This is a genomic window from Streptomyces sp. NPDC031426 (assembly GCF_055581585.1).
The window spans coordinates 335,149-389,775 of sequence record NZ_JBVIJE010000008.1; the positions used below are offsets into that span (position 1 = coordinate 335,149).

50 protein-coding genes and 7 pseudogenes (1 of these 57 only partly in view) are annotated in these 54,627 nt (G+C 71.6%); 30 read left to right on the top strand and 27 right to left on the bottom strand.

The genetic code is table 11. The annotated features are described in order from the left end of the window. Positions 1-52: 52 nt before the first annotated feature. The 3 genes and pseudogenes from ACZ5NH_RS19380 to ACZ5NH_RS19390 all read left to right on the top strand — a co-directional run bounded on the left by ACZ5NH_RS19380 (position 53) and on the right by ACZ5NH_RS19390 (position 1,805). Positions 53-769, top strand: coding sequence for a helix-turn-helix transcriptional regulator (locus ACZ5NH_RS19380; protein WP_468776769.1), 717 nt, complete (start codon positions 53-55; stop codon positions 767-769). A 31-nt stretch (positions 770-800) separates the two neighbouring features. Further along, positions 801-1,301 (top strand): DUF3291 domain-containing protein, encoded by a 501-nt coding sequence (locus ACZ5NH_RS19385; protein ID WP_468776772.1) that lies wholly within the window; start codon positions 801-803, stop codon positions 1,299-1,301. A gap of 43 nt (positions 1,302-1,344) precedes the next feature. Beyond that, positions 1,345-1,805: pseudogene (locus tag ACZ5NH_RS19390) on the top strand (MepB family protein). 155 nt (positions 1,806-1,960) lie between these two features. On the opposite strand, the pseudogene ACZ5NH_RS19395 reads toward ACZ5NH_RS19390, so the two are convergent. Beyond that, a pseudogene (locus ACZ5NH_RS19395) lies at positions 1,961-2,179 on the bottom strand (hypothetical protein); the annotation flags it as partial. 9 nt (positions 2,180-2,188) lie between these two features. On the opposite strand from ACZ5NH_RS19395, the gene ACZ5NH_RS19400 reads away from it, so the two are divergent. Beyond that, positions 2,189-2,947 carry a YqjF family protein gene (locus ACZ5NH_RS19400; RefSeq protein ID WP_388628714.1) on the top strand — a complete coding sequence of 253 codons (759 nt, stop codon included), beginning with the start codon at positions 2,189-2,191 and terminating at the stop codon, positions 2,945-2,947. A 149-nt stretch (positions 2,948-3,096) separates the two neighbouring features. On the opposite strand, the gene ACZ5NH_RS19405 is transcribed toward ACZ5NH_RS19400, so the two are convergent. Beyond that, positions 3,097-3,393 (bottom strand): hypothetical protein, encoded by a 297-nt coding sequence (locus ACZ5NH_RS19405; protein WP_468776775.1) that lies wholly within the window; start codon positions 3,391-3,393, stop codon positions 3,097-3,099. On the opposite strand from ACZ5NH_RS19405, the pseudogene ACZ5NH_RS19410 reads away from it, so the two are divergent. Both ACZ5NH_RS19410 and ACZ5NH_RS19415 read left to right on the top strand, forming a co-directional pair. After that, positions 3,361-3,537: pseudogene (locus ACZ5NH_RS19410) on the top strand (hemerythrin domain-containing protein); the annotation flags it as partial. The gene ACZ5NH_RS19405 and the pseudogene ACZ5NH_RS19410 overlap by 33 nt on opposite strands. A gap of 283 nt (positions 3,538-3,820) precedes the next feature. After that, on the top strand, positions 3,821-5,554 hold the full coding sequence (locus ACZ5NH_RS19415) for a PP2C family protein-serine/threonine phosphatase (RefSeq protein ID WP_468776777.1): 1,734 nt from the start codon (positions 3,821-3,823) through the stop codon (positions 5,552-5,554). A 64-nt stretch (positions 5,555-5,618) separates the two neighbouring features. Here the strand turns inward: ACZ5NH_RS19415 and ACZ5NH_RS19420 are convergent, their stop codons facing one another. Next, positions 5,619-6,860 (bottom strand): SpoIIE family protein phosphatase, encoded by a 1,242-nt coding sequence (locus ACZ5NH_RS19420; protein WP_468776780.1) that lies wholly within the window; start codon positions 6,858-6,860, stop codon positions 5,619-5,621. A gap of 307 nt (positions 6,861-7,167) precedes the next feature. Further along, complete coding sequence (locus ACZ5NH_RS19425; RefSeq protein ID WP_468776782.1) at positions 7,168-8,904, bottom strand: sensor histidine kinase; 1,737 nt, start codon at positions 8,902-8,904, stop codon at positions 7,168-7,170. A gap of 191 nt (positions 8,905-9,095) precedes the next feature. On the opposite strand from ACZ5NH_RS19425, the gene ACZ5NH_RS19430 reads away from it, so the two are divergent. After that, positions 9,096-10,103 carry an NADP-dependent oxidoreductase gene (locus tag ACZ5NH_RS19430; RefSeq protein ID WP_468776785.1) on the top strand — a complete coding sequence of 336 codons (1,008 nt, stop codon included), beginning with the start codon at positions 9,096-9,098 and terminating at the stop codon, positions 10,101-10,103. After that, a complete protein-coding gene (locus tag ACZ5NH_RS19435) occupies positions 10,100-10,903 on the top strand; it encodes an SDR family NAD(P)-dependent oxidoreductase (RefSeq protein ID WP_468776787.1) in 804 nt (267 codons plus the stop codon). The genes ACZ5NH_RS19430 and ACZ5NH_RS19435 overlap by 4 nt, the downstream gene beginning before the upstream one ends. Positions 10,904-10,930: 27 nt before the next feature. On the opposite strand, the gene ACZ5NH_RS19440 is transcribed toward ACZ5NH_RS19435, so the two are convergent. The 5 genes from ACZ5NH_RS19440 to ACZ5NH_RS19460 are packed head-to-tail and all read right to left on the bottom strand — an operon-like array spanning position 10,931 to position 16,353. Next, a complete protein-coding gene (locus ACZ5NH_RS19440) occupies positions 10,931-11,944 on the bottom strand; it encodes a histidinol-phosphate transaminase (RefSeq protein WP_468776790.1) in 1,014 nt (337 codons plus the stop codon). A gap of 3 nt (positions 11,945-11,947) precedes the next feature. Further along, positions 11,948-12,967 carry a ketoacyl-ACP synthase III family protein gene (locus tag ACZ5NH_RS19445; protein WP_388628695.1) on the bottom strand — a complete coding sequence of 340 codons (1,020 nt, stop codon included), beginning with the start codon at positions 12,965-12,967 and terminating at the stop codon, positions 11,948-11,950. Then, on the bottom strand, positions 12,964-13,617 hold the full coding sequence (locus tag ACZ5NH_RS19450; RefSeq protein WP_468776793.1) for an SRPBCC family protein: 654 nt from the start codon (positions 13,615-13,617) through the stop codon (positions 12,964-12,966). Before ACZ5NH_RS19450 ends, ACZ5NH_RS19445 begins: the two co-directional genes overlap by 4 nt. Further along, complete coding sequence (locus ACZ5NH_RS19455) at positions 13,589-15,340, bottom strand: thiamine pyrophosphate-binding protein (protein ID WP_468776795.1); 1,752 nt, start codon at positions 15,338-15,340, stop codon at positions 13,589-13,591. Before ACZ5NH_RS19455 ends, ACZ5NH_RS19450 begins: the two co-directional genes overlap by 29 nt. Continuing rightward, complete coding sequence (locus tag ACZ5NH_RS19460; RefSeq protein WP_468776798.1) at positions 15,337-16,353, bottom strand: GlxA family transcriptional regulator; 1,017 nt, start codon at positions 16,351-16,353, stop codon at positions 15,337-15,339. The genes ACZ5NH_RS19455 and ACZ5NH_RS19460 overlap by 4 nt, the downstream gene beginning before the upstream one ends. A gap of 288 nt (positions 16,354-16,641) precedes the next feature. On the opposite strand from ACZ5NH_RS19460, the pseudogene ACZ5NH_RS19465 reads away from it, so the two are divergent. The 3 genes and pseudogenes from ACZ5NH_RS19465 to ACZ5NH_RS19475 all read left to right on the top strand — a co-directional run. Next, a pseudogene (locus ACZ5NH_RS19465) lies at positions 16,642-16,959 on the top strand (AfsR/SARP family transcriptional regulator); the annotation flags it as partial. A gap of 140 nt (positions 16,960-17,099) precedes the next feature. Continuing rightward, entirely contained in the window at positions 17,100-17,531 is a 432-nt protein-coding gene (locus ACZ5NH_RS19470; protein ID WP_468776800.1) for a hypothetical protein, read from the top strand. Positions 17,532-17,534: 3 nt separating this feature from the next. After that, a pseudogene (locus ACZ5NH_RS19475) lies at positions 17,535-18,248 on the top strand (NmrA family NAD(P)-binding protein); the annotation flags it as partial. Positions 18,249-18,351: 103 nt separating this feature from the next. Here ACZ5NH_RS19475 and ACZ5NH_RS19480 read toward each other — a convergent pair. From ACZ5NH_RS19480 to ACZ5NH_RS19495, 4 genes are all read right to left on the bottom strand, one after another. After that, entirely contained in the window at positions 18,352-19,533 is a 1,182-nt protein-coding gene (locus ACZ5NH_RS19480) for a cytochrome P450 (RefSeq protein ID WP_468776803.1), read from the bottom strand. Positions 19,534-19,575: 42 nt separating this feature from the next. Beyond that, entirely contained in the window at positions 19,576-20,931 is a 1,356-nt protein-coding gene (locus ACZ5NH_RS19485; RefSeq protein WP_468776805.1) for an NAD(P)/FAD-dependent oxidoreductase, read from the bottom strand. Beyond that, positions 20,921-21,130 (bottom strand): ferredoxin, encoded by a 210-nt coding sequence (locus ACZ5NH_RS19490; protein ID WP_388628671.1) that lies wholly within the window; start codon positions 21,128-21,130, stop codon positions 20,921-20,923. Before ACZ5NH_RS19490 ends, ACZ5NH_RS19485 begins: the two co-directional genes overlap by 11 nt. A gap of 701 nt (positions 21,131-21,831) precedes the next feature. Beyond that, the gene (locus tag ACZ5NH_RS19495; RefSeq protein ID WP_468776808.1) at positions 21,832-23,046 is read right to left on the bottom strand and encodes a PucR family transcriptional regulator; all 1,215 of its coding nucleotides are present in this window, start codon (positions 23,044-23,046) and stop codon (positions 21,832-21,834) included. Between the two features lie 173 nt (positions 23,047-23,219). Here ACZ5NH_RS19495 and ACZ5NH_RS19500 point away from each other — a divergent pair, with 173 nt between their 5' ends. Continuing rightward, positions 23,220-25,538 (top strand): molybdopterin cofactor-binding domain-containing protein, encoded by a 2,319-nt coding sequence (locus ACZ5NH_RS19500; protein ID WP_468776811.1) that lies wholly within the window; start codon positions 23,220-23,222, stop codon positions 25,536-25,538. 9 nt (positions 25,539-25,547) lie between these two features. After that, a complete protein-coding gene (locus ACZ5NH_RS19505; RefSeq protein ID WP_388628662.1) occupies positions 25,548-26,024 on the top strand; it encodes a (2Fe-2S)-binding protein in 477 nt (158 codons plus the stop codon). Between the two features lie 49 nt (positions 26,025-26,073). Here ACZ5NH_RS19505 and ACZ5NH_RS19510 read toward each other — a convergent pair whose 3' ends face one another. Both ACZ5NH_RS19510 and ACZ5NH_RS19515 read right to left on the bottom strand, forming a co-directional pair. Continuing rightward, a complete protein-coding gene (locus ACZ5NH_RS19510; protein WP_450984589.1) occupies positions 26,074-26,724 on the bottom strand; it encodes a TetR/AcrR family transcriptional regulator in 651 nt (216 codons plus the stop codon). Between the two features lie 84 nt (positions 26,725-26,808). Further along, positions 26,809-27,759, bottom strand: coding sequence for an alpha/beta fold hydrolase (locus ACZ5NH_RS19515; protein ID WP_468776814.1), 951 nt, complete (start codon positions 27,757-27,759; stop codon positions 26,809-26,811). Between the two features lie 143 nt (positions 27,760-27,902). Here ACZ5NH_RS19515 and ACZ5NH_RS19520 point away from each other — a divergent pair, with 143 nt between their 5' ends. After that, the gene (locus ACZ5NH_RS19520; protein ID WP_468776817.1) at positions 27,903-28,559 is read left to right on the top strand and encodes an HAD family hydrolase; all 657 of its coding nucleotides are present in this window, start codon (positions 27,903-27,905) and stop codon (positions 28,557-28,559) included. A 42-nt stretch (positions 28,560-28,601) separates the two neighbouring features. After that, the gene (locus ACZ5NH_RS19525) at positions 28,602-29,822 is read left to right on the top strand and encodes an acyl-CoA dehydrogenase family protein (RefSeq protein ID WP_468776819.1); all 1,221 of its coding nucleotides are present in this window, start codon (positions 28,602-28,604) and stop codon (positions 29,820-29,822) included. 127 nt (positions 29,823-29,949) lie between these two features. Here the strand turns inward: ACZ5NH_RS19525 and ACZ5NH_RS19530 are convergent, their stop codons facing one another. Then, on the bottom strand, positions 29,950-30,435 hold the full coding sequence (locus ACZ5NH_RS19530; protein WP_451552932.1) for a hypothetical protein: 486 nt from the start codon (positions 30,433-30,435) through the stop codon (positions 29,950-29,952). A 284-nt stretch (positions 30,436-30,719) separates the two neighbouring features. Between ACZ5NH_RS19530 and ACZ5NH_RS19535 the strand changes: the two genes are divergently transcribed. Both ACZ5NH_RS19535 and ACZ5NH_RS19540 read left to right on the top strand, forming a co-directional pair. Next, complete coding sequence (locus tag ACZ5NH_RS19535; RefSeq protein WP_388628645.1) at positions 30,720-31,361, top strand: phosphoribosyltransferase; 642 nt, start codon at positions 30,720-30,722, stop codon at positions 31,359-31,361. A 33-nt stretch (positions 31,362-31,394) separates the two neighbouring features. Next, entirely contained in the window at positions 31,395-32,807 is a 1,413-nt protein-coding gene (locus tag ACZ5NH_RS19540) for an RtcB family protein (protein ID WP_468776823.1), read from the top strand. Between the two features lie 46 nt (positions 32,808-32,853). Here ACZ5NH_RS19540 and ACZ5NH_RS19545 read toward each other — a convergent pair whose 3' ends face one another. Continuing rightward, positions 32,854-33,321, bottom strand: coding sequence for an archease (locus tag ACZ5NH_RS19545; RefSeq protein WP_468776826.1), 468 nt, complete (start codon positions 33,319-33,321; stop codon positions 32,854-32,856). A 164-nt stretch (positions 33,322-33,485) separates the two neighbouring features. On the opposite strand from ACZ5NH_RS19545, the gene ACZ5NH_RS19550 reads away from it, so the two are divergent. Next, positions 33,486-33,911: a CBS domain-containing protein gene (locus tag ACZ5NH_RS19550; RefSeq protein ID WP_450984599.1), complete on the top strand. Its 426-nt coding sequence runs from the start codon at positions 33,486-33,488 to the stop codon at positions 33,909-33,911. Between the two features lie 78 nt (positions 33,912-33,989). Here ACZ5NH_RS19550 and ACZ5NH_RS19555 read toward each other — a convergent pair whose 3' ends face one another. Together ACZ5NH_RS19555 and ACZ5NH_RS19560 are read right to left on the bottom strand one after the other, a co-directional pair. Continuing rightward, positions 33,990-34,979: an acyl-CoA dehydrogenase family protein gene (locus ACZ5NH_RS19555; protein ID WP_468776829.1), complete on the bottom strand. Its 990-nt coding sequence runs from the start codon at positions 34,977-34,979 to the stop codon at positions 33,990-33,992. Continuing rightward, positions 34,979-36,148 carry an acyl-CoA dehydrogenase family protein gene (locus ACZ5NH_RS19560; protein ID WP_468776831.1) on the bottom strand — a complete coding sequence of 390 codons (1,170 nt, stop codon included), beginning with the start codon at positions 36,146-36,148 and terminating at the stop codon, positions 34,979-34,981. Before ACZ5NH_RS19560 ends, ACZ5NH_RS19555 begins: the two co-directional genes overlap by 1 nt. Positions 36,149-36,369: 221 nt before the next feature. Here ACZ5NH_RS19560 and ACZ5NH_RS19565 point away from each other — a divergent pair, with 221 nt between their 5' ends. Both ACZ5NH_RS19565 and ACZ5NH_RS19570 read left to right on the top strand, forming a co-directional pair. Then, entirely contained in the window at positions 36,370-37,158 is a 789-nt protein-coding gene (locus tag ACZ5NH_RS19565) for an SDR family oxidoreductase (protein ID WP_468776833.1), read from the top strand. A gap of 99 nt (positions 37,159-37,257) precedes the next feature. Continuing rightward, positions 37,258-38,415, top strand: a complete 1,158-nt coding sequence (locus ACZ5NH_RS19570; protein WP_468776835.1) for an acetyl-CoA C-acetyltransferase — start codon at positions 37,258-37,260, stop codon at positions 38,413-38,415. Positions 38,416-38,429: 14 nt separating this feature from the next. Here ACZ5NH_RS19570 and ACZ5NH_RS19575 read toward each other — a convergent pair whose 3' ends face one another. The 4 genes from ACZ5NH_RS19575 to ACZ5NH_RS19590 are packed head-to-tail and all read right to left on the bottom strand — an operon-like array spanning position 38,430 to position 41,926. Beyond that, a complete protein-coding gene (locus ACZ5NH_RS19575; RefSeq protein ID WP_468776947.1) occupies positions 38,430-39,479 on the bottom strand; it encodes an NAD(P)H-dependent flavin oxidoreductase in 1,050 nt (349 codons plus the stop codon). Between the two features lie 11 nt (positions 39,480-39,490). After that, the gene (locus ACZ5NH_RS19580) at positions 39,491-40,264 is read right to left on the bottom strand and encodes a CoA-transferase subunit beta (protein WP_468776837.1); all 774 of its coding nucleotides are present in this window, start codon (positions 40,262-40,264) and stop codon (positions 39,491-39,493) included. After that, positions 40,257-41,114 (bottom strand): CoA transferase subunit A, encoded by an 858-nt coding sequence (locus tag ACZ5NH_RS19585; RefSeq protein WP_468776949.1) that lies wholly within the window; start codon positions 41,112-41,114, stop codon positions 40,257-40,259. Before ACZ5NH_RS19585 ends, ACZ5NH_RS19580 begins: the two co-directional genes overlap by 8 nt. A 14-nt stretch (positions 41,115-41,128) precedes the next feature. Next, on the bottom strand, positions 41,129-41,926 hold the full coding sequence (locus ACZ5NH_RS19590; protein WP_388628619.1) for an enoyl-CoA hydratase family protein: 798 nt from the start codon (positions 41,924-41,926) through the stop codon (positions 41,129-41,131). Positions 41,927-42,005: 79 nt separating this feature from the next. Between ACZ5NH_RS19590 and ACZ5NH_RS19595 the strand changes: the two genes are divergently transcribed. Both ACZ5NH_RS19595 and ACZ5NH_RS19600 read left to right on the top strand, forming a co-directional pair. Beyond that, entirely contained in the window at positions 42,006-42,782 is a 777-nt protein-coding gene (locus tag ACZ5NH_RS19595; RefSeq protein ID WP_468776840.1) for an SDR family oxidoreductase, read from the top strand. A gap of 37 nt (positions 42,783-42,819) precedes the next feature. Continuing rightward, complete coding sequence (locus ACZ5NH_RS19600) at positions 42,820-43,731, top strand: SDR family oxidoreductase (protein WP_468776842.1); 912 nt, start codon at positions 42,820-42,822, stop codon at positions 43,729-43,731. 222 nt (positions 43,732-43,953) lie between these two features. On the opposite strand, the gene ACZ5NH_RS19605 is transcribed toward ACZ5NH_RS19600, so the two are convergent. Beyond that, entirely contained in the window at positions 43,954-45,666 is a 1,713-nt protein-coding gene (locus ACZ5NH_RS19605; RefSeq protein ID WP_468776846.1) for a carbohydrate binding domain-containing protein, read from the bottom strand. 256 nt (positions 45,667-45,922) lie between these two features. Between ACZ5NH_RS19605 and msrA the strand changes: the two genes are divergently transcribed. Continuing rightward, positions 45,923-46,444 carry a peptide-methionine (S)-S-oxide reductase MsrA gene (msrA, locus tag ACZ5NH_RS19610; RefSeq protein WP_388628607.1) on the top strand — a complete coding sequence of 174 codons (522 nt, stop codon included), beginning with the start codon at positions 45,923-45,925 and terminating at the stop codon, positions 46,442-46,444. Positions 46,445-46,479: 35 nt separating this feature from the next. On the opposite strand, the gene ACZ5NH_RS19615 is transcribed toward msrA, so the two are convergent. Both ACZ5NH_RS19615 and ACZ5NH_RS19620 read right to left on the bottom strand, forming a co-directional pair. Then, positions 46,480-47,553 (bottom strand): NAD(+)/NADH kinase, encoded by a 1,074-nt coding sequence (locus ACZ5NH_RS19615; protein WP_468776848.1) that lies wholly within the window; start codon positions 47,551-47,553, stop codon positions 46,480-46,482. 365 nt (positions 47,554-47,918) lie between these two features. After that, positions 47,919-48,140, bottom strand: a pseudogene (locus ACZ5NH_RS19620) (helix-turn-helix transcriptional regulator); the annotation flags it as partial. A 164-nt stretch (positions 48,141-48,304) separates the two neighbouring features. On the opposite strand from ACZ5NH_RS19620, the gene ACZ5NH_RS19625 reads away from it, so the two are divergent. From ACZ5NH_RS19625 to ACZ5NH_RS19645, 5 genes are all read left to right on the top strand, one after another. Beyond that, positions 48,305-48,445, top strand: coding sequence for a hypothetical protein (locus ACZ5NH_RS19625; RefSeq protein ID WP_451008538.1), 141 nt, complete (start codon positions 48,305-48,307; stop codon positions 48,443-48,445). Positions 48,446-48,455: 10 nt separating this feature from the next. Then, positions 48,456-48,779, top strand: a complete 324-nt coding sequence (locus ACZ5NH_RS19630; protein ID WP_388628596.1) for a DUF2795 domain-containing protein — start codon at positions 48,456-48,458, stop codon at positions 48,777-48,779. A gap of 106 nt (positions 48,780-48,885) precedes the next feature. Then, a complete protein-coding gene (locus tag ACZ5NH_RS19635; RefSeq protein WP_468776850.1) occupies positions 48,886-50,400 on the top strand; it encodes a purine-cytosine permease family protein in 1,515 nt (504 codons plus the stop codon). Next, positions 50,397-50,948 carry a cysteine hydrolase family protein gene (locus ACZ5NH_RS19640; protein WP_450984615.1) on the top strand — a complete coding sequence of 184 codons (552 nt, stop codon included), beginning with the start codon at positions 50,397-50,399 and terminating at the stop codon, positions 50,946-50,948. The genes ACZ5NH_RS19635 and ACZ5NH_RS19640 overlap by 4 nt, the downstream gene beginning before the upstream one ends. Positions 50,949-50,953: 5 nt before the next feature. Beyond that, positions 50,954-51,652, top strand: a complete 699-nt coding sequence (locus tag ACZ5NH_RS19645; RefSeq protein WP_468776852.1) for a GntR family transcriptional regulator — start codon at positions 50,954-50,956, stop codon at positions 51,650-51,652. A gap of 10 nt (positions 51,653-51,662) precedes the next feature. Here the strand turns inward: ACZ5NH_RS19645 and ACZ5NH_RS19650 are convergent. Next, positions 51,663-52,929, bottom strand: a pseudogene (locus ACZ5NH_RS19650) (alpha-L-fucosidase). A gap of 214 nt (positions 52,930-53,143) precedes the next feature. On the opposite strand from ACZ5NH_RS19650, the gene ACZ5NH_RS19655 reads away from it, so the two are divergent. Together ACZ5NH_RS19655 and ACZ5NH_RS19660 are read left to right on the top strand one after the other, a co-directional pair. Next, the gene (locus ACZ5NH_RS19655) at positions 53,144-53,542 is read left to right on the top strand and encodes an SseB family protein (protein ID WP_388628585.1); all 399 of its coding nucleotides are present in this window, start codon (positions 53,144-53,146) and stop codon (positions 53,540-53,542) included. A 106-nt stretch (positions 53,543-53,648) separates the two neighbouring features. Then, positions 53,649-54,627: the 5' portion of a hypothetical protein gene (locus tag ACZ5NH_RS19660; protein WP_468776855.1), read on the top strand. 134 nt of this gene lie beyond the right edge of the window; only the first 979 of its 1,113 coding nucleotides appear in the window; it begins with the start codon at positions 53,649-53,651; its stop codon lies beyond the right edge, outside the window.

The following is a 54,627-nucleotide window of genomic DNA, read 5'->3' on the forward strand; positions in this document are numbered from 1 at the left end:
GGCCGCGTCCCGCCCTTCTATCTCGTACCTGCGTTGTTCCTAGAATGGCGGGGTGGAGGACATCGACGCGATCGCGGCGCTGCAGGATCCGGTCCGGCGCCGACTGTACGAGTACGTGGTGGCACAGGGCCGTGAGGTCGGCCGCAACGAGGCCGCCGAGGCGGTCGGGGTGGCGCGCACGCTCGCCGCGCACCACCTGGACAGGCTGACCGAGGCCGGCCTGCTGGAGAGCGGCAGCCGACGGCTGACGGGGCGGTCGGGGCCGGGAGCGGGCCGTCCTGCCAAGGTGTACACGCGGGCGCGGGTCGAACGGGCGGTGTCATTGCCCGCCCGCGACTACCGCACCGCCGCCGAACTGCTCGCCGAGGCCGCCGAGCAGGCCGGGCTCGACGCCGGGCTCTACGCGGCGGCGCGCCGCCGGGGCGAGGCCCTGCGCGGCTCGGCGGCGCCCTGCGGTGGCCTCGAAGAGGCCATGGCGATGCTGGCGGCTCGCGGCTACGAACCGTACGAACCGCAGCTGAAAGGCACCGCGGGCGTCCAGGACACCGAATGCGCGGAGGAGGTGCCCGGAGAAGCCGCGCCGGTCGTGCGCATGCGCAACTGTCCCTTCCATGCCGTTGCCGAACGCTTCCCGCCGCTCGTATGCGGCATGAATCTCGCGCTGTTGGAGGGGTTGCTCGGCACGGACGGTCCCGTCCGCGCCCGCATGGACGCCCGGCCGGGGGAGTGCTGTGTGGTGGTCGAAGCTTCTAAAAACAATGTGGATTGACTTAGAAGGGTGCCCGTGCTGGGATGTGGCCATGACTGCATCCGAGCATGCCGCCCACCTCGCCCAGCTCAACGTCGCCACGCTCCTCCACCCCCTCGACGACCCGCGCATGGCGCCGTTCGTCGAGATGCTCGACCCGGTGAACACCGCCGCCGACGACGCGCAGGGCTTCGTGTGGCGGCTCAAGGAGGAAGGCGCGGCCGATGCCACCGCCCTGCGCCCGGCGGGTGAGGACGTCATCGTCAACCTGACGGTGTGGGAGACCCAGGAGGCGCTGTGGGACTTCACCTACCGCAGCGGGCACCTGGAGGTGATGCGGCGGCGCCGCGAATGGTTCGAACGGCATGTCGAGGCACACCTGGTGCTCTGGTGGCTCCCGGCCGGTCATCTCCCGACCGTCGACGAGGCCTTGGAACGGCTGGCGGACCTACGGGCCAACGGGCCGTCCCCCCGCGCGTTCACCTTCGCCTCCTCCTACAACTCCGCCGAGGCCGCCCAGTACTTTCAGACCGCGCCGCAGGGACAGCCCTAGGCTCTGCCCGGGGACGGACCTCGGATTCGAGGGCTGCGGTTGCGTGCCGGTGCCGGAACCGGAGAGTGGCGAGTACACGGCTTGCGCGTCCACGCTCGATGGCGGCTCGGTTCGGTTCCGCGTGGCCAAGACCACCCCGACGAAGACGGGCCGGTTCGGCCCGTGTGGCAGCGGTCCGAGGAAGCGCCGATCCAGCCCTTCGACGCCTGCGACGGGGTGGACCTCTTCGTCATCAGCAGCCGCGACGACGACCGCTTCGGACAGTTCGTGTTCCGGCGCGAGGTGTTGCGCGACCGCGACATCGTCTCCCGCAGCGGCTCCGGCGGAGAGCGCGGATTCCGCGTCTGTCCGCCGTGGGGGGCCACGACCGCACGACGCTCAGTCCCGCCGAATCACAGAACGACACCTGCTCACGGACGCGGGCGTCGAGGGAGAACGATGGAGCGGCCGGACCGCGGGCGGGGGCCCGCCTGTCGCAACGGCGCTGTTGCCCCCAGTCGCTGATCCGGTTCGGCTACGGACCGGACGGCGGCCGTACACCGCGCGCCTTCGCGCAGCCGGTCCGGCATCGCGCGGACTGAGGGGGCCAGACAGGGCCTGGCGACCACGCTGCTGCGATCAGTCTGCGCCCGCCGCGCCGGTGATCTCCCGCCCGGTGACGACCACGCCGACGTGCGCACCAGCAGAGAGGAGTCCGTGTCCAGGCTGAAGTTGACCGGGAGGACGGCGGGCAGTGGCTGCCGGGTGTACACGATGCGACCGACCGGCACCTTGGCCGGCTGGCGCAGGTGTGCGGGCTTCTCGGCATCGTCACCCGCCTCAGCGGCAGGGGCGCTCCGTTGGGATCGGCCTACTCGTCGGGGCCGGTCGCCTGTCATCCTCGAGTCATGCAGAAGCCGGTCACCGACGCTCCCCGTTCCCCGGACGCTCCTGTCGACATACGCTTTCCGCTGCTCACCCAGCAGTGGCTGGACTTGACGTTCATCCACTGGGCCGTCGAACCGGCCTTAGTGGAAAAGCTGATGCCACCCGGGACCGTCCCCGACATCCACGGTGGGGTCACCTACATCGGGCTCGTCGCTTTCCGCATGCACAAGGTCGGCTGGTTCCGGCTGCCCGGGCTGCCCTACCTGGGCTCGTTCCCGGAGACCAACGTCCGCCTGTACTCGGTGGACGCGCACGGCCGCCGCGGTGTTGTCTTCCGCTCGATGGACGCCTCGCGTCTGATCCCCGTGGTGATGGGACGCATCGGCTTCCGCCTTCCCTACCTGTGGTCCCGTATGTCCTTGCGCACCACCGGTGACACCGTCACCTACACCAGCTCGCGACGCTGGCCGGGTGTGCGCGGCGCGTACAGCCGCGTCACCGTCCGCCCAGGCGAACGCATAGAGGAACCCACCGAGTTGGAGCTCTTCCTCACTGCCCGTTGGGGCATGCACAACCCCTTCGCCGGTGGTGCGGCGTACCTGCCCAACCACCACCCGCGCTGGCCCCTGCACCGCGCCGAGCTGATCACCTGCGAGGAGAACCTGCTCACCGCGGCCGGCCTGCCCGCGCCGAGCACCGCCCCGGTCAGTGTCCTGTACTCACCGGGTGTCCCGGTCCGCCTCGGCCGCCCCGTCCGCCAGCCGAACTCCTCCAAGTAGCCGGGCGGGGACCATCGGCCCTGACAGCTTGCCTCTTCGGGCGGCCCATACGGTCCCCGCGCGAGGCCCGGTCGGGCCGGTAGGAGGCACCGTTGGCCCCGTGCGTGACAGCTCCGGATCGCGAAATCTGGACACGGGCCGCCGAGCCGTCAGGGCGCGGACGGCCGGATCACTGTGATCAGGAGGTTCACGATGGTGGTCCAACGGTCTGGGAGAAGCGACGCAATGCCGTCGGCGCACGAGCCGGTGCCGGGCCGGGCCTGGCTGATGCTGGCGCTGGCCGCGATCGGGCGTCCGCGCTGTACGCGGCCGCGTTCGGCGGCTACGTCGCCTTCTCCATCAGCCACCTCCGGCCGGCCCATCAGGAGGGCGGGGCTGCCCGGATGGCACAGGTCGCCCGGGAGATCGCAAGGATGCTCGAACCGGACACCCAGGTCGAGGAGCATGGCCTGTTTCCCGCCCTGGCCGCCGACTTCCCCGACCAGATCGCCGCTCTGGAGGCCGAGCACTGGCGCGTCGAAGCGGTGCTGGCCGAGGCCGCCGACGGCGTGACACCCGCGGACCCGACCTGGCCGGACCGGCTGACCGAGGCGACGGCCATGCTGCGCGACCACATCCTCAAGGAACAGGACGGCGTCTTCCCGGCCGCACTGGCCAACCTCAGCACCGAGGACTGGGAAGCGGTCGAGGCCACGCGCGCCAAGGCGGGCAGCACCCTCTCCCGGCCGGCCGCCCGCGTGAAGAAACCCTGCGGGCCGATACAGCTAGCTCTGCAGTGGAGTGGGGCATATGGGTATAGGAGGCGGTGCGGGTGCCCCGCCCGTACACCGGAGCGACCGAGGGTGAAAGCCCGATACCCAGGGAGGCGAGGACGTGGCGGGACCGGAGAGTCCGCGGTTTGCCGCGGTGCCTTCTCCTTGGCTCACCGCGGCGCTGGAGGCCATCGGCGCCGCGGCCTATGTCGTGGAGGAGCAGGGCTGCATCATCGCCGTCAACAGCCGGGCCGAACACCTGCTGGGCCGCCCGGCCAGCGAACTCCTCGGGCAGGACGCCCACGATCTGCTGCATCGCGGGCCGCAGGGGCAGCATCTGTCGACGTCGCAGTGCGGCATGCGGCAGGCGTTCCACGCCGGGAGCCCGGCCCAGGGTAGGGACGAGTACTTCGAGCGCGCCGACGGCTACCTGCTCCCGATCTCCTGGACGATCATGCCGTACGACATCGGCGAGGGACGCGCCGGCACCCTCGTCGTCTTCTACAGCCACGGGCAGGCGCCGGTCAGCGCACCAGGTCCGGAGCAGGCCGCCGGGACGCTGACCGACTTCGAGCGACTCGCCCTGCTCGCCGAGACCACCACCCAGCTGACCTCCACCCTCGACGTCGACGAGGCGCTGCGCCGACTGGTGGGCCTGGTCCTGCCGCGCCTGGCGGACTGGGCCGTCATCGACCTGATCACCGAGCACGAGGAGGTATGGCGCACCGCCGTCGTCCAGGCCGACGGCGACACCCTGGTCCACCACGAGGATCTCGAAGGGCCCATGCCGCCGGTCCCGGAAGAATCCGTGACGCCCTTGTCGAAAGCCTTGCGAGGTGTCGCCTCCACCCTGGCCGGCCCCGACACCTACCGACAGGCACCGGACTCCGGCATCACCGCCGAGCAGCGCCGCCTGTTCGACGTCACCGGCATTCGCTCCGCGGCCGTGGCGCCCCTGCGCAGCACCCGGGACGTGCTGGGCGCCCTCACCCTGGGCCGTGCCAAGAAGCCGGGGAACTTCACCGTCGCCGACCTGCCTCTGCTGGAGGACATCGCGCGCCGCGCCGGCCTCGCGCTGGACAACGCCCGCCTCTACCAGCGCCAGCGCGCCGTGGCCGAGACCATGCAGAACCACCTCCTGCCCCAGATGCCGCTCGTACCCGGACTGCAGATGGCCGTCCGCTACCTGCCCGCCCCCGACGCCTCCCAGGTCGGCGGCGACTGGTACGACGCCTTCACCCTCTCCGACGGCGCCACCGCGCTCGCCATCGGCGACGTCGTCGGCCACGATCTGGAGGCTGCCGCAGGCATGGCCCAGCTACGCAACATGCTTCGCGCCTACGCCTGGTCCCAGCAAGAACCCCCCAGCCGGATCGTGGACCGTCTCGACGCGGCGATCGAGCCGATCACGGACGTCACCATGGCCACCCTCATCCTCGCCCGGGTCATCCGGACCGGCGACGACCACTGGCGGCTGACCTGGACGAACGCCGGCCACCCACCGCCCCTCCTCGTCACCCGGGACGGCCTCGCCGACTACCTCACCGAGGGTCACGGCATCCTGCTCGGCACCGGCCTCCACACACCCCGCCCCGACGCCACCGTCCCCCTGCCACCCGGCTGCACCCTCGTGCTCTACACCGACGGTCTCGTCGAAGTACCCGGTCGCCCGCTCGACGACGGCCTGAACCGACTGCGCCAGCACGCCGCCGCCCTCGCCCACCGTCCCCTGCCGTCCTTCGCCGACCAGCTCCTGCGCCGCATCCAGCCGCCAGGCCACGACGACGTCGCCCTCCTCGCCCTTCGCACACCCACACGAGAACCCACCGGCCCAGCCCCGATGAAGGGTGAATAGGACCTCCCATTCTTGTCGGGGGTTGTCGACGCTGCCGCGAGGTGCTCCGGCTTTGCGGGAAGCGCTACAGGCGGGCGACGATCAAGGCGATGTCGTCGTGTCCGCCGCCGCTGACGCCGAGGCGGGACAGGAGGACGTCGGCCAGGTGTTCCGGGCTGAGCCGGGGGTTGTCGGTGAGGGTGTCGGTGAGGTGGTTCAGGCCGGTGTCGATGTCCTCGTCACGGCGTTCGATGAGCCCGTCGGTGTAGAGGACGAGGGTGTCGCCGGGCGTGTACGGCAGGGCTGCCTGGGGGCGCGGGACGTGATGCGGGCGGACTCCCAGGGGTGGGTCGGTGGCCTGGTCGAGCAGTACGAAGGTGCCGTCCGGATGAAGCAGGACGGGTGGCGGGTGGCCGGCACTGCTATAGGTGACGTGTCGGCGGTGGGTGTCGATGACGGCTTTGACCGCGGTGGTGGCCAGGGCTCCTTCGACCGAGCGGGCGTACAGGCCCAAGACCTCCATCGCCTTTGCCGGCTCGTGCAGAGCGCGCACGGCGGCGGACAGGGCGCTGCGCAGCATGCCCATGGCGGCGGCCGCTTCCAGACCGTGGCCGACCACGTCGCCCACCGCGACGGAGAAGGCGTCGTCGGGCAGGTCCACCACGTCGTACCAGTCGCCGCACACATTGAGCCCTTTGGCGGCGGGCAGGTAGCGCACCGCTATGTTCGGATGCCCGGCCAGGTCCGGCGACTGCATCATCGCCTCCTGGAGGGTGACGGCGACCTTCCGTTCCCGGGCGTGGGCCTGCCGCAGCTGCTCGTTCACCATCTGGAGTTCCCGCGCCCGCGCGTAGAGTTCGGCCTCCACGGCTTCGCGCTCGTTGAGCGCCTGGCCCGCGCGTGTACGGGCGGAATGGGAGAGCACGAACTCGGTGACGTCCTTCACCCGGTGGATGATCCATGCCACCTGGCCGTCGGGCCCGAGCACGGGGGTGTTGGTCGGGGACCACCACCGTTCCTCGAATTCTCCCGGGCGGGCGGGTGCGGGGATGTCGTACTTCTGCACGGCCATCGTGTCCGGCTGCTGCGTGCGCAGGACCCGGTGCAGGGAGGCGCTGAGGTTCTGTACCCCGTCAGCGTTGGGGTCTGCCGGGTTGTCGGGGAAGGCGTCGAAGAGATACTGCCCGATGAGGCCTTCCGGCGTGCGGCCGGTCGCCCGGCAGTAGGCCGTGTTGACGTCGAGGATCACGAGGTCGGGCCCCAGCACCAGGCAGGGGCTGGGAAAGGCGGCGAACAGCGCGTGGTAGTCGATCGGCGGCGTGGTCACAGGCCCTCTCCCCTTCCCGTCCGGTGGCTTTCGCCCGTCCCACCCCGGGTGGCGTGATCACCACGCCCCGGCTTGTATGGCTTCGGAGCGTCGGAGAAACACCGTTCGATCTGCATGAGCCCGTCAGCGGAGGAGGCGCTGACCTCGTCTGATCGCCTCGGCCATCATGCGACCAGCTCTCGCAGGAGCGAAGGCTGTGCCGTGAGCACGACTTCCCTCCTTCCGGCCGCCCCGTACGGACCCACCACTTCACCCATACGGTGGCAGCTGTGGGCGTCTCCCGCATCCGGAGACTGCCGCTTGGCCGTCACTTCCTGGAAAGCGGGACGATCCACTCGACGACGGTGCCGCTTGGTTGGTTCGTGGAGAGGCTGAAGCTGCCGCTCAACTCATTTGCGCGTTTGTGCAGGTTGGCCAAGCCGCTGCGGCGGGTGATCGTCGGGTCGATGCCGCGGCCGTTGTCCGCGACCCGGAGCTTCAGCTCGGTGTCGGTGACCTCGACGGTGACGTCGACGGTGCCGGCGTGGGCGTGTCGGGCGGCGTTGGACAGGGTCTCGCCGAGCACGGCCAGCAGTTGCTCGGCCTGGTCGGCGGACACGGCCGTGTCCAGCAGCCCCGTCATGCGCAGCGCGGGGGTGAAGCCGAGCGATTCGGTGGCGCGTTCGGTGGCCGCCACCAGCTGGGCGCGCAGTCCGCTGCCGCGGCGGGACTGGTCGTGCTCGCGCAGGGCGTAGATGGTGGAGCGGATGATCTTGATGGTGTCGTCGAGGTCGTCCACGACCCGTTGGATCCGTTCGCTGACCTGCGGCCGGTCGGAGACCCGGCCGAGCGTGGACTGGAGTGACAGGGCGCCGGCGAACAGCCGCTGGATGACCAGGTCGTGCAGGTCCCGGGCGATGCGGTCACGGTCGTTGAGGACGACCATGCGTTCGGTGTCGCGCCGGTGCTCGGCGACGTCGAGGGCCAGGGCGGCCTGGTTGCCGAAGCCGGTGACCATGTCGATGACGGCGTCGGTGAAGGGGGTGCCGCCGGGCAGGTTCGCGACCTGGAGGACGCCGCGGACGTGCTCGCGGGTGCCGAGGGGGACGAAGAAGGCCGGGCCGAGTTCCACCACCGAGGCGCTGCCGCCCTTGGCGCGCGGGTCGGCGCTGACGGCCTCGCTGGTGATCGTCTCGCCGGAGGAGTAGACCTTGGCGGCCAGTGCCGTGGCGGGCAGCAGCAGCCCGCGGACCTCTTGGGCCGGCGCGCCCGAGGCGGCCTCGATGACGAGTTCGCCCTTGTCGCCGACGGGCACGGCCAGGGTGACCAGGTCCGCGTCGGCGATCTCGCGCAGGGTGGTGGTGAAGGAGTCCAGTACGGTGGCGGGCTCCGCGCCGGACAGGAGGCTGCGGGTCAGTTCGTTGCTGGCGGCCAGCCATCGCTGCCGGCGGTGGGCGTCTTCGTACAGCCGGGCGTTGTCGATCGCCACGCCGGCCGCAGCGGCCAGGGTGCGCAGCACCGCCTCGTCGTCGCTGTCGAACTCCGCGCCGCTCTTCTTGTTGGTCAGGTAGAGGTTGCCGAAGACCTGGTCGCGGATCCGGACGGGGGCGCCGAGGAAGCTGGTCATCGGTGGGTGCCCGTCCGGGAAGCCGGTGGATGCCGGGTGCTGCGCCAGGTCGGGCAGGCGCAGTGGTTCCGGGTGCCGGATGAGCAGGCCGAGGATGCCTTCGCCGCGTGGGTAGTGCCCGATGCGGGCGATGGCCTCCTCGTCGATGCCGACGGTGACGAACTGCTTGATCGTGCCTTCCTCGCCCAGCACGCCGAGCGCGCCGTACTGGGCGTCGACCAGGGTGACCGCCGACTCCACGATGCGGTGCAGCACCACCTCCAGGTCCAGGTCGGAGCCGACGGCCAGCACCGCGTCGAGGAGCGTGTGGACCCGGTCCCGGGCCGCCCGCACCTGCGCGACCTGCTGCTGCAGGTCGTCCAGCAGTACGTCCAGCCGCAGCTGCGGAGACGTCCCGGACGTCTCCACCTCACGCGAACCCCGCGCGCGTTCGTCCACCACAGCTCCCCTCACCGTCTCCCGGCATCCCCCCCAAGGATGCCCGACGAACCGAATCCGTTGGACAGCACCCGGCGGGTAGCGCGGGCACGGCTCACGACGTATTCACGCGCTGTGTGGCGAACGACACATGTCTCGGCATACCTACTGGTCGGTACGCTGCCGCGAAGCCATGAGCGACAGGAGGCGCGATGTCTGCGACCAACCGCCGGATCCGTCTGGCAGCCCGACCCGTGGGCGAGGTCAAACCCGAGGACTGGCAGCACTGTTCAGAGCCCGTCGACGAGCCGGGCCCGGGCCGGTTCGCGGGCCGGACGCGCGTCATCTCCCTGGACCCGGCGATGCGGGGCTGGCTGGACGACCGTCCCTCCTACCTGCCACCGGTGGGCATCGGGGAGGTGATGCGCGCCGGCTCGGTCATCGAGGTCACCGCGTCGGACCACCCCGACTTCCAGCCGGGCGATCATGTGGTCGGCATGTTCGGCGTCCAGGAGTACGTGGTCTCGGACGGCAGGGGCGCCATGAAGATCGACACCTCCCTCGCCCCGCCCTCCACGTATCTCGGCGCGCTGGGCATGCCCGGCATGACCGCCTACTTCGGCCTGCTGGACGTCGGGTCACTGAAGGACGGCGAGACCGTCGTGGTGTCGGGAGCGGCCGGGGCGGTCGGCAGCATCGCCGGCCAGATCGCGAAGGCCAAGGGCTGCAGGGTGGTCGGCATTGCCGGCGGGCCGGAGAAGTGCGCCATGCTCATCGGCGAACTGGGATTCGACGCGGCGATCGACTACCGCGCCGAAGACGTCAGGAAGGCGCTGCGCCGGGAGGCCCCCGACGGCATCGACGTCTACTTCGACAATGTCGGAGGGGACATCCTCGACGCGGCCCTGACGCGACTGGCGATGCACGCACGAGTCGTGGTCTGCGGTGCGATCAGCCAGTACAACAACGCCACGCCGGTCAAGGGCCCGTCCAACTACCTCTCGCTGCTGGTGCGCCGCGCCCGCATGGAGGGCTTCGTCGTCTTCGACTACGCCCAGCGCTACGCGCAGGCCGCGCAGGACATCTCCACCTGGATCGCAGCCGGCCGCATCAAGGTGAAGGAACACGTGGTGCGGGGGAGCGTGGACGACTTCCCCGAGACACTGCAGATGCTCTTCCGCGGGGACAACGTCGGCAAGCTCGTCCTGGAGCTGTCATGACCACCGTCGAGAGGGACACCGCAGTCCGGCCGGGGCAGACGGACGGCGCGGTGCTCCGGGGCAAGGTCGCCATCGTCACCGGCGGTGCCAGTGGACTGGGCCGGGCCACGGCACTGACGCTGGCGAAGGCGGGGGCGCGCGTGGTGGTCGCGGACCTCGACGCGCGGGGCGGCCAGGAGGTGGCCGAGATGGTGGACGGTCATTTCCGCGCCTGTGACGTCTCCGACCCGGACGCCAACCGTGCGCTGGTGGACTACACCCGGGAGACCTGCGGTGGCGTCGACATCGCGTTGCTCAACGCCGGGGTGACGACCGGATGCGGCCTCGGTGACGACTTCGACCTGGCACGCTACCGTCGCGCGATGGGAGCCAACCTCGACGGCGTGGTCTTCGGCACCCATGCGCTGCTGCCGGCACTGCGGGCCCGCGGTGGCGGGGCGATCGTGGCGACCTCGTCGCTGGCGGGCCTGGCGGCCGTACCGCTCGACCCCCTGTACGCGGCCAACAAGCATGCGGTCGTGGGACTTGCTCGCTCCCTGGGGCCGGCTCTTGCCCCGGAGAACGTGCGCTTCAACGCCGTCTGCCCCGGGTTCGCCGAGTCGCGGATCATCGACCCGCTGCGCGACATGCTCTCCGAGCAGTCACTGCCGATCATCCCGGCCCAGGTCGTGGCGGACACGGTGCTGCGGATCGTCACCGGCGACGGCACCGGGGAGTGCTGGTTCATCCAGCCCGGCCGCGACCCGGAGCCGTTCCGTTTCCGTACTGTCCCCGGTCCGGGGAAGCTCGTCGGCACATGAGAACGGAAAGGCCCCAGGCCTCAGGCGTCACTGGCGGGGGTGGTGCGCGCGCAGTCCCGCCAGTGCGGTCAGCACGGTGTCGTTGGCCCTCCGGTTGCCGACGGTGAGCCGCAGTCCCTCGCCGGGGTAGTGACGTGCCTGGACACCGGCGTCGGCGAGTGCCGCCGCGCCCTCGTCGATCGGACCGGGCGCGGCGAGCCAGACGGAATTGGCGTGGCCGGGGGGTACGCACCAGCCGAGGGAGACGAGTTCACCCCGGAGCCGTTCGCGTTCGGCGACGACGGTGTCCACGCGTTGGCGCAGCTGGCTCTCGGCCCGCAGAGAGGCCTTCACCGCCGCTGTCGCGACCCCGTTGATCCCGAAGGGCAACTGCTGCCGGCGGATCCGCTCCACCAGGCCGGAGGCGCCGAGTGCGTAGCCGACCCGCAGGGCGGCGAGGCCGTAGGCCTTGGAGAAGGTGCGCAGCACCAGCAGGTTGGGGTGTGCGTCCAGGAGCGCGAGGGTATCCGGCAGGTCGGTGTCGCGGGCGAACTCGATGTACGCCTCGTCGAGGAGCACGGTGACATGTCGGGGTACCTGAGGCAGGAACGCCGCCAGTGCGTCGGCGGTGACGAGACTTCCGGTGGGGTTGTGCGGATTGCACAGCACCACGACGCGGGTGCGGTGGTCGAGCGCCGCGAGCAGGGCGCCCAGGTCCTGGTGTCCGTCCGGCGACAGGGGCACGGGGACCGGTTGGGCGCCGACCATGGCGGCCAGGAGCGGGTAGGCGTCGAACGTGCGCCAGGCGTAGGCCACGGTGTCGCCGGGCCGGACCACTGCCCGGAGCAACTGCAGGGCCACGCCGACCGATCCGCTGCCGACCGCGACGCGGTCGGAGGGCACCCGGCACCACGCGGCGATCCGCTCGGTGAGGTCGTCGGGGTGGAACTGCGGGTAGCGGTGGGCCTGTGCGACGGCCCGTCGCATGGCCTCGCGTACCGAGGGCAGTGGGGGATAGGGGCTCTCGTTCAGGGCGAGCCGGTGCAGCACGGGCAGGTCCATGGCTCAGTCCCGCCCGCCGTGCCAGCGAACGGCGACGGCACCGGCGAAGTCGCCGGCGTGGGCGAATCCCCCGAGCACGATCAGATCGCCGTCCGCCACCTGACGGGAGCTGATCGCGCGGTCCAATGTGACCGGGATCGCCGCTCCGAACAGATTCCCGCACTCGTCGAAGGTGTCCAGGTGCCGTTCGTCCGGCAGTTGCAGCGCCTCTCGCCAGTTCCGCAGGAAGGTGCGGTTGGGCTGGTTGGTGATGAGGGCGTCGATGTCGGTGCTCGCCACGCCGAGCCGCCGGCACAGCTCCGTGACCACCTCGGGGACGAGGCGGTTCCCGCGGGCCAGGACCTTGGCGACGCTTGCGTCGGTGAACCCGATCCGCAGCTGGGACTGTCCCGGTTCCCAGTACTTGCGACCGTCGTCGACCGCCACGGTCATGTCGCCGGCGTACGCGCCGATGTGCCGGGTCTCCACGTCGAGGACCGGCGACCGTGCCGACGTGGTCACGTACCCCACACCGCACCCGTCGCCCGGGATCGCCGCCTGGGCGAGTTTGCGCACCTCGGACTGGGTGAACCACTGCCCGGCCGCGCTCTGCGCGTTGCATATCAGCGCGGTCCTCGCGTCGGTGGTGGTGAGGATCTGCCGGGCCAGCTTCACCATGTACACGAAGGACGCGCAGCCCGCGTTGGCCACGTCGACCAGCCACTCCGGGTTCAGGCCCAGCCGACGCGCCACCTCGGTCCCCGCTCCGACGAACGGCAGGTCCGGCAACTGGCTGTGCACCAACAGCACGTCGACGCCCCGGATCTCCGCCGCGCCGTGCCGTTCGATCAGGGGCTGTACGGCGCGCTCGACCATGTCCGCGTTGGTCTCGTCCCTGGCCACGTGGTGCCGTAACGGCGGGACCTTGAACATGGGGTGGTTGCGGAGCTTGTCCTCGGCTCCGGGGAACTCCGTGTAGAACGCCGCGGGGACCGGCTCGCCGGGCAGATAGCTCGCGACGTCGGTGAGACTGACCGTGGTCACCGCGTCACCGCCCTCGCCGGAGCGGAGCTGACCGGCAGGCCGCTCCGGTGGCGGTGTTCCAGGATGGCCTTGAGGTTGTGCATCTCCACGGTGTGCCCCGCGTAGAAGAGGTCCCAGTAGTCGCCCACCCAGGGCCGGTCCGGGCGCGGAGCCAGGTCGGGTTGCGGATTGTCGTCGTAGTAGGGGTGCCGGCAGTTGGTCCAGGTGATCACCGAACCGGGCTTGTCGAGGACCAGCGAGGCCGGGACGACACGCATCAGGTAGATCATCCACAGCTTCTCGCCCTGGTCCCAGGAGCAGTGGTAGTCGACGGTCATGGCCTCGGGGTTCGCGACCACCTTGCAGTAGATCCTGGTGTCGTCCTCCAGCCGGTCGTGACCGACCCACAGCCCCGGTGTGCCGGTGGGCGCGAAGCCCCGCAGACTGCAGGTCCACTCCTCCAGGTGGTGCCCCTGGCGCAGGTAGTCGTAGGCCTGCTCCGGGGGGCAGTCGACGTACTCGTGGATGGTGCAGTACTGCCCGTAGACCTGATGGTGGGGGTAGACCGCGTGGGTCAACTCCATGCAGTGGGCGGTCAGTTCCTCCTTGTCGGCGTTCTCGATCCGGACCAGGCCGGGGATGTCAGCCAACATGGACGACTCCTCGCTCATCTGAACCCTCCTTGCTGTCGGTGGCTTCGGTGAAGGACTGGAAGGGAAGGAACGGCGGGATCTCCCGTGGGTCGCAGGCCACCGCGACGAACGCCGGGCCGCCGCTCGCGTTGCCGCGCAGCAGTGCCGTCCGCAGGTGCGCCGCGTCGGCGGCTCCCGTGGCCTGAAGGGACGGGAAGGCGGCGGCCACTCCGGCGGCGAGATCGCTCCGGGCGAACAGGTCGTCGCTGCGGACGCCGCCCTGGAGGAACTCCTCCCGCAGCGCGCACATGGCGTGGGCGTTGTTGTTGAAGATCACGAACGTCACGGGTGCGCCGTACTCCACGGCGGTGTGCACTTCCATCCCGTGCATGAAGAAGGCCCCGTCGCCGGCGAGGACGTAGGTGCGCCGGCCGGTGGCGAGCGCGGCGCCGATGCCGGCGCCGAAGGTGTAGCCCATGCCGCCCATGCCGACCGCCACCACGAACCGGCCGTGGCGCGGTGCCGGGAGGAGATGGATCGCGCTGGCACCCGCGTTGCCGGCGTCCACGAAGACGTGTGCGTCCTGAGGGAGTGCCGCCTCCACCGCGGCGACCGCCTGGGCGTGGGGCACGGTTTGCTCCCGGGCCGGGAAGAGCCTTCCCGGCATGGGCGTGGGAAGGGGGCCGGCGTGCGGCGGGCAGGGGCGTGGGCGGGACGGCAGTCGGCGGGTCACCGCGCGCAGCGCGTCCCGCAGGTTCCCACCCAGGGCGGTGCCTGCCACGAACGGTGGTTCGGGGCCTAGGGACACGACTTCGGTGGTGGCGAGGGCCCGGTCGAGGCCGCCACGTGCCAGGAGCGGCAGCCGGGTACCGACCAGCAGGCACAGGTCGGCCCGGCGCAGACAGTCCTCGACGTTGGCGTGGCCCATCACCCCGGCCACGCCCGCGAACCGTGGATCACGGTTGTCGAAGACGTCCTTGGCGTCCGGGGTGACCGCCACCCATGCCCCGACGCATCGGGCGAGTTCGGCCAGATCCCCACGCGCGTCGGCGGCGGCCACATCCTCACCGGCGATGACGAGGACGCGACCGGCCCCGCGAAGGGCATCCGAAACGGCCCTGACGGCAGTGGTGTCGAGCCGCGCCACGGATGCCGTCGCCGAACCGCCCGGTGTCGGGGCCGGCGCGCGGACGGGCACCTGGATCCGCGCCTGCTGCACGTCCTTGGGCAGCAACAGCACGGCCGGCCCGCGAGGATCTGCCTGCGCCGCCGCCACTGCCCGGGGCAGCAACTCCGTGAGCGAGTCCGGGTCATCGACCCGGGCGCAGAACCGGGAGACGGACGCGAAGACCTCGGTTGCGTCGAAGGAGCCCGCCTTGCCGCTGGAGTCCTGGAACGCTCCTTGCCCTTCCTGGCCGGTCGGGGGCTGGCCCACCAAAGCCAGCACGGGCACCCGGGAGGCGTACGCCTCGGCCAGACCCGGTACGAGATTCATCGCCCCACCACCCGAGGTGGCGGCAACGACGCCGAGGCGCCTGGTGGTACGTGCGTATCCATCGGCCATGGTGACGGCGGAGAACTCGTGTTTCGCGACGACACCGCGGATGGCGCCGCCGCGGTGCACCGCGTCAAACAGGTCCTCGATGTTCGCACCGCCGACACCGAACATGTGGGTGACGCCGGCCGCGGCGAGTTCCCCGGCCAGGTGGTCGACCAGGCGTACCGTTTCCGCCTCGCGTAATGCCGAGGTCGTGGGGGTCATGCGGGGCTCCCCTCTCGCTCGTGGTGCCGGTCGATGAGGCCGGCCGGCGAGACGACCTGAAAGCGGTGCCGGTACTCCTTGGGGGTTAGCCCCAGGGTTCGTCCGAAGGAACGGAAGAACGTCTCCGTGGTGGCGAATCCGCAGCGGCCGGCAATCTGGCTGATCGTCAGGTCTGTGGTCTCCAGCAGTTCGCGCGCGCGGGCGATGCGCGTCCGCTCGACGTACTGGCCGGGTGTCGTGCCCACCTCGCGCCGGAAGACCCGGGCGAAGTTGCGCTGACTCATGTTGGCCTGCCGCGCGATGTCGGCCACGGGCAGCGGACTGTCCAGGTTCTCCAGGATCCACTCCTGTGCCGTCCGGATCGGCGGATGGTCGGCCAACTGGGCGTCGAGGACGGCGCTGTACTGGGACTGTCCTCCGTGTCGCTTGAGGAACAGCACCAGAAACCGTGCCGTCTCCAGAGCGAGCGCCGATCCGTGATCGGCTTCCACGAGAGCCAGCGCCATGTCGATGCCTGTCGACACGCCCGCGGAGGTCACGAAGGGGCCGTCCCAGATGAAGATCGGCTCGGCGTCCACCGTCACATCCGGATAGCGGCACGCCATCGCCTCGCTGTACGCCCAGTGCGTGGTGGCGCGCCTGCCGTCGAGAAGGCCTGCCTCGGCCAGCAGAAAGGAACCGCCGCATACGGAGGCGACCCTGCGCGAGCGGGCCGCTGCCTGGCCGATCCAGGACACGAGCGACTGGTCCCGCAGCGCCTCGTTGAGACTCCATCCGCCCGGCACGAGGAGCGTGTCGATCGGGCCCTGTCCCGCCTCCAGCGGCGAGGCCTCCACCACCACCCCCGAACTCATGCGTACCAGTGGTGCGTCGGTGGAGATGAACTCGGTCCGGTAGGGGGTGCCCGAGGCGCCCAGCAGCCGGTTCGCCGTATCGAACACTTCAATCGGTCCGGTGATGTCCAGGGCCATCGCGCCCGCGTACACCACGACTACAACTCGTCGCTCCAACACGGTCACAGCCTGTATCGGATGTCGCACTGGCTGCAATGACAGATTAGTGACGCATCCGGCCAACGAGCGGCGTCGCACGGGTACGCGGGGCGCTGGTGAGGCAGTTCACGCGCCGAGCAGGCGGCGATGGGTGAGGCAGCTCACAGGACGCCGGTGCCGATGCGGCCGGCGGTGACGATGCGGGGGAGGCTGGCGGGGGTTGAAAGAGCGGATGCCGCTGCGCAGGCCATGTGCGCAACTCGGCCACCATGCCGGCTCGCAGAAGATGGTTCCCCGGTCATGGCGTAGTGGGTCCTGCTGGAGCGTGAACGTCTGCGGCAGCTGCGGCTGCACGCTCTCGATGCACTGGCCGAGACGCTCGTACGAGAGGGGAAGCCGGCCCCCGCGCTCGGGGCGGCGTGGGAGAGCGTGCGTACGGAACCGCTGCGGGAGAGCGCGAACCGTGCCGCCGTGTCCGCACATCTCGCCGAGGGCAACGTCAGCGAGGCGGTCCGTCACTATCACTCGTTCCGGCGGTTGCTCCGGGAGGAGCTGGGAGTGGAGCCTTCCCCTCGGTTCGCGCACCTGTTGGCCCGCCACGGGGTCGCCGTCTTCCCAGGTGGGTGACGCCAGGATGACGCCGGGCTGACGGTGCGTCCGTAGCGTGGAGCGGGACATTCCGGACGCCCTCACCTCACCACCGAGCCCGACTCCGGGACGCCCGGCCAGTCTGGCCCAGCGGCGCCCGTCACCCTCTGGAGGACCGCATGGCACCGGCCTCAAGGGTGCCGATCATCTACGTACGCGGATACGCCGGCAGCACCGCCGGTATCGACAAGGCGGTGACGGATCCGTTCTACGGCTTCAACCAAGGTTCCACACACATCCGTATCGGACCGGACGACAAGCCGTGCTTCTACGAGTTCGAGAGCCCCTTGCTCCGGCTGCACCTGGACGAGGGCTACCGGATCCTGGTCGACGGCGGCCAGGAACTCTACCTGTCCACCCACGACACGATTCCGCCGGACCGCATCTGGATCCACCCCTTCTACGACACGTCCGCGACGACCTGGGGCGGCAGGCCTCAGGACTTCCGGGTTTTCCGGCGCACACGCGCACGTCCGCGGTGCGATATGGCGACACAAGGTGTCCGGATTGGCTTCTACCGTCATGCTGGAAACCGGCGAAAGGAACACTGAGCCATGCGTATCGCAGTCACGACACCCACCGGGAACGTCGGACGGCATGTGGTCGCCATGCTCTTGCGCGCAGGAGTCCGTCCACGGGTACTGGTCCGCGATCCCGGCCGGCTCGATGCCGACGTCCGCCGCGAGGTGGATGCGGTGGCAGTGGACCAGCGTGACCCGGACGCCGTCGTCGCCGCGACCGCCGGGGTCGACGCCCTGTTCTGGGTGGATCCCCCGTCGACCGGTGAAGATCCGCTGGGAGACTACGCGTTGGCCACGGCGAGCGTGGTGCGCGCCGTCAAGTCGAACGGCGTCGAGCGGACGGTCTTCCAGAGCAGCGTCGGCGCGGAAAAGCGCCACGGAGCCGGCGAGATCGACGGCCTCGCGGCAACCGAGCTCGCCCTCGACAACCTCGGTGCCACGGTCACGCACCTGCGCTGCGGCTACTTCTTCACCAACCTGGAGCTCCAGCTCGATGCCGTACGGGCCGGTGTCATTCCCGTGATCCTGCCGTTGGACCAGCCTCTTGCCTGGGTCGCACCGCGTGACATCGCGGAGGTCGCCACGACACGGCTGCTGTCGACCGACTGGTCCGGACGCTGTGTCCAGGCCGTGCACGGCCCGGCCGACCTCACCTGGCCGCAGGCCGCCGAGATAGTGTCCGCCGCCGTAGGTCGCCCGTTGCGCGCAGAGCGCGTCAGCGACGACGCGATGCGGAACCTGCTGCGCACATCCGGGATGACCGACGGCCTGGTCGAAGCGGTCATGGGGATGTCGACCGGCGGAGGTCCTGCGAGGTGTACGGGGTGTGGTCTGCTGCCGGATTCCCACCTCAAAGTTGGATGGGCAGGTGGCGGGGACCGCGGAGCATGGCGTTCTGGCGGTAGGGGGGCGGGTCCTCGACCAGGCTCGCGGTGCCGAGGTGGGGGAGCAGCGCGCGGAGCGCCGCCTGGGCTTCGAGACGGGCGAGGGGGGCGCCGTAGCAGAGGTGGATGCCGCTGCCGAAGCCGAGGTGCTCGATGTCCGGGCGGGTGGGGTCGAACCGGTCGGGCTCGTGGAACCGCTTCGGGTCGCGGTTGCCCGAGCCGAGGACCAGGATGACGGTCGCGCCTTGGCTGATGCGGGTGCCGGCGACGTCGATGTCGGCGTGCGGGATGCGCTCGCGCATGTGGACCGGGGGTTCGTAGCGCAGCAGCTCCTCGACCGCCTGCGGCAGCAGGCCGGGTTCCCGGCGCAGGCGGTCCAGCTGCTCGGGCCGGCGCAGCAAGGTGAGCACGCCGTTGGCGATGAGGTTGACCGTGGTCTCGTGTCCGGCGATGAGGAGCAGTACGGCGGTCTCGGCGAGTTCCTCCTGAGTGAGCCGCAGAGCCGGGTCCGGCTCGTTGACGAAGGCGGAGAGCATGTCGTCGCTCGGCTGGCCACGGCGCTGTTCGGCGAGGTTCACCAGGTACCCGCCCATTTCCATGCGAGCCTGGTCCCCCGCCTTGTCCGTGCCGGTGTCCTCGTCGGGCCTGACGTCCGCGGCCGCGACGATCGCGTCGGACCAGGCCCGGAACAGCGGCTCGTCCTCGCGTGGCACACCGAGCAGGCGGCAGATCACCGTGACGGGCAGCGGATAGGCGAAGTCGTCGACGATGTCGATCTGCCGGCCAGCCTCGAAGGGCTCCAGCAGGTTCTCGACGATCCGGTCGATCTCGCCGCGCATGCCGTCGACCCGGGCGGGGCTGTGCGGCGGGCCGAACGGCCGCATGGCCAGCCTGCGCAGCCTGTGGTGTTCGGGGTCGTCGAGCCGCAGGAACGGCGGCTTGTGGGTCACCTCGCCGCGGGTGCGGGGATCGGCACTCATCCGAGGGTCGTGGAGCAGAGCCGCGATCTCGTGGTAGGTGCCGACCAGGTAGCTGCCGCTTGCCTGGCGCACCACGGGACCGGCCTCGCGGAGTTCTGCGTACAGCGGGTAGGGATCGGGGCGGCTGGCGTAGTCGGTGATGCGTGCCAGCAGGGTCTCGGAGTCCATGGTGGCTCCTCGGGTGGGGGCAGGACGTGGACGGCCGGTGCGTCACACCATCGTCAGTCGGCGATCGGGGAGGTGTCCGGTGAGCGCTACGGTCGGTCCGTGGGACAGCACCGACGGGTCCGGCACATCGGAGGGAATCGGGATGTCGGCCGCGATCGCACGGTCCGCCGCGCCCGGCGGGGGCGGGAACGCGGCAGCCGTCTCGATCAAGTGCCGGTAGTAGTCGAGGGACTTCGCCATGTCGACGGTGACCGCGGCCGTCACCCGTCCTCGGTAGCCGTAGACCATCGCCAGGCGGCGCGCCTCCAAGGAGCCCTGGGCGATGACCACGTAGTCGGAGTAGGTGGGCACGCCGACCGACTTGATGTTGAGCCCGAACTGGGTCGACCAGAACACCGGGACGGCCAGGTGCGGGCGCCGCAGGGGCCCTGGGCTGACCATGTTGTGGGCCGCCACCTGGGCCTGCTCGACCGCGTTCCCCCAGTGCTCCAGGGACAGCATCTGGTAGCCGAACAGTGGGTGGGGGAAGCGGGAGACGTCACCGGCCACGAAGATGTCATCGGTGACGATCCCGTACATGTTGAACGCGCGGCACCCGGCGTCGCAGGCGACCCCGCGAGGGCCCGCCGCCAGCCCGGACTCCGCCAGCCACTCGACGTTGCGGACCGCCCCCAGCGCCACGACGCACACATCGGCGTCGACGCGGCTGCCGTCCGACAGCTCCGCACCGGTGAAGCTGCCGTTCCCGCGCAGGGCGGTGACCGTCACACCGGTGCGCAGATCCACGCCGTGATTGCGGTGCATGACGGCCGCGAGTTTCGACAGAGTGCCGCCGAGCGCGCCCACCAGGGGTGCGGGGCCGCGTTCGGCGACGGTCACGGCCAGCCCGAGTTCCCGGCACGCCGAGGCGATCTCCGAACCGGTGAAACCGGCGCCGATCACCAGCACCCGCTCCGGCCCGGCGGCCAGCCGCTCGGACAGCCCGCCCGCGTCCTCACGGGTGCGCAGAGTGAACACCCCGTCCAGGGCGGCTTCCTCCGGGTTGGGCCAGGGACGCGCGCGGGTTCCGGTGGCGATCAGCAGCCTGTCGTACGGCAGTGACTCGCCGTCTTCCAGCACCACGCGTCTCGCCAGCGGGTCCACACCGGTGGCGGGTACGCCTAGGCGCCACTCGGCGTCCGGATCCCGGCGCATCGGCAGCTCGGTGGTGTCCGCCGTCGCCTGCCCGAGCAGCACCTGCTTGGACAGCGGCGGCCGGTCGTAGGGCGCGTGCGGCTCGTCCCCGACCACGGTCAGCGAGCCGGTGAAACCCTCCTCGCGCAACGCCTCCGCGGCCCGCAGCCCGGCCAGCGACGCACCGACGATGACGATCCGGCCGTCCTTGAGGTCAGCGCACACCACTGCTCACCCCCTCGCCGAGGAGGATCGCCTGCACCGGGCATGCCGCGGCGGCCTGGCGCACGCGCTCGATCTGATCGTCGGGCACGGCCGTGGCGTACAGCAGCCCCTCCTCGCCGTGCAGCTCGAACACCTCGGGCGCGAGGAACACGCACTGTGCATAGCCCTGGCACCGTGTGAGGTCGACAACGGTCCGCATCGTCACCACTTCCTCCGTTGTCACACCCCCCTCGTCTCCAGCATGGGGGGAGATCCGCACGCTCGCACGACGACTGCGCGAGGAACGCGGCCGTGCAGTCGTCGACCCCGGGGCGCGGTGGAGACGGAAGGGCTTTCTCGCCTCCGTGGCTGATCTCCTCGGAGGATGGGCCCAGTTGGTCGGTGTGGCGAGGATCCTCGCCGGAAGCCAGGCGGACAGACCGGCTATCCGGTTCCAGATGACTCTCAACACACTGGCAGCGCCACCTCCAGCAGATCTCCCCGATGACGGCCGGCCTCGCCGTCCAGGTCACCGTCGACATCGGCAAACTGCCCATCGGCCCCTGGCAGGGCTCGGCGTACTGGCCCTGTGGGCCCTCGCCGCACTCACCGCCGGCGGCCTGCTGCTCCGCTTCCGAGACGCATGAACGGTCGGCTGTCCAGGTTCGTCTGCGGCTCGATGGTTCCGGCCGTTACCAGGCCACGATCTACCCGGAACAGACAGCTGAACCCCTGTGAGCGCCGGGTGGAGCCGCTGTGGCGGCTGGAGCGGGAGACCGGCGCACTGGCGTGTCCGTCCGACGCGGGCGACCCCGAGGCCGCCGAAGGCCTGGTCCATACGGCGCTCGACGCCCATGGGTGACTGGACGGTGTCGTGAGCACGGGGTTCGTCCGGTCCGGCGTGGCCGGGGATCGACGGGCTCAGTCCAGCGGGCCGTGTCCGTCGTACGGACCCGGCCGCCCGCTCAGGCGTACGGCCTCCAGGGCGATGTACAGCTCGGCGGAGGACTCCGCGTCGGTGATGCGGCGGCCGGTCAGTTCGGCGATGCGGTTGAGGCGGTACAGGACCGTGTTGCGGTGACAGTGCAGCCGGCCGGCCGCCGCCGTCGTCGATCCGCCGCCGGCGAACCAGGCGTGCAGGGTCGCCAGCAGGGTGGCCCGTTCCTGCGGGGGCAGGGCGAGAAGGGGGCCGAGGACAGCCCGGGCGACTTCCTGCGCCATGTCGGGGGAGGCGGCCGCCAGGAGCGATACCGGAGCGCTGCCGTACAGGTGGGTGCCGCCCGCTCCACGGGGCAGGCACTGTACGGCGAGTTGGGCCTGCCGCCAGGCGGTCGGGGCGTTCACTGGCGAGGTGAAGGCGCGGCTGACCCCGACCCGGGACAGCGCGATGCCGGACAGCTGGTCGACCGCATGCGCGATGGCCTGCTCGTGCGGCAGGGCCAGCAGGCCAACCCAGGCCCCTATCGGCTGGATCCATTCGGAGCCGATTCCGGCGGCACGCAGCCGGCTGCGCACGCTGGGCAGTGGCTCCACCTCGTCGTGGACCTCGGCGCAGACCACCAGAAAGGGGCCCTGCCGGTCGAGGTCCAGGACCCGTGCGATCTCCCATGCGCTCGCTCCGGTGCCGGCCCTGCCGTCGAGCAGGGTGGTGAGCATCGTGCTCCGGGTCGTGGTGTCGCGCCGCGACTGTTCCTCGACGGTGGCCCGATAGGCGTCGGCGGCCGCACTGGAGTAGTCGTCGATGGCCGCCCAGATGTCGGAGGCCATGTGCAGCAGCTCGACGGTGCTCTCCTCGTCCACGGCGGCCGCGAGCAGCCGGTCCCAGATGAAGCGGCCGGCCAGCCGGTAGGCGTGCAGGAGAGCGGCCAGCGGGATGCCCTGCGCGGCCTTCAGGCGCCCGGCGGCGCGGGGCGCCTCAAGGGTCGTGGGCCGCCCCTGCAGTGACGCGAACATCGTGGTCAGGTTGTCGCGCACCAGGGAACGCAACTGTTCCCGGGCGAGCAGCGTGCTCTCGGCGTACGAGTGCTCGCCTCCGAGGATCTCGTCGGTGAGGTCCTCCGCGAGCCGGTCCACCTCGGTCAGCAGCCGGCCGACCAGTTCGACGACCCGGTCGGCGGCCCTCAGCTGCGTCGTCACGGGCGCAGTGTAGGCCGGCGGGACTGTGCGCCGGCACAGTCCCGCGACGCCTTTTCCCGTCGCCTGCCTATGGCCGAAACCGGTGGTGAGCGGTGGAATCACCGGCGGCGTGTCGCACCGTCCTCGCGCGGATCGGGCATGTGCACAACTCGTGGCGGATCGAAGGAGATCGCATGGACAGCTCCGGACACATACCCGCGGCGGCCGGGATCGGGCGGCGCAGATTCCTCGGGTATGTGCTGGCCGCCTCGACGCTGACCGTGGCCGCCGAACTCGGTGAGGTGGTGTTCGCACCGGACGAGGCGGCGGCTGTCGTCCCCTCCGTGCCGGGCCCGGCGGAGATCTACGACCTCAACGACATGCTCACCGATGCGGCACTGCCGACGGCGAACCTGATCACGATCCGCGTCGACACCGACGGCACGGCCTCCTTCGCGCTGCCCCGGGCGGAGGTCGGGCAGGGCATCACGACGTCCAGCGCCATGCTGATCGCCGAGGAACTGGACCTGCCGCTGGAGCGGATCCGGGTCACGCTCGCCGACGCGCGGCCGGAACTGCTGTTCAACCAGCTCACCGGTGGCTCCAACACCACGATCTCGACCTTCACGCCGATCCGGGTGGCGGCGGCGGTGGCCCGGGGCCGGCTGTTGCAGGCGGCGGCCCTGGAACTCGGGGCGGCCCTGAACACCCTGACCACCAAGGCCGGGGTCATCACCTCGTCGGCGGGCGGTCGCAGTCTCACCTACGGCGAACTCGCCCAGAAAGCTGCCGCGATGACGTTCAGTCAGGTGTCCGTCGCGCTCAAGGACGCCGCGGAGTTCGAGGTCATCGGCACCGCGCAGGGCCGTATCGACGCGCGGGAAGCGGTGACCGGGCGCAAGACGTTCGCCATGGACCTGAACATCCCCGAGGCCCTGCCGACGATGGTGTGCCGGCCGCCGACGATCAACGGCACGGTGCGCTCGGTGGAGAATCTCGCCGAGGTGCGGTCGATGCCCGGCGTCACGGACGTCGTGGCCGTCTCCACCGGCGTCGCAGTCCGCGGCCGTACGTTCGGCCAGTGCATCGACGCCGTACGCGCGCTGAAGGTCTCCTGGGGCGCCGGAACGGCCGACGGAAAGAGCGACGACACCGTCCACGACGAACTCCGCAGGACCGAACTCCCGCTTCCGGCACTGGACCTGCTGACCAAGTCGGTCGACGCCCGGTTCACCTTCCACTTCGCGAGCAACAGCGCGCTGGAGACCAACTGCGCCATCGCCGACGTACGAGACGACTCCGCCGAGATCTGGGGAAGCCTGAAGTCCCCGATCGCCGCCCAGGAGCAGATCGCGCTGAAGCTGGGGCTGCCGGTCTCCGCCGTGAAGGTCCATGTCACCGAGGGCGGCGGCTCCTTCGGGCGCAAGCTCTTCCACGACGCCGCCGCCGAGGCCGCCGAGATCTCCCGGGCGATGGGCAAGCCGGTCAAGCTGATGTGGCACCGCACCGACGACTTCCGGCAGGGCCGTACCCACCCGATGGCCACCTCGCGGGTCCGCGCCACCTATGCGCTCGGCCAGGTCCTCACCTACGACCAGCGGCACACCTCCGTCGCCACCGACTTCGGCCACGGCGTCGGCGAGATCATCACCGCGGAGGCCGCGCGGCTGCCCGTCGGCGGCCTCACCTTCTCCGAGACGATCTTCGCGCTCAGCCAGCAGACCCCGTACAACTTCGGTGTCGTCACCCAGACGCTGGGCGAGACCGACGAGGGCTTCAACACCGGCTCGATGCGCAACATCTACTCGCCCAATGTGCGCTGTGCGCAGGAACTCGTCGTGGACGAGCTGGCCAGGCGGATGGGCAAGGATGCCTACCGGTTCCGCCGGGAGTTCCTCAAGGACGAGCGGGCGCGAGCCGTCCTCGACAAGGTGGCCGACGTCGGGAACTGGGGGCGGAGCATGCCCGCCGGGACGGCGCAGGGCATCGCGCTCCATCCCGAATACCACGCGTACGTCGCTGTCCTCGCCGAGATCGACTGCCGGCCGGAGACCACCGGCCGCACGGTCCGCGACGCCTACACCGGCCCTCGCGTCACCAAGGTCGTGTGCGTCGTCGACGTGGGTCTGGCCGTCAACCCTCGGGGTCTTGAGGCGCAGATGATGGGCGGCATCATGGACGGCATCGCGATCACTCTCAGCTCCGGCCTCCATCTGGACAACGGCCACTTCCTGGAAGGGAGTTGGGACAACTACTTCTACACCCGGCAGTGGAACACCCCGCCCGAGCTGGAGATCGTCGTCATGCCGCCGACCACCGGGCAGCCCGGCGGGGCGGGCGAGCTGGCGGTGGCGGGTGCGGCCGCCGCCGTGGCCTGCGCCTACGGCCGGGCCACCGGCACCATGCCGACCAGCTTCCCGCTCAACCACGCCGGACCGCTCGGATTCGAGCCGCTGCCCACCACGCCGCCGATCCCCGCGTCGCCCACCGACGGCCTCGACCGCGCCTACTAGGAGACCCCTGTGCCCGAACACACCTTCATCCTCAACGGCAAGCGGGTGACCGTCGACATCGAGGACGACGTCCGGCTGCTGTGGGTGCTCAGAGACGTCCTCGGTGTCACCGGACCGAAGTACGGCTGCGGTCTCGGCGTCTGCCAGGCCTGCACCAGCCACGTCAACGGCAAGGCGTTCAACCCGTGTTCGGTGCCGGTGCAGGACATCGGCGCCGATGACGAGATCACCACCATCGAGGGCCTGCCCGCCACCGTCGGCCGTGACCTGCATCCGATGCAGGAGGCCTGGCTGGAGTACGACGTCGCGCAGTGCGGCTACTGCCAGCCCGGTCAGATCATGGCCGCCGTCGCCAAGGTCCGCCAGGTCCGCGAGGAGGGCCGGGAGATCACGGAGGCCGACCTCGACGAGATCCGCAACGTCTGCCGGTGCGGCACCTACCACCGCATCCGCGAGGCGATCCAGGCCGGCGCGAAGAAGTACTGAGGCATGGCGCTGGGCCTCGCCGAGCAGCCGGCGCCTCCCGGCGACGGTCCTATTCGTCGCCGGTGGGCTTCAGCTGGAGCGCGTTCTCCCAGATCTTGTTGAGCGTGGTCACCAGCCGTTCGAAGGGGATCCGCTGTCCGAGCACGAACACGCTGTAGGCCATGCGGCTCACCATGCCGGACAGGGCGTGGGCCGTCACCAGGGGATCGAGCGTGGGATCGGCCTCGCCGCCGTCCTGCAGGGCGCGGATCATCTTGGCGTTGCGTCGCGCGAAGGCGTTGCCGCGCTCGATGCGCAGCGCCCGGAAGTTGTCGTCGATGTGGGCGACCTGCTCGAACAGGGCCATCAGGCGCGCGTTCTTCTTGTACGAGCGCAGATAGTCACGGTTGGCCGCGTCGATGAGCTGCCGGGTGTCGGTGATGCCGGTGCGCTCGCGCAGGTGCGGGTGGAGCATCTCCTCCTGCACGATGTCCACGAGCGCCCGGAAGACATCCTCTTTGTCGTTGAAGTACGTGTAGAACGAGCCGGAGGCGACATGGGCGGCAGCGGTGATGTCGGTGATCCGGGCGTCGAGATAGCCGTCGCGCTCGAAGACCTCGCGCGCCGCGGCGATGAGCGCGTTGCGCGTGCGCTCGCCCCGCCGGCTGCGCGGGGCGAGCGGTTGCCGGGAGCCGTCATGAGCCGGGGCCTGGGAAGCCAATGCAGTCCATTCGCCGTCGTTCGCACACGTGCAGGTGGCAGCCGATGATAGTCGCCGCCCGGCGGATCGGCCCCGGCGGCCGCATCACCGGCCCAGGCCGAGGGATCCCAGGAAGCGGAGCAGCGCTGCGTTGACCTCCTGGGGGCGCTCCTGCTGGACCCAGTGGCCGGCGCCTTCCAGGACGACGTGCTCGCGCAGATCGGTGAGGACCGTCCCCAGGTTGTCGGCGGGCATGAACCGGGCGACGGGATCCCTGGAGCCGGTGAGGAAGAAGGACGGCTGTGTGATGGGGCGGCCCTGGAGTTCGCGGGTCAGCGCCCAGTTGCGGTCCATGTTGCGGTAGTAGTTGAGGCCGCCCGTGAACCCGGTCTCCTCGAACGTCCTGACGTAATGGGCCAGCTCCTCCTCGCCGAGCCACGGCGGGGGCGCGAGTTCGGCCTCGTCGCGGGACGCCCACTCGGCGGAGTAGATCTCCCGTGCGACAAGGGTCCTGCGGACATTCCGCGCCAGCGCCCGGTCCGCGACTTCGGGCTCCTGGAACCACACCATGTAGAAGTCGGCGCCCAGCCGCGAACGAAGGACGGGCAGCGGCGGGACGGGGGAGCGCGGGGTGGCGGGAACGCTCAGGCCGGCCACGGCACGCACCCGTCCGGGGTGCAGCCAGGCCATGTGCCACACGACGTTCGCTCCCCAGTCGTGTCCCACGAAGACCGCGTCCTCGGCGCCCACGTCGTCCAGGAGACCCGCGAGGTCCGCGCACAGGTCCACCACGTCGTAGGCCTCGACGTCCCGTGGCCGTGAGCTTCCTCCGTAACCGCGCATGTCGGGCGCGAGGACCCGGTGTCCGGCCTCGGCGAGGGCGAAGACCTGATGGCGCCAGGAGAAGGCGAGTTCGGGGAAGCCGTGGCACAGCACGACCGGCGGTGTGCCGGGCCTGTGCTCGCCGTGCTCGAAGACGCGCAGTGTGATGCCGTTCGTCTCGACGTCACGCGACTTGAGGCGCTCCCAGTCCGCGAGCGAAACCTTCGTCGTCATGTGTCACCACACCGCCAATCAGCCGATCCGACCAAGCGAACCTGCCCTGCTCAGCCGGGTGTTGTAAGTATTGAACTTGACGTTGGATTCAACTATACAGGGCTGTGGCCCCCGCGTACCGACGGCATGAGGAGGAAACGCAGGTGACCCGAACCACCCCGCCCGGGACCCGCACTACCGTCCTGTTCGACTTCGGAGGGGTGCTCACCACCAGCGTGCTCGCGGCCTTCGAGCAGCTGGGCTCCGCCCTGGGCTGCGACCCACGGCTGCCGCTGCGCCTGCTGGCCAGGGACCGGGCGAGCGGCGCCCTGCTCGTGGCGCACGAGGAAGGCCGGATCGGCGAGCTGCAGTTCGAACAGGGCTTCGCCGAGCGGCTCCGAGCCCACGGAGTGGCGATCGACCCCGCCGAGCCGGGCATCGTACGCCGGGTGCAGAGCGCGATGGAGCCCGACCGCGCCATGATCGACCTGGTCGCACGGGTGCGGGAGGCCGGACACCGCGTGGGGCTGCTGTCCAACTCGCTCGGCGACGACTGCTACGCCGGGTTCGACCTGCCGGGCATGTTCGACGCCGTCACCATCTCGCGAGAGGTGGGCGTCCGCAAACCCTCGCGCCGGGCCTACGAGATCGCCTGCGAACGGCTGGGCGTCCGCCCGCGGGACGCGGTGATGGTGGACGACCTGGAGCAGAACATCACCGCGGCCGAACGCGCGGGTCTCGCCGGGATCGTGCACACGGACGCCGCCGCGACGGCCGCGGCGCTGAAGTCCGTGCTCCACCCGCCCGCGCGGACGCGGTGACCTTCCTTCGTTCCCCCACCACGAACCCACCGAGGTGAACCCGTGTTCCCGACGACCGACAGGGCCAAGGCGTACCAGGAGAAGCTGCTGGCCTTCATGGACGAGCACATCTACCCCGCGGAACCCGTCTACGAGGCGCAGATGGCGCAGTCGGGCGATCCGCACTTCCACCCGCCCGTCCTGGAGGAGCTGAAGGCCGAGGCCAGGAAGCAGGGACTGTGGAACCTCTTCCACCCGCATCCCGAGTGGGGACCGGGCCTGACCAACCTCGAGTACGCCCCGCTCGCCGAGATCATGGGCCGCAGCCCGCACCTGGCGCCGGAGGCCACCAACTGCAACGCGCCGGACACCGGGAACATGGAGGTGCTGACGCTCTTCGGCACCGAGGAGCACAAGGAGAGGTGGCTCAAGCCGCTGCTCGCCGGAGAGATCGCCTCCGCGTTCGCGATGACCGAACCGGCCGTCGCCAGTTCCGACGCACGCAACATCCAGCTGCGCATGCGGCGCGACGGTGACGACTACGTCCTCGACGGACGCAAGTGGTGGACCTCCAACGTCCTGCACAAGAACTGCAGGGTCCTCATCGTCATGGGCAAGACCGACCCGGACGCGCCCAGCCACCGTCAGCAGAGCATGATGGTCGTGCCGCTGGACACCCCCGGCATCACCGTGGTGCGCAACCTGCCCGTGTTCGGCTACCAGGACCGGGAAGGCCACGGTGAGGTCCTCTTCGAGAACGTGCGGGTACCGTCCACGGCCCTGCTCGCCCACGAGGGCGACGGCTTCATGATCAGTCAGGCCCGGCTGGGTCCCGGGCGCATCCACCACTGCATGCGCAGCATCGGCATGGCCGAGCGGGCCCTGGACCTGATGATCGACCGGGCCCAGGAGCGGACGACGTTCGGGGCGCCGCTCGCCGAGCGGGCCAACATCCAGGACTGGATCGCCGAGGCTCGTATCGAGATCGACATGGCCCGGCTGCTGACCCTCCAGGCGGCCCATCTGATGGACACCGTGGGCAACAAGGTCGCGCGGACGGAGATCGCAGCCATCAAGGTGGCCGCACCGGACATCGCCCTCAGGGTCGTCGACCGCGCCATCCAGGTCCACGGCGGCGCCGGCGTCTCCGACGACTTCCCTCTGGCCGGCATGTACGCCCACCTGCGCACGCTGCGCCTGGCGGACGGCCCCGACGAGGTCCACAAGCGCACCATCGCCCACCGGGAACTCCGCCGCCGTGAGGCCGAGCGGGGCCCGCGGTGAGGACGGCGGAGGGCGCCGTCTCCTCGGTGCGACCTACGGCTGGACCGCTGACCGGGACACGCCCACGGGTTCAGCCCAGCTTCTTCAGCAGCTCGGCGGCGAGCGGGGCGGAGGAGGCGGGGTTCGCTCAGCGCTCGCGCTTTCCGTCCCGACGCCTCTCGGCGGCCATGGGCAGGGCACGAGGGGTGCTCCCGTCGGAAGTCTCCTCGGCGACCGGCACCGGCTGCCGGTAGCGCGTGGAGGTGTCGATCCCCGGTGCGGTCCGGCCGAGCCGCTGAGCCGTGGCCCTCGCCTCCTCGTCGTCGGGCACGGACACCGCGAGGAGCCGGAAGGGAGCCGAGGGCCGCAGTTCGACGTCCACGACGGGTCGGCCGGGCCGCAGGGCCACGAAGTCCGTCCCGCCGGGATGGCCGCGCGTGCCGATGGACCAGCCGCCGGGAATCCAGGTGCCGCGCTGCCGCACTCCGCGCAGGGCGCGCCACCAGTCGGCTTCGACCGTCACCCGGCACACCGCCGTCAGCGGCACCCGCACATCACCGCGGCGGGCGGCCACCCGCTGCCACCACGACAGGTGTACGACCACGTCGTCCCCGTCGACGAGAATGCGTGCCATTTCTCAGCTCCTCCGTTCCATACTCGTCGCTTCTCCGGGCGGCCGCCGGACACCGCTGCGGGCGCCGATGCTCGTCACCCGAGCCTGGAGCGCGGACCTCGGCGTGTCCCGTGTCGTTGCGGCCCGGTCCGGGTACCCGGCCGGGGCGCCGGAGGGACGTGCCGTCGTGCCGGTCCGGTGGTCCGAGTGCGAGTGGGCGCACCCGCCGGGCGCGAGTCGTCGTACGACCGCACGCCGTGGCCCGGTGACGAGCGCGGCGCAGGCGTGGAAGGAGTCGACTGGGTATGCGGTTTCATGATCGCGTCCATGCCGGCCGGGAGTTGGCCGAGCGGCTGCGCATCCGGCAGGAGGCGGGGGCGCTGACGCATCCGGTCGTGCTGGCCCTGCCGCGTGGCGGGGTGACGGTGGCCCGGGAGGTGGCGCGGGCGCTGGAGGCACCGCTCGACGTGCTGGTCGCACGCAAGATCGGCGCGCCGTTCCAGGAGGAGCTGGGCGTCGGGGCGCTCGCGGGTGACGACCCTCCGCTGTTCGACGAGCGGACCCTGGACGACCTCGGCCTGGACGAGGCGGCCCTGGACGACGTGGTGGAGCGGGAGCGGGCGGAGCTGCACCGCCGGGAGGAGCGGTACCGGCAGGGCCGCCCCGCGCCCGAGCTGCGGGACCGCACCGTGATCCTGGTGGACGACGGGGTCGCCACCGGGGCGACCGCACGGGCGGCGCTGCGCTGGCTGCGCCGCCAGTCGCCGGAGCGGGTCGTGCTGGCGGTGCCGGTGTGCTCGCCGCAGGCGGCGGACCTGCTGCGCGGCGAGGCCGACGAGGTGCTCTGCCTGCAGCGGCCGACCGTCTTCCTGGCCGTGGGGGAGTGGTACGAGGACTTCGAGCAGCTGACCGACGACGACGTGCTCGCCGCGCTGCAGGGGCAGTGACCCAGTGCGCGCCGAGCCGGGGCGGAGACCGCGATGGAGTTGGTCGAGGAACGTTCCTTCCGCTATCGCATCGAGCCGCACGCGGGCATGCGGGTGCCCGGGGTCGTCTTCGCGTCCCGGGAGCTGCTCGCGGATGCCGAGCAGTCCCTGGAGCAGGTCGCGCACGTGGCCACGCTGCCCGGCATCGTCGCCGCCTCGTACGCCATGCCGGACATCCACTGGGGGTACGGCTTTCCCATCGGCGGTGTCGCCGCCACCGACGTGGACGCCGGCGGGGTGGTCTCGCCGGGCGGCGTCGGCTTCGACATCTCCTGCGGGGTGCGGCTGCTGGCCGCCGACTGCGACGCCGATACGCTCCGGCCCGCACTGACCGCCGTGATGGACGGCCTGGACCGGGCGATTCCGCGCGGGGCCGGTCCCGGCGGCGTGTGGCACCTCACCGGCCCCGGAGAACTGGAGCGGCTGCTGGACGGCGGCTCCCGCTACGCCGTGGAGCAGGGCCACGGGGAGGAGCGCGACCTGCTGCGCTGCGAGGACGCCGGCGCGGTCGCCGACGCGGACGTGACCCAGGTCGGGCAGCGGGCCCGGGAGCGTGGCCTCGGCCAGGTGGGCAGCCTGGGCTCCGCCAACCATTTCCTGGAGGTGCAGCAGGTCGCCGAGGTGTACGACGCCCAGGCCGCTGCCGCCTTCGGGATCGGGCCGGGCCAGGTGTGCGTCATGATCCACTGTGGCTCGCGCGGGCTCGGACACCAGATATGCACCGACCATGTGCGGCTCATGGACCGCGCCATGGCCCGCTACGGCATCTCCGTGCCCGACCGGCAACTGGCCTGTACACCGGTCGACTCGCCCGAGGGGCAGGACTATCTCGGGGCCATGGCCGCTGCCGCCAACTACGGCCGGGCGAACCGGCAGTTGCTGTCCGACGCGGCACGCGGCGTGTTCCGGCGCACCGTCGGCACCGGACTGACGCTGGTGTACGACGTCTCCCACAACCTCGCCAAGATCGAGACCCATCCGGTGGACGGCCGGCGACGACGGCTGTGCGTGCACCGCAAGGGCGCCACCCGCGCCTTCCCGCCCGGGCATCCCGAACTGCCGGAGGACATACGGGAGTTCGGACAGCCGGTGCTGATCCCCGGCACCCTCGGGACGGCGTCGTACGTGCTGACCGGCGTGTCCGGGGGCGACGCCTTCCACTCCACCTGCCATGGTGCGGGCCGCACCATGAGCCGTCATCAGGCCGCGCGCAGCATCACCGGCAGCGAGCTGCGGGCGCGGCTGCGCAACGCCGGCATCGCCGCGCGCCCGAAGTCCTGGCGCGGCCTGACGGAGGAGACGCCGGAGGCGTACAAGGACGTCGACGCGGTCGTCGCCGCGAGCGAGGGGGCGGGGCTGTGCCGGAAGGTCGCCCGGCTGGTGCCGCTCGGGGTGGTGAAGGGCTGACGCCGGTGGCCTGCGGGTGCCCGTGCGGCAGGGTGCGCCCGTGCGATCACACGTCCACGATCACCGTGCAGGACCACCCGTACGCGTCCGGACCGATGTGCAACTCCTGCCAGGAGACACCCTTGGGTGCGGCACCGATGACGGTGACGTCCGCGAGGTCGGCGAGGGACAGCCGTACCGCCAGTCCACCGTCGTAGGTGGGCTCCGCTTCCACGTCGACGGGGATCCGGCCCGCCACCTCCAGCCGGTAGACCACCTCCTCCAGCAGCGCGACCAGCAGATCCGCGTCGTCGCCGGGGGCGAGACGGACCCGTTCCATGGTGGCGGGGTGTGCCTCGGACACATCGGCGAAGGCCTCGACCATGGCGCGTACCGCCTCCGCCAGGCACTGTTCCCGGGTCGTGCCCCAGGCCTGCAGACGGATGTCGGCCGTGTGCGGCATCGAGCGGTGACCGTTCTCGCCCTCACGCCGTGCCCGTAGCTCGTCGCTGATGTCACCCACCATGGCCGCCATGATCCCTTCTGCGACCCCCCTCGGCTTCCATCGTCACTCGCCGGGCCCGGCGGCGCCACGCCGTGCGCGGCGGACGACGGAAAAACCGGTTTGCCCGAGCCGTCCCTGGCTACGCGGGCGGGCGAGGCCGTACGCCTCACCATTTCGGATCCCGGAGGTGCCCGATGACACGACGGATACGTGAGGTCATGTCGCCCGGCGCGGTGGCGGTGGAGCCCATGACCACGGTGGAACGGGCGGCGCTCCTCATGCGGGAGCACGACATCGGTGACGTCCTGGTCGCCTACGACTGCGATCTGTTCGGTGTCCTCACCGACCGCGACATCGTGGTGCGGACGCTCGCCGCGGGACTGGACCCGCACTCCACCACGGTCGGCAGGGTGTGCAGCCGGCCGCCGTTGCTGACCCTGACCCCCGAGGACACCACGGACCACGCCGTCGAGCTGATGCGCCGGCACGGCCTGCGCCGACTCCCCGTCGTGGAACACGGCGGCTGCCCGGTCGGCTTCGTCAGCCTCGGTGACCTGGCGGCCGTCGAGGATCCGCACTCGGCGCTGGCGGAGATCAGCACGGCGGCACCGAACCACTGAACCGTCGCGGTGGCCTTCGCGCGGGGCCGCCCGTGACGGGGTCGGGTGACCATGGGTGTCGAGCGGGTGACAGGCCGGTCAGGGCGCGAGTGCCCGGGCCCGGCAGGCCGACGGCGTGCCCCAGGAGGTCCGTAGCGCGTGGGCCTTGCGGATCCACAGGGACAGGTCCAGTTCCTCGGTGTAGCCGAGGGCGCCGTGCAACTGCAGGGCGGTGCGCGCCGCGGCGTACGCGGCCTCGCAGGCGGAGACCTTCGCCGCGGCGATCTCGCGCCCGCACCCGGCGTCGCCCCGCTCCATCGCCAACGCGGCGGCATAGAGCAGCGGTTGGGCGAACTCCAGGGTGATCAGCGAGTCGGCCAGCCGGTGTTTGACCGCCTGGAACGAGCCGATGGCGACCCCGAACTGCCTGCGCTGCCGGGCGTGTTCGACGGTCCGGTCGAGCAGGGCACGGCCCAGTCCGAGGGCCTGCGCCGCCGTGGTGAGCGCCGCGACCTCGGCGGCGTGCGCGGCCGCGGCGCCGACGGCCGGCCCCTGGGCCAGCACGGTGCCGCCGAGCGGGCGGGCCGGCCGCCGGGCCGGGTCGAGCGAGTGCTGAACGGGACCGTGCGCCTCGGCCAGGCGCAGGATGTCGCCCGCGACGACGAACACCGCGTCGGCGGTGTCCGCGTCCAGGGCGTAGGGACTGTCGGGGGAGAGCAGGCACACCGAGGCGACGACCTTGCCGGCGGCGATCCCCGGCAGCCATGCGGCGGCCGTCGCCGCGTCGCCCAGACGGTCCAGGAGAGCCGCCGCCGCGATTGTCTCCGCCAGCGGGCCCGGCACCGCGTGGCGGCCCAACTCCACGAAGGCCACGGCCAGTTCGACCGGAAGTGGGCCAAGGCCGTCGTACCGCTCCGGTAGCCCGAGCGCGAACAGCCCCGCCTCGGCCAGCCTGGACCACAGCGCGCGGCCCGGCCCGGTGTCCCCGACGGCCCAGGACCGTACGACGTCCGGCGTGCCCGCCGCCGTCAGCATGGCGTCCAGCGAGCGGGCGAAGTCGCGCTGCTCGGAGTCGAGGAGGAAACGCATCACCGGCGTCCCTTCGGCAGGCCGAGCAGCCGCTCGGCGATGATGTCGCGCTGGATCTCGTTGGTGCCCGCGTAGATGGGACCGGCCAGCGAGAAGACGTATCCCTCGGCCCAGCCGCCGTGCGCGGGGGCGTCCGCGGCGTCGTCGGCGAGATCGCCGTAGGGGCCGAGGAGATCGAGGGCGGTCTCGTGCAGGGCGATGTCCAGTTCGGACCAGAACACCTTGTTGAGGCTCGACTCCGCGCCGATGGAACCGCCCGCCGCCAGACGTGAAGCGGCCGCGTAGGCGAACAGTTGGTAGGCGCGGGCCCCGATCACCGCGTCGGCGACCCGGTCGCGCAGCGCGGTGTCGGAAGGGTCGGCGTGCTCGTGCCACAGCCGGGTCAGCCGGTCGGCGGCGGCCATGAAGCGGCCGGGGCTGCGCAGGGTGAGGCCGCGCTCGTTGCCCGCCGTGCTCATCGCCACCCGCCAGCCCTGTCCGGGCTCGCCGATGACGTCCCCGTCGGGCACGTACACCTCGTCCAGGAAGAGTTCGGCGAAGGCGGGCTTGCCGTCGAGCCGCCCGATGGGCCGCACCGTCACCCCGTCCGCGTCCAGGGGGAACATCAGGTACGTCAGGCCCCGGTGCGGCCGCTCGGCGTCCGGGTCGCTGCGGAACAGTCCGAAGGCGCGGTCGGCGAACGCCGCCCGCGACGACCAGGTCTTCTGGCCGCTCACGCGCCAGCCGCCGGCGGTGCGTACGGCTGTGGAGCGCAGCGAGGCGAGATCGGAGCCGGCTTCCGGCTCGGACCAGGCCTGGGCCCAGACGACCTCGCCGCTCGCCATGGACGGCAGGACGCGCGCGCACTGCTCCGGTGTGCCGTGCTCGAAGAGGGTGGGCGCGAGGAGGTTGATGCCGTTCTGGCCGACCCGACCGGGCGCACCGGCCGCGTAGTACTCCTCCTCGAAGATCAGCCACTGCAGGATCGAGACACCCCGGCCGCCGTACTCCTCGGGCCAGGAGACCACCGACCAGCGGTCGGCGAACAGGGCCCGCTCCCACTCCCGGTGGGCCGCGAACCCCTCCGCCGTCTCCAGCGAGGGCAGCGGGGTGGAGGGCACATGGTCGGCGAGCCAGGCGCGGGCCTCGGCGCGGAAGGCGTCGTCCGCGGCGGAGAAGTCGAGGTCCATCAGCGGCCCACGGCGACTGGTCCGGGGCGTACGCGGCGGACGGGCTCCATGGGCGCGGTGCGGGGGGCGGGCATTCGCTCTCCTTCCCTAACAAGTGTTTGGTAGATTAACCTGACGACCCGTCAGCCGTCGAGGGGTGTCCGGAGCCGCCCATGAGCTGCGACCGGCGAGTTCGCCCTCATCGCCGAGTGCGTCCTCGGCCTGTCGAAGGAGGCCCGCCCGTGACCACGCCCCCACCGTCCTACGTCCCCGGGCACGCCCTCCTGCACGGCCGTACCGCCGTGGTCACCGCCGCCGCGGGCGCCGGTATCGGCGGGGCGACCGCCCGTCGGCTGCTGGAGGAAGGCGCCCAGATCGTGCTCTCCGACGCCCACGCCCGCAGGCTCAAGGAGTCGGAGGCGGCGCTGGCCGCGGAGTTCGGCGCGGACCGCGTCGCCGCACTGCCCTGCGACGTCACCGACGAGGAGCAGGTCGCCGCGCTCTTCGACTTCGTGGCGGAGCGGCACGGGCGCCTGGACGTCGTCGTCAACAACGCCGGACTCGGTGGCACCGCCGACCTGGTCGAGATGACCGACGAGCAGTGGGCCAAGGTCCTCGACGTCACCCTCACCGGCACCTTCCGCTGCACCCGCGCCGCGCTGCGCCGGATGAGGGCGGCGGGCGCCGGGGGCGTCGTCGTCAACAACGCCTCGGTGATCGGCTGGCGGGCGCAGCGGGGCCAGGCGCACTACGCCGCCGCCAAGGCCGGGGTCATGGCCCTCACCCGCTGCGCCGCCGTGGAGGCCGCGGAGTACGGCGTGCGGGTCAACGCCGTCTCGCCCAGCCTCGCCATGCACCCGCACCTGGCGAAGGTCACCACGCCGGAACTGCTGCAGGAACTGACCGCCCGCGAGGCGTTCGGCCGCTGGGCCGAGCCGTGGGAGGTGGCCAACGTCATCGTCTTCCTGGCCAGCGGCTACTCCTCGTACCTGACCGGCGAGGTCCTGTCCGTCAGCAGTCAGCACGCCTGAACCCCGCGGGCGCCGTGTGCCGGAAGGGTCCGGGTACCTGGTGAGCCGACCGCGTTTCCACTGACACCGCAGACACCACCGATCACCCAAGGAGTGGCCATGACGGAGGCATACATCGTCGAAGCGGTCCGCACGCCGGTCGGCAGGCGCGGCGGCGGGCTCGCGTGCGTCCACCCGGCCGATCTCGGCGCCCATGCGCTGACGGCGCTGATGGAGCGCTCGGGCGTCGACCCGGCCGCCGTCGAGGACGTCGTCCTCGGCTGCGTGGACACCGTCGGCCCGCAGGCCGGCGACATCGCCCGCACCTGCTGGCTGGCCGCCGGGCTGCCCGAGGAGGTGCCGGGGGTGACGGTGGACCGCCAGTGCGGCTCCTCCCAGCAGGCCCTGCACTTCGCCGCACAGGGGGTGCTCTCGGGCACCCAGGACCTGGTGGTCGCGGGCGGTGTGCAGAACATGTCGATGATCCCGATCGCCTTCGCCACCCGCCAGGCCGCCGAACCCCTCGGGCTCACCCAGGGCCCCTACGCCGGCTCCGAGGGCTGGCGGGCCCGCTACGGCGACCGGCCGGTCAACCAGTTCGCCGGCGCCGAGATGATCGCCGAGAAGTGGGGCATCTCCCGCCGGGACATGGAGGAGTTCGCGTTGCGCTCCCATCGGCGGGCCGTCCGCGCCATCGACGAGGGCCGCTTCGACCGCGAACTCGTCCCCTATGGCGAGGTGACCCGGGACGAGGGCCCCCGTCGCGACACCACACTGGAGAAGATGACGGCCCTGAAGCCGGTGGTCGACGGCGGCCGGCTGACCGCCGCCGTCTCCTCCCAGGTCTCCGACGGCGCCTCGGCCCTGCTGATCGCGAGCGAACGGGCCGTACGGGAGCACGGTCTGACGCCCCGCGCCCGTGTCCACCACCTGTCGGTGCGCGGCGAGGACCCCATCCGGATGCTGTCCGCGCCGATCCCGGCCACGGCGTACGCGCTGAAGAAGGCCGGGATGACCCTCGACGAGATCGACCTCGTGGAGATCAACGAGGCCTTCGCCCCGGTGGTGCTCGCCTGGCTGAAGGAGACCGGCGCCGACCCGGAGAGGGTCAACGTCAACGGCGGTGCCATCGCCCTCGGCCACCCGCTGGGCGCCACCGGTACCAAGCTCATGACCACGCTGCTGCACGAACTGGAACGCACCGGCGGACGCTACGGCCTGCAGACCATGTGCGAGGGCGGCGGCCAGGCCAACGTCACCATCATCGAGCGGCTCTGACACCAGGGAGTCCGCTACTCGGCCGGCGGCAGTCCGCGGAGCGCGGCCCGGGCCTCCGCCATGATCCGGTCGACGAGCTCGGCACAGGACGGCAGATCGTCGATCAGACCGGCGACCTGGCCGGAGGCCATCACACCGAGGTCGGTCCGGCCCTCGACCATCGACGCCCTGAGCAGCATGGGGGTGTTGGCGGCCAGCAGGACCTGGCTCCACGTCAGGTCCTTGCCGTGCCTCATCGCCAGACCGTCGCGGACCATCCGCGCCCAGCTCATGCCGGACAGCGCCTTGAAGGACGCCGCGTGACGTACGGCGCGCAACAGCGCGGTCGCCCGGCCCGAGCGTTCGAGGGAGTCGACCAGCTGGGTGCGCAGCATCCGGTGGGGGAGTCCGTCGACCTTGGTCGTGACGATGATGTCGTCCACCGTGGCCGCCAGATACCGGGCCTTGACCGCGTCGGGCACCGTGCTGTCGGACGTGAGCAGGAAGCGGGTGCCCATGGCGATCCCGGCGGCACCGTAGGCGAGCGCGGCGACCAGGCCGCGTCCGTCGTGGAAGCCGCCGGCCGCGACGACCGGGATACCGACCGCGTCCACCACCTGGGGGAGCAGAACGGTGGTGGCGACCTTCCCGGTGTGCCCGCCGCCCTCCCCGCCCTGCACCACCACCGCGTCGGCGCCCCACGCGGCCACCTTCTCCGCGTGCCGCCGGGCGCCGATGGACGGGATGACCACCACTCCGGCGTCCTTGAGCCGGGCGATCAGTTCCCGTGAGGGCGCGAGCGCGAACGAGGCGACCCGCACCCCCTCCTCGATGACGATCCGCACCCGTTCGGCCGCGTCCGAGGCGTCCGCCCGCAGATTGACCCCGAAGGGCGCGTCGGTACGGGACTTGACCTCGCGGACGGCCGCGCGCAACTGGTCGGTCGTCATGGTGGCCGAGGCGAGGATCCCGAGCGCGCCCGCGTCGGCGGTGGCCGACACCAGCCGCGGACCGGCCACCCAGCCCATGCCGGTCTGCACGATGGGGTGCCGCACACCGACGAGCTCGGTCAGTGGGGTGGCGATCGCGAAGTCGCTCACGCCGGCACCTCGCGGTCGCGCAGCGCCCTCGGGTCGATGACCTCGCGGATCAGCCGCAGCTCTGCGGAGGTGGGGTCCCGGGTGTACGGCACCTCGTCCGGGACGGTGAGCGCGAAGCCGGTGGCCTCGGCCACCTGCTCGACCGTGACCCCGGGGTGCAGGGAGCGCAGCCGCATCGTCCGGTCGGGCGTCCGGAAGTCGAGGACGCCCAGGTCGGTGACGACATCCGCGATGCGGTGGTGGCGGGCCGCGGAGGGACCGGCCGCGGCGGCACGGTCGTGGCCGACGCCGCAGACCATGTCCACCCGCTCGACGAACACCCGCTTCGAGTGTCGCGGCACCCAGTAACTGGTGGGATTGTTGAGGGTGTTGGCGGGGGCACCACGTACGCCCAGCAGCTGCCTGGTGGGCCTCGCCCAGTCGCCGATGCAGGAGATGTTCTGGTTGCCGTACCGGTCGAGCTGGCTCGCGCCCATCATCACGTGCCGCCGCCCGGTCGCCACCAGCGCCAGGTGCTGCCGGAACGGAAGCCAGCCCTCGACCACCCCGGCCCTGGCACCGACCGCCGGGACGTCGCCGATCAGCAGCGCCTCGCCGTCGGTCAGCAGCAGGTCGGGGGAGAAGGTCAGCTTCGCCAGCCGGGCCCCGATCGTCGGGACGGTGCCCATCGGGCTGGCCAGAACCTCCCCCGCACCGCGCCAGACCTCGGCGCAGGCCAGGACGCAGTACTCGGCGCGCGTCGCCGTCGTCGCCGTACGGGCCTCACTCATCTGCCGCGACCTCCTCGTGGAACGCCGCCACCGCGGCCTGGTACGCGTCCTCGTCGCCGGACAGGAACCGCTCGCCGAAGGCCCGCCAGGCCTCCGGATCGCGGGCGGCCCGCGCGTAGGCCCGCTGGAACGCCTCGTCACGGTCGTGGTCGGGGACGCAGGAGGTGAAGTGGGCGCCGTGCGGTGTCTCCACGACGCCGCTCACGAACGCGCGCTTGACCAGCAGCGTCTGTGGCCCGGCGGCCTTGAGCAGATCGGCGCTGTCCACGATCCGCTCGCAGGAGACGTACGCGGCGTCGGCGGCCTCGCAGAACAGGTCGTCGAAGTACGGGTCGGGACCGAGGTACTGCGCGTTGCCGTGTACGTCCGCCCGGTTGAGGTGCACCAGCGCGGCGTCCAGGCGCAGGGCCGGGACGGCGACGAGCTCCTCGCCGTCCTCGTACGGCGAACGCACCGTCCGCAGGCGGGGGTTGACCCTCATCACATCGGATCCGAGACCGGCCCGGACCGGCATGAAGGGCAGCCGGTGCGCGGCGGCCGTCAGCCCCCACATGAACATGGCCTCGTCCAGCTCCACCAGTTCCAGCGCGCCCCGCTGCCGGGCCGCCGTGAAGTGCGGCTCCAGGGGGATGGAGTCGAGGGTGGCGAAGGCCGCGACCAGTGTGCGGATCCTGCCCGCGGCGGCCAGCAGACCTACGTCGGGGCCGCCGTAGGAGACGACGGTCAGATCGGTGACGTCCGAGCGCAGCAGCGCCCGCACCAGCGCCATCGGCTTGCGTCGCGAACCCCAGCCGCCGATGCCGATCGTCATGCCGCTGTCCAGCCGGCCGACGACCTCTTCGGCGGTCATCGTCTTGTCCCTGCTCACGACCGCTGCTCCCGGTCCGTGCCGACGGATTCGCGGCCCTTGCCGACGGATTCCCCGTCCTTGCCGAAGGTGTCGCGGACGCGGTCGGCGACGCCGCTGAGATTGGCCTCGAAGGTGAAGCCCTGCTCGAACCGGTAGCTGCGGCGCACGTCGACCGGGTCGATGCCGTTGATCGCAGCCTTGGCCAGCCGGATCAGGGACCCGTCCTTGGCGGCGATCTCCCGGGCCAACTCCAGGGTGGCGGCGTAGAGTTGCGCGCGCGGGACCACCCGCCACACCGAGCCGTGCCGGTGCAGCTCCTCGGCGGTGACGGTGCGGGAGGTGTAGTACAGGGCCCGCATCAGGTGCTGGGGCACCAGCCGGGCGAGATGGGTGGCCGCGCCGAGAGCGCCACGGTCCAGCTCGGGCAGGCCGAACACCGCGTCGTCGGCGGCCACGATCGCGTCGGCGTTTCCGGCCAGCCCGATGCCGCCGCCCAGACAGAAGCCCTGTACGGCGGCGATCACCGGGACCTCGCAGTCGTACACGGCGGCGAACGCCTCGTAGCAGCCCCGGTTGGCGCCGACGAGGGCCTCGTGCCCGGCTGTGCGCTGCATCTCCTTGATGTCGACACCGGCGTTGAAGCCGCGGCCCTCGGCGGTGAGTACAGCGCACCGGACCTTCGGATCGGCGCCGACGGCGCGCACGCAGGCGGCCAGTTCGTACCAGCCCTGCACGGGAAGGGCGTTGACCGGCGGGAAGTCCACGGTGACGACGGCGACGCCTTCTTCGGGGACGGAGGTGGAGACACCCATGAGCAGATCAGCTACCTTTCCACCAAACGTTTGTTAGGCGAGAAGGTAGCAGCGGAGCGCGTGCTGCGGGAGGTGTCCTTTGGCGGCGGTCATCGATCTCACCGGACGCGTCACGGTCGTCACCGGCGGAACCCGGGGCGTCGGCGCCGGCATCGCCCGGGCGTTCCTGGAGGTCGGCGCCGACGTCGTGACCTGCGCGCGCCGGCCCCCGGACGAGCCGGTCGAGGCGGCCGGCCGCACGGCTCGCTTCCTCCCCGTCGACCTGCGCGACGAGGACGCGGTCGGCGCCTTCTTCGAGCAGGTGCGAGGCGAGTACGGCCGCCTCGACACCCTCGTCAACAACGCCGGGGGCACCCCCTTCCGGATGCTCGGCGAGGGCGGAGCCGTACGGCACGCCCGGGTCGTGGAGCTGAACCTCCTCGCCCCCCTCGCCGCGTCGCTCGCCGCGTACGAGGTGATGAGCGAGCAGCGGAGCGGCGGCTCCATCGTGATGATCGGCAGCGTCAGCGGAACCCGCCCGTCACCGGGCACCGCGGCGTACGGCGCGGCCAAGGCCGGCCTGGACAGCCTCGCCCGCTCCATGGCCGTGGAATGGGCGCCGCGGGTGCGGGTCAACACGGTCGTCCCCGGCATGGTCCGCACCGAACTGTCGCGCCTGCACTACGGGGACGAGGACGGCATCGCCGCCGTCGGCCGCACCGTCCCGCTCGGCCGCCTGGCCACGCCCGCCGACATCGGCGACGCCTGCGTCTTCCTCGCCTGCGACCGGGCCGGCTACATCAGCGGGGCGAGCCTGCACGTCCACGGCGGAGGGGAGCGCCCGGCGTTCCTCGACGCGGCCGGCGTCAACAAGTAGCGCATCCTGCCGGATTCGACGAAAGGACTGTCCCCTCATGACCGGACTGTGCACCGGCCGCGTGGCCGTGATCACCGGTGCGGGCCGCGGCCTGGGCCGCGCCCATGCCCTCGCCTTCGCCGCCGAGGGAGCCAAGGTGGTCGTCAACGACCTCGGTGTCGGTCTCGACGGCACGGGCGGGACCGGCGGACCGGCTCAGCAGGTCGTGGACGAGATCCGCGCGCTCGGCGGCGAGGCGGTCGCGCATGGAGGCGACATCGCCACCACTGAGGGCGCGGCCTCCCTCGTGGCCACCGCCCTGGAGACCTACGGCCGCCTGGACACGCTGGTCAACAACGCCGGGTTCGTGCGGGACCGCATGCTCGTCAACCTCGACGAGGACGCCTGGGACGCGGTTGTCCGGGTCCATCTCAAGGGTCACTTCCTGCCGCTCAGGCACGCCGCCGCACACTGGCGCGCCGAGGCGAAGACGGGCCGCATGCCCGAGGCCCGGGTGATCAACACCAGCTCCGGAGCGGGGCTGCTGGGCAGCGTCGGCCAGGGCAACTACTCCGCCGCCAAGGCCGGGATCGTCGGCCTGACCCTGGTCGCCGCCGCCGAACTGGGCCGCTACGGCGTCCAGGTCAACGCCATCGCCCCGGCCGCGCGGACCCGGATGACGGAGCGGACCTTCGCCGAGACCATGGCTGCCCCGCAGGACGGCGGCTTCGACACCATGGCTCCGGAGAACGTCTCCCCGCTCGTGGTCTGGCTCGGCTCCGCCGCCTCCGCCGGGGTCACGGGCCGGGTCTTCGAGTCAGAGGGCGGCCGCATCACCGTCATGGAGGGCTGGCGCCGGGGGCCTACGACCGACAGGGGCGCCCGCTGGACCCCGCCGGAGGCGGGCGAGGCAACCCTGAAGCTACTCGCCGAGACGAAGCCCCCGCAGCCGGTGTACGGCGCACAGTAGCCTCCGACGATCGTCAACGACTGCCCCGGACATGGAAATTCAGTGTGCTCACCGGTGCTCGGCGAGGAAGTCCGCCATCGCCGCGACCAGTTCCGGAGACCCGGCCGCCGTCCAAGGACACGGCGGGATTCGGGCACGTCGGCGGCCGTCACAAGTGGCAGTCGGCTGCGGCGCACCGCCCCTGGAGGAGGTGCGCCGCATCTGCGGTGGGGTGGGTGATGCCTAGCCGAGGGTGAAGTCGTCGGCGTGGACGTTGCCCTGGCCGTACCAGCCGTGGACGTAGACGGTGACGGTTCCGCTGCTACCCGTGGTGAAGTTGACCGTCAGCTGGTTCCAACTCGTGTTGCTGGACCAGGTGCTGGCGCTGGCGCCACCGCTGACCCCGACATAGGCGTAGGGGCCCTGGACCCAACCGGTGAGCGTGTAGCCGTGGTTGGGGGACAGGGTGACGGTCTGGTCGCATTCGCCGGTGCTGCTGGAGCTCGGCGTGACCTGGAGGGCGTGGCTGCCGCTGTGGACCGGGCCGGTCACCACCGTGCTGCCGCCCGTGCAGGCCCAGGGGCTCAGGCTGCCGGTTTCGAAGCCGGCGTTGGTCAGGGAGCCCCCGCCGCCTCCGCCCCCACCGCCGCTGGAGGTGACGGTGAGCGTGTAGGTCGCGCTGTGGCTGCCGCCGGCCGCGCTGCCGGTGACGGTGATGGGGTAGGTGCCCGCGGCCACGGACGAGCCGGCCGTCGCCGTCAGCGTCGAGGTGCCGCCGGATGTCACGGACGCGGGGCTGAAGGAGATGCTGACGCCGGAGGGCGCGCCGGAGGCGGAGAGGCTGACGGATTCGGCGCTGCCCGAGGTGACGGCCGTGGCGACGGTCGCGGTCGCCGAGCCGCCCTGGGCGACCGAGGCGGAGCCCGGCGACAGGGAGAGGGAGAAGTCACTCGTCGTGCCTCCGCCGCCGCCCGAGCTGCCTTCGTAGGGCACGAACGCGTCCGTGAACGCCAGGCTGTTCTGGCTGATCTCGCTGCACGTGGGCAGCGAGTTGGCGCTTCCGCCGCACGGCTGGTCCCGGTTGACGGACCAGAAGGCGAGCCGCCCGACGCCGTTCTGCGCGGCGAAGTTCTCCACGGTCCGGGCGTCGGCCAGGGTGAACGTGGAGCCGTCGTCGTTCTTGCCGATCATCGGGGTGATCCCGAGGTTGACGTAGGTGTAACCGGAGTCGACGGACTGCATCTGCGCCAGTGTGGCCCTGGCCGCGTCGATCGCGCCCTGGCCCATCTCGGTGCCCGTACCGGCGTAGTAGTCCATGGCCATGATGTTGACCACGTCGATCCTGATGCCCGCGTTCTTCGCGGCCTTGAGGATGTTGACGCCGTCGTTGGTGAGGCCGCTGGTCAGGACCGGCAGGGTCATGGAGAACTGCAGGCCGGCGTTGGACGCCTTGAGGTCCTTCATCGCCTGCATCTGGCGGGCCGCGGCCGCGGTGTCCGCGACGGCGGCGCCCTCGACGTCGAAGTCGAGCCGGGTGACGCCGTAGTCGTTGATGAGGGCCTGGTACCCGGCGTCGATGCTGCTCTGGGTGGAGCAGGTCCAGGCGAGCGGTTCGCCGCTCGCCCCGCCGGAGGAGATGATGACCGAAGCGCCCTCGGACTTCGCCTTGGCCAACTCGGGGTCCGTGTAGGAGTCGTTGCCGATGGGGAGCGTGTCGCCCCAGATCTGGTTGCAGCCCTCGCCGAGGACGAACGCCGCGGTGTAGGCCTTGAGTTGGTGTCCGGTGATGGCGGTGTCGAGGAGTCCTTCCTGACTGTTGGACATGTCGACGTAGGGAGCCACGGAGTAGACGCTGCTCGCCGCCGCGGCGCTGCCGGCCGGTGCCAGAGCCACGGCGGCGCCGGTGGCGGCGAGCGCGAGCGCGCAGGCGGAGGCCGCAAATCTTGCCAGGTGCATGACAGTGCCCCTTCTGGGGATGCCTCGGGCGTGGGGTGGTGGGATGGTGCCGTGCGAGCCGAGTTGGTACATACCAAAGCGCCGGTGAGTCGCCCCGTCAAGAGGACTAGACCAACTCGTGCCTCTGGACTCCCGTTGCCGGGGACTGCGTGCCCAGGGCGGTGAAAGTCGGTCGCGCGCGGGCCGTATTAGGCTGGGTGACCATCGAACCGGCATGTCGACGACCGCGCCGGGCTGGAGCTTCAGGGAGTGACCGATGACCGTGGGAACCGAGCGGGCCGTCCTGGCGGGCGGTTGTTTCTGGGGCATGCAGGATCTGGTCCGCAAGCAGCCGGGCGTGGTGTCCACACGCGTCGGCTACAGCGGCGGTGACACGCCGAACGCCACGTACCGCGACCACGGCGACCACGCCGAGGCCATCGAGATCGTCTTCGATCCCACGGTGACGAGCTACCGCGACATCCTGGAGTTCTTCTTCCAGATCCACGACCCGACCACGCGGGACCGCCAGGGCAACGACATCGGGCGCAGCTACCGGTCCGCCATCTTCTACGGCGACGAGGAGCAGCACCGCGTCGCCGTGGACACGATCGCGGACGTGGAGGCGAGCGGGCTGTGGCCGGGCAAGGTGGTCACGGAGGTGGAGCCCGTGGGCGACTTCTGGGAGGCGGAGCCCGAGCACCAGGACTATCTGGAGCGCTACCCCAACGGCTACACCTGCCACTTCCCGCGACCGAACTGGAAGCTGCCCAAGCGAGAGGCGTCCTCGACGGACTGACACGGCGTCACGGCAGCGCCGTACACCGCCGGATCTCAGGACAGCCGACGTCCGTCCTCGGGACCCGGCGGAAGCGCGAGGTGGGCCAGGTCGCCCGGCCGGGGTGTGGTCACCGGCCACAGCGGAGCGGCTTCCCCGTCGGCGAGCGCGGCGGGCGCGTCGGTGAGGTTCATCCGCTCGCGCAGCCGGCCGTAGAAGTCCATCGGGCCCAGCCGGACCGCCTTCAGCCGGCGCGGTGCGGCGTACACGCCGATCCAGTCCCCGGGGCTCAGCACACCGCGCAACTGGCCGTCGATACTGACGGCCGCCTGGCCCGACCGATCGAGGATCCGCAGCGCGACGGGCTCGTCGGGGGCGGCCACCACCGAGCGGTTGAACACCATGTGCGGGGCCACCGGCGTGAAGATCAGGGCCTCCGCGCGCGGCGAGACCACCGGCCCGCCGGCGGCGAAGCTGTACGCGGTGGAGCCCGTGGGCGTGGCCACCAGCAGCGCGTCGGCGGAGTAGCTGGCCAGGAGCCGGCCGGCCAGATAGACACCGACCGACACCTGCCGGTCCCTGGCGAGCTTCTCCACGACGACGTCGTTGAGCGCGGTGACGTCCAGCGCGACGCCCCACTCGCCGCCCGCCTCGCACTCCCCACGCACCCGGGGCGGCGGCAGCATCGGCCCGCGGCCGTACCGCAACAGCGCCTCCATCTGTGCGGGCACCTCCAGCCGGCAGGACGCCCGCATGGTGAGGAGCATCCGGCTCTCCACGGTGATCCGCTCGGACCGGACCGCGTCCAGCGCCTCGCGCACCGCCGAGGCCGGGACCTCGGTGAGAAAGCCGACGCGGCCGAGGTCGACGCCGAGGACCAGGGCGTCGTTCTCGGCCGCCAGCCGTGCGCCGCGCAGAAAGGTGCCGTCCCCGCCGAGGGTGAGGATGAGGTCGGGATCGCCCGCCGAGTCGACCTCCTCCCGGGCACTGTGCCGCGCCCCTTCCCGCCACACGTCGATGTCCGCGCACCCCACGGCGTGCTCCGCGCACCACTCGCGCACCACTCGCGCGGCGGCCACGGCCTCGGCACGGCCGCCGTGCACCACGAGGCCGACACGGTTCACCGTCATACCCACCTCCCAGCCGGCTGCTCCCGCTCGCCATCCTCACCGCGGACCGCCCCGACGCCGCACGCGCCACGCCGCCGACGTGGCTCCCTCGGCAGGCGTGCGGGGGAACGTGGCTACGGCTGCTCAAGCCGCCGGCGCCGTACCGCGCGTCCGCGGGCGGCGGAGACGCTCACGGGAGGTTCCGCGACAAGAGCGGTTCGCGGCGCTGCCTCGGCGCGTCGGCACGCGCACGCGAGCCTCGCCGACGTGGGTGCGTTCCTGGTCACGGCCCCGACGCCGTGGATCTTCCGCACCCCGCCCGGCCCGCGGCCGTGGGCCGGCGGCGCGGTCGGTGCCCTGTTCCACGCCGCGGCGCTCGGCGCCGCCTACCCCAGGTGCTCGGCCCGCCGGGAGCCCGGGGTGTGCCCGAAAGTGCGCCGGAAGACGTCGATGAACGCGCTGGCCGAGGACCAGCCGCACCGATGCGCCACCGTCGTGACCGGCGTCCGCTCCGCCAGCAGGACCAGGGCGTGGTGCAGCCGCAACTGGGTGCGCCACTGCGGGAACGTCATGCCGAGGTCGCCGCGGAACAGCCGGGACAGGGTACGCCGGCGCCGCATACTGCGCCGGGACCGCTCAGGTACCCATCCCCCGGCAGCGGATTCACGGATTCCGCCGGTCATGGCAGGCGGGAGTTCTCCCCGGTCATGGCGGCGCGAGGGGCGGGTACTCGGGGCCTTCGGAACCGGCACGGACGCGTGTGGGAGGCCCGATGAGTGAGAGCACCCCTTCGCAGGCCGAGGGTGAGCGGGAGCCGGGCATGGCGGAGGACGAGCAGCCGCCGCGTACGACCCCGTCCCAGGCCGAGGGCGAGGACACCGCGGACGAGAACGCCGAGGAAGGCGACGAGTGAGGGAGGAGCCATGAGCACGGCACACACCAGCGTCCCCGAGGTGCTGGACGCACTGAAGGACGTGTCGTACCCGGCCGACAAGGAGCGCCTGGTCACGGCAGCGCGTGCGGCGGGTGCGTCGGAGGAGGTCGTCAAGGCCCTGCGCGGCATCCCCGCCGAGCAGTACACCGGCCGTGACGACGTGGCGAGGTCGGTGCGGGTGGACCCGGACTCGGACCTCGACCGCACCGCCGCACAGCGCGCGGAACAGGCACGCGCGGGCGGCAAGCCCGGACTCTCCCAGCACCTGCGGGAGGAACCGAAGACACCGATCCAGGAGGAGTTCGACCGCTGAACCGTACGTACCGCCGGGTCCTCGCCAAGTCCCCTTCTTGACGGTCCACCAGCTCACTCCTAGCTTGAGTGGACACGTCTGGACAGGTAGGGCAGGTGGCTCGGCGATGACGCATCCGCAGGACCCGCTCGGCAGCACCGGGGGCAGATCCGCCGGCCGTGCGATGCAGGTGGAGACGCACGGCCTCGACGTGATCGGGGACGCGGAGCGCAAGGGCACCCCGCGCACGCTGTTCTGGCCCTGGTTCGGCGCCAATGTCTCCGTCCTCGGCCTGAGTTACGGCGCCTTCGCGTTCGGCTTCGGGATCTCCTTCTGGCAGGCCCTCGCCGCCGGCGTGCTCGGCATCGTCGTCTCGTTCCTGCTGTGCGGGTTCATCGCGGTCGCCGGCAAGCGCGGCTCGGCGCCCACGATGGTGCTCAGCCGGGCGGCGTACGGAGTGCGCGGCAACCGGCTGCCGTCGGTGATCTCCTGGATGCTCACCGTCGGCTGGGAGACCGTCCTCACCGCGCTCGCCACGATGGCCACCGCGACCGTCTTCGCCCGCCTCGGCTGGGGCGGCGGCACCGAGACCAAGATCGCGGCCCTCGTGGTGGTGGCCGCGCTGACCGTCGTCGGCGGGGTCATGGGCTTCGACCTGATCATGCGGCTGCAGACGGCGATCACCGTGATCACCGGCGTCCTCACCGTCGTCTACGTCGCTCTCGTCGCCGGCCACATCCACTGGAGCACGGTGAGCGCCGTCCCGTCGGGTTCCGCGCAGGAGTTCATCGGCGCGCTGGTGTTCATGATGACCGGCTTCGGCCTGGGCTGGGTGAACGCCGCCGCCGACTACTCCCGCTACCTGCCCCGGAGTTCGTCCGGCCGTGGGGTGATCGGCTGGACCACCTTCGGCGCCTCGGTGGCCCCGCTGCTCCTGCTGGTCTTCGGTCTGCTGCTGGCCGGTTCCTCGCCGAAGCTGAGCAAGGCCATCGCCGCCGACCCGATCGGCGCGCTCACCAGCATCCTGCCCACCTGGTTCCTGGTGCCGTTCGCCGTGGTCGCCGTCCTCGGCCTCGTTGGCGGCGCCGTCCTCGACATCTACTCCTCGGGCCTCGCCCTGCTCTCCGCCGGCCTGCCGGTACCCCGCTATCTGGCCGCTTTCCTCGACGGCCTCCTGATGATCGCCGGCTCGGTCTACATCGTGTTCTTCGCCGGCGACTTCCTCGGCCAGTTCATGGGCTTCCTCACCACGCTCGGCGTCCCCATCGCCGCCTGGTGCGGCATCATCCTCGCCGACCTCGCCCTGCGCCGCCGCGACTACGACGACGGCGACCTCTACCGCCCGCACGGCCGCTACGGCGACATCCCCCTGCCGCCTCTGCTCCTCACCCTCGCCACCACGGCCGTCGGCTGGGGCCTGGTCACCAACACCGCGGCGAGCTGGCTCACCTGGCAGGGCTACCTGCTCGGCCCCGTAGGCCTCGGGGGCAAGGCCGGTGCCTGGGCGTACGCCAACCTCGGCGTCCTGGTGGCGCTGGTGCTCGCCTTCCTCGGCCACCTGCTGACGGGCCGGGCCCGGGTCCGCGCCCAGGAGGCGCAGGCGCCGAGCCCCGTGACCGGCGAGGGGGCGCTCCACCCATGACCGCCGGACACCTCGCCGTCATCGACATGCAGCGCGTCTTCGCCGACCCGGCGAGCCCCTGGGCCACCCCCCGGTACGCCGACGCGGTCGCGGGCGTGCGCAGCCTGCTGCCCGCCTTCGCCGACCGCGTCACCTTCACCCGCTTCCTGGCCCCCGGGGAACCGGCCGGGGCCTGGCGCGCCTACTACGACGCATGGCCCTTCGCCCTGCAGCCCCCGGACGCCGAACTCTGGCATCTGTCCGACGAGTTCGCCGATCTGGCCGGCCATGTCGTGGACGCCACCACTTTCGGCAAGTGGATCCCGGAGCTCGCCGCCCGGGTCGGCCCGGACGACCGGCTGGTCCTGGCCGGTGTCAGCACCGAGTGCTGTGTGCTCTCCACCGCCCTGGCCGCCGCCGACGCCGGCACCGAGGTACTGGTGGTCGCGGACGCCTGCGCGGGCGTGGACGACGACTCCCACCTCAAGGCCCTGCAGATCATGGACCTGTACCGGCCGCTGGTCCGCGTCACCACCGTCGACGACCTGCTCGCCGAGGCCGGGCCGTGACCGGCGTGCCACTGAAGCACCAGCGGATCAGCCGGATCCTCGCCCGGGAGATCCGCGACGGCTGCCGCCGAGCCGGTGAGCGGCTGCCCGGCGAACACGCCCTCGCCGAGCGGTTCGGCGTCAGCCGTACGACCATCCGCGCGGCCCTCGCCGAACTGTCCGAGGAGGGCCTGATCGCGACCCGCACGGGCAAGGGCTCGTACGTCGTCTTCGACGGCCGCCCGGCGGAGGACCGGCCCGGTTGGGCCCGCGCCCGCCCCGTGCGGCGCGCGGACACCACCGTGCGGACCCTCGCCGTGGGCGAGACGCACAACGCGGCCCTGGCTACCGAACTCGGCCTGGAGAAGGACGAGTTCGTGTGCGTGGAGCGTACCGGGGAGCTGGTCGCGGACGGCACGGTGGTGTCGTACGAGCGCAGCCTGCTGCCGCCGGTGCCCGGGATCCGCGAGCTGCCCTCCCGGGGCCTCGGCCGGGCCTCGCTCACCGAGGTGCTGCTGCGGGCCGGACTGCGACCGGAACACGGGGAGCAGCGGGTGTCCGGGCGGCCGCTGGACGCCGGGGAGGCGGTGCTGCTCGGGCGCGCGCCGGGGGAGTGGTTCCTGGTGACGCGGTGGACCGGCCGGGCCGCCGACGGCTCCTTCGCCGGGCACGTCGTCACCCTGCTCGACGCCGTCCACTTCGAGCTGACCCTCGCCTTCGGCTGACGCTTCCGCGTCAGGTGCGCCCCGTCCCCCGGTAGAGGTCCAGCTCTCCGTCGAGTTCCACGGCGAGCACCGTGGCGTACTCGGCCACGTGCTCCGCCGCCGGCGCGTCCAGCCAGGTCACGCCCGGCACCTCGTGCAGCCCGCCCGTGACCCGGTGGCCCAGCTCGGCGCCCGTCCCGAGCACGCTCACCCGGCGCACCCGGTTGCGCAGCCCGCGCACGGACACCGTCTCGCGCGGGACGTCGAAGCACACGAGGTACAGCGTCCGCCGGTCGGCCGACAGGGTGCTCGGACCGTAGTGATGTCCCGGCGGCAGGCCGGCCACCGTGCCGTACAACGGCCTCGGCGTGCCGGCCGAGCCACGCCCCGAGCCCCGCCAGGCGCTCCGCCTGCTCCGCGGGGATCGTGCCGTCCTCGCGCGGGCCCACGTCGAGCAGCAGGTTGCCGCCCGCGCCGATCGTCTCCGTGAAGTAACGCACCAACTGGCGCACCGACTTGTGGTTGTGGTCCCGGTGCTGGAAACCCCAGGAGTCGTTGACGGTCAGGCACAACGCCCAGGGTCCGTCGGGCGCCTGGAGCGGCACGCCCTGTTCCGGGGTGGCGTAGTCGCCGTGGCTCAGCATGCGCGCGTTGAGGACCGTCTCCGGGTTGCCGGCCAGGATCCGCGCGGCCAGGGCGTCCAGGCCCCACTGCTCCTCGGTGCGCTCCCATTCGCCGTCGAACCACAGGAGATCCGGCCGGAACCGCTCCACCGGCTCCCCGACCTGACCGTCCCGGCAGGCGAGGAACCGCGCCCAGGCCGCCGGATCCTCCTCGCCGGGCCGGGCGTGTGCCAGGGGGTTCGGGGGATACTCGTCCGGGTCGGGGTGCCGCACGCTCGCGTAGTCGGGTTGATTCCAGTCCGAGTGGGAGTAGTAGAGACCCACCCGCAGGCCGCGTTCGCGCAGCGCGTCGGCGTATCCGGCGATCAGGTCGCGCCCCGCCGGCGTGCGGCGCACCACGTTCAGATCGCCGTGGGCGCTGTCCCACAGGGCCACACCGTCGTGATGGCGCGCGGTGAGCACGGCGTACCGTGCACCGGCACGGGCGAACAGGTCGGCCCAGGCACGCGGGTCGTAGCGGGACGCGGTGAAGCCGCCCAGCTGCTTCATGTACTGCTCGTGGGACACCTGTCCGGTGTAGAACGTCCAGGACTCCGGGACCCCGTGCACCGCGTGGATGCCCCAGTGGACGAAGATCCCCAGCTTGGCGTCGCGGAACCATGGCTGCATCGGCATGCGGCCACGCTGGAGCCCGGGCGACCCGCACGGGCGACGATCGCCCTGCCCGTGGATTTCCACCGCCCCCGGCGTCCACCGGAGCCGGGCCGTCACCGGATCTCCCGTCGATCCTCACGCATGTCCCGCGGCCCACCGGGTACGCGAGGCGAAGCACGCCTGGGGGCGCGGTTCCGCCCCCTCCTGTACGACCGTCGCTACCTGGGGATCTGCCATGGAGACACCCGCACACAACGACCTGCCGACGCCGGCCCAGCAGGCGCTGGACGCGCTGACCGTGAACGCCGAGGACCAGAGCGCGCTGGACGTCCTCGCCCACAGTGACGTGCTCGTCCCCGTGCCGGACGACGCGGTCGACGGGGAAGGCGCCGACGCCACGACCGTGGCCCTCCCCGTCCTGGAACAGCCCGGAGGCGACCCGGTCGTCCCCGTCTTCACCACGGAGGGCGAGATGGCCGAGCTCCTGCCCTTCGTCTCCCGCTACCGCCTCATCCCCCTCGGCGCCCTGGCCTCCCAGTGGCCCGACGAGGACCTCTCCCTGGCCATAGACGGCAACTCCACCCACGCCCTGACGCTCACCTCACAGGGGGTGCGCACGCTGCTGGCCCGCTGACGAAGCGCCCCGAGGGGCAGTGGGGAACGGCGCGAGACACCGCCTGCGACCCGCACCCGCGCAGGAAAGCGATCACCCCACCCCCATGGGCGACAAAAATGGACCCATGGAATACATCGCCGGCGCGGCAGGGGCACTGGTCCTGGTGCTGGTCCTGACCAGCATTCTCCGCACCCTCGTGGTCCCCCGGGGCCTCTACTCCGTGCTGGTCTTCCGCCTCTGGTGGGCCCTGCGCCGAATCCTCCGGGTCACCGCCGTCCGCAAGGACTACGCGTCCATCGACCGCGCACAGACCTGGCTGGCCCCGCTGATGCTCATCGGCATGCTCGCCACGTGGCTCGCCGGTGCGCTGCTCGGCTTCGGCCTCCTGCTGTACTCGCTGTCCCCGCTGTCCTGGACCACCTCGTTCCGGGAGGCGGGGTCCAGCCTGTTCACGCTCGGCTTCGCCGGCGGCGCCCGGCTGAAGCTGTCCGTGCTCGACTTCGTCGCCGCGGCCACCGGACCGGTCGTGATCGCGCTGCAGATCGCCTATCTGCCCACCCTGTACGCCGCCTACAACCGCCGCGAACTGGAGGTCACCCTGCTCCAGGCACGGGCCGGCGAGCCCGCCTGGGGGCCGGAGATCCTCGCCCGGCAGTGGCTGGTCGACACCGAGACCGCGCTGCCGACGCTGTACCGCGCCTGGGAACGCCTCGCCTCGGACATGGGCGAGAGCCACTCGACGTACCCCGTCCTGCTGACCTTCCGTTCCCCGCGCCCGCACCGCAGCTGGCTGGTCGGTCTCGTCGCGGTGATGGACGCGGCCGCGATGCAGCTGGCCCTGGCGCCGCGGCTCGCCCCGCCGGAGGCCCGGCTGGTGCTGCGGGCCGGCTTCACCGCCCTGCGCGACATCGCCCGCGCGCTGCGCATCCCCTTCGACGCCGACCCGTCGCCGGACACGGCCGTCAGGCTCACCTTCGCCGAGTTCGACGCGGCCGTGGCCATGCTGGAGTCGGCCGGGTTCCGGGCCGAGCGCCCGCCGAAGGAGGCCTGGCCGCACTTCCGGGGCTGGCGGGTCAACTACGAGGCGATCGCCTACGAACTGT

What these genes read in the sequence shown, in the direction of transcription:
- ACZ5NH_RS19385 (WP_468776772.1), top strand. Translation starts at nt 801, where the DNA reads ATGACTGCATCCGAGCATGCCGCCCACCTCGCCCAGCTCAACGTCGCC.
- ACZ5NH_RS19400 (WP_388628714.1), top strand. Translation starts at nt 2,189, where the DNA reads ATGCAGAAGCCGGTCACCGACGCTCCCCGTTCCCCGGACGCTCCTGTC.
- ACZ5NH_RS19405 (WP_468776775.1), bottom strand. Translation starts at nt 3,393, where the DNA reads ATGCTCCTCGACCTGGGTGTCCGGTTCGAGCATCCTTGCGATCTCCCG.
- ACZ5NH_RS19430 (WP_468776785.1), top strand. Translation starts at nt 9,096, where the DNA reads ATGTCTGCGACCAACCGCCGGATCCGTCTGGCAGCCCGACCCGTGGGC.
- ACZ5NH_RS19435 (WP_468776787.1), top strand. Translation starts at nt 10,100, where the DNA reads ATGACCACCGTCGAGAGGGACACCGCAGTCCGGCCGGGGCAGACGGAC.
- ACZ5NH_RS19440 (WP_468776790.1), bottom strand. Translation starts at nt 11,944, where the DNA reads ATGGACCTGCCCGTGCTGCACCGGCTCGCCCTGAACGAGAGCCCCTAT.
- ACZ5NH_RS19450 (WP_468776793.1), bottom strand. Translation starts at nt 13,617, where the DNA reads ATGAGCGAGGAGTCGTCCATGTTGGCTGACATCCCCGGCCTGGTCCGG.
- ACZ5NH_RS19455 (WP_468776795.1), bottom strand. Translation starts at nt 15,340, where the DNA reads ATGACCCCCACGACCTCGGCATTACGCGAGGCGGAAACGGTACGCCTG.
- ACZ5NH_RS19470 (WP_468776800.1), top strand. Translation starts at nt 17,100, where the DNA reads ATGGCACCGGCCTCAAGGGTGCCGATCATCTACGTACGCGGATACGCC.
- ACZ5NH_RS19480 (WP_468776803.1), bottom strand. Translation starts at nt 19,533, where the DNA reads ATGGACTCCGAGACCCTGCTGGCACGCATCACCGACTACGCCAGCCGC.
- ACZ5NH_RS19490 (WP_388628671.1), bottom strand. Translation starts at nt 21,130, where the DNA reads ATGCGGACCGTTGTCGACCTCACACGGTGCCAGGGCTATGCACAGTGC.
- ACZ5NH_RS19500 (WP_468776811.1), top strand. Translation starts at nt 23,220, where the DNA reads ATGGACAGCTCCGGACACATACCCGCGGCGGCCGGGATCGGGCGGCGC.
- ACZ5NH_RS19515 (WP_468776814.1), bottom strand. Translation starts at nt 27,759, where the DNA reads ATGACGACGAAGGTTTCGCTCGCGGACTGGGAGCGCCTCAAGTCGCGT.
- ACZ5NH_RS19530 (WP_451552932.1), bottom strand. Translation starts at nt 30,435, where the DNA reads ATGGCACGCATTCTCGTCGACGGGGACGACGTGGTCGTACACCTGTCG.
- ACZ5NH_RS19535 (WP_388628645.1), top strand. Translation starts at nt 30,720, where the DNA reads ATGCGGTTTCATGATCGCGTCCATGCCGGCCGGGAGTTGGCCGAGCGG.
- ACZ5NH_RS19540 (WP_468776823.1), top strand. Translation starts at nt 31,395, where the DNA reads ATGGAGTTGGTCGAGGAACGTTCCTTCCGCTATCGCATCGAGCCGCAC.
- ACZ5NH_RS19545 (WP_468776826.1), bottom strand. Translation starts at nt 33,321, where the DNA reads ATGGCGGCCATGGTGGGTGACATCAGCGACGAGCTACGGGCACGGCGT.
- ACZ5NH_RS19550 (WP_450984599.1), top strand. Translation starts at nt 33,486, where the DNA reads ATGACACGACGGATACGTGAGGTCATGTCGCCCGGCGCGGTGGCGGTG.
- ACZ5NH_RS19555 (WP_468776829.1), bottom strand. Translation starts at nt 34,979, where the DNA reads ATGCGTTTCCTCCTCGACTCCGAGCAGCGCGACTTCGCCCGCTCGCTG.
- ACZ5NH_RS19560 (WP_468776831.1), bottom strand. Translation starts at nt 36,148, where the DNA reads ATGGACCTCGACTTCTCCGCCGCGGACGACGCCTTCCGCGCCGAGGCC.
- ACZ5NH_RS19570 (WP_468776835.1), top strand. Translation starts at nt 37,258, where the DNA reads ATGACGGAGGCATACATCGTCGAAGCGGTCCGCACGCCGGTCGGCAGG.
- ACZ5NH_RS19580 (WP_468776837.1), bottom strand. Translation starts at nt 40,264, where the DNA reads ATGAGTGAGGCCCGTACGGCGACGACGGCGACGCGCGCCGAGTACTGC.
- ACZ5NH_RS19585 (WP_468776949.1), bottom strand. Translation starts at nt 41,114, where the DNA reads ATGACCGCCGAAGAGGTCGTCGGCCGGCTGGACAGCGGCATGACGATC.
- ACZ5NH_RS19590 (WP_388628619.1), bottom strand. Translation starts at nt 41,926, where the DNA reads ATGGGTGTCTCCACCTCCGTCCCCGAAGAAGGCGTCGCCGTCGTCACC.
- ACZ5NH_RS19600 (WP_468776842.1), top strand. Translation starts at nt 42,820, where the DNA reads ATGACCGGACTGTGCACCGGCCGCGTGGCCGTGATCACCGGTGCGGGC.
- ACZ5NH_RS19605 (WP_468776846.1), bottom strand. Translation starts at nt 45,666, where the DNA reads ATGCACCTGGCAAGATTTGCGGCCTCCGCCTGCGCGCTCGCGCTCGCC.
- msrA (WP_388628607.1), top strand. Translation starts at nt 45,923, where the DNA reads ATGACCGTGGGAACCGAGCGGGCCGTCCTGGCGGGCGGTTGTTTCTGG.
- ACZ5NH_RS19615 (WP_468776848.1), bottom strand. Translation starts at nt 47,553, where the DNA reads ATGACGGTGAACCGTGTCGGCCTCGTGGTGCACGGCGGCCGTGCCGAG.
- ACZ5NH_RS19625 (WP_451008538.1), top strand. Translation starts at nt 48,305, where the DNA reads ATGAGTGAGAGCACCCCTTCGCAGGCCGAGGGTGAGCGGGAGCCGGGC.
- ACZ5NH_RS19630 (WP_388628596.1), top strand. Translation starts at nt 48,456, where the DNA reads ATGAGCACGGCACACACCAGCGTCCCCGAGGTGCTGGACGCACTGAAG.
- ACZ5NH_RS19635 (WP_468776850.1), top strand. Translation starts at nt 48,886, where the DNA reads ATGACGCATCCGCAGGACCCGCTCGGCAGCACCGGGGGCAGATCCGCC.
- ACZ5NH_RS19640 (WP_450984615.1), top strand. Translation starts at nt 50,397, where the DNA reads ATGACCGCCGGACACCTCGCCGTCATCGACATGCAGCGCGTCTTCGCC.
- ACZ5NH_RS19655 (WP_388628585.1), top strand. Translation starts at nt 53,144, where the DNA reads ATGGAGACACCCGCACACAACGACCTGCCGACGCCGGCCCAGCAGGCG.